General features: G+C 30.1%; 46 protein-coding genes, 2 tRNA genes, 2 rRNA genes and 1 other RNA gene (2 of these 51 cut by a window edge). 31 read left to right on the top strand and 20 right to left on the bottom strand.

The window, feature by feature from the left end; all coding sequences use genetic code 11:
* Positions 1–876 carry the beginning of a TonB-dependent receptor gene (locus tag AC2TEO_RS04250; RefSeq protein WP_442266915.1) on the bottom strand. It extends 1494 nt beyond the left edge of the window, so the window shows 876 of its 2370 coding nt (coding positions 1–876); the start codon lies at positions 874–876; its stop codon lies beyond the left edge, outside the window.
* A gap of 517 nt (positions 877–1393) precedes the next feature.
* Between AC2TEO_RS04250 and AC2TEO_RS04245 the strand changes: the two genes are divergently transcribed.
* Together AC2TEO_RS04245 and AC2TEO_RS04240 are read left to right on the top strand one after the other, a co-directional pair.
* Positions 1394–2533, top strand: coding sequence for an FIST signal transduction protein (locus tag AC2TEO_RS04245; protein ID WP_442266914.1), 1140 nt, complete (start codon positions 1394–1396; stop codon positions 2531–2533).
* Between the two features lie 3 nt (positions 2534–2536).
* On the top strand, positions 2537–3580 hold the full coding sequence (locus AC2TEO_RS04240; protein ID WP_442266913.1) for a sensor histidine kinase: 1044 nt from the start codon (positions 2537–2539) through the stop codon (positions 3578–3580).
* 78 nt (positions 3581–3658) lie between these two features.
* Here AC2TEO_RS04240 and AC2TEO_RS04235 read toward each other — a convergent pair whose 3' ends face one another.
* The 9 genes from AC2TEO_RS04235 to AC2TEO_RS04195 all read right to left on the bottom strand — a co-directional run bounded on the left by AC2TEO_RS04235 (position 3659) and on the right by AC2TEO_RS04195 (position 15548).
* Complete coding sequence (locus AC2TEO_RS04235; RefSeq protein WP_442266912.1) at positions 3659–5500, bottom strand: PLP-dependent aminotransferase family protein; 1842 nt, start codon at positions 5498–5500, stop codon at positions 3659–3661.
* Between the two features lie 172 nt (positions 5501–5672).
* On the bottom strand, positions 5673–8264 hold the full coding sequence (locus AC2TEO_RS04230; protein ID WP_442266911.1) for a beta-mannosidase: 2592 nt from the start codon (positions 8262–8264) through the stop codon (positions 5673–5675).
* A 166-nt stretch (positions 8265–8430) separates the two neighbouring features.
* Positions 8431–8901, bottom strand: coding sequence for a YHS domain-containing (seleno)protein (locus tag AC2TEO_RS04225; protein WP_442266910.1), 471 nt, complete (start codon positions 8899–8901; stop codon positions 8431–8433).
* A gap of 33 nt (positions 8902–8934) precedes the next feature.
* Positions 8935–9288 (bottom strand): SPW repeat domain-containing protein, encoded by a 354-nt coding sequence (locus AC2TEO_RS04220; RefSeq protein ID WP_442266909.1) that lies wholly within the window; start codon positions 9286–9288, stop codon positions 8935–8937.
* Positions 9289–9299: 11 nt separating this feature from the next.
* The gene (locus AC2TEO_RS04215) at positions 9300–9653 is read right to left on the bottom strand and encodes a hypothetical protein (RefSeq protein WP_442266908.1); all 354 of its coding nucleotides are present in this window, start codon (positions 9651–9653) and stop codon (positions 9300–9302) included.
* Positions 9654–9731: 78 nt separating this feature from the next.
* On the bottom strand, positions 9732–10778 hold the full coding sequence (locus AC2TEO_RS04210) for a helix-turn-helix domain-containing protein (protein ID WP_442266907.1): 1047 nt from the start codon (positions 10776–10778) through the stop codon (positions 9732–9734).
* Positions 10779–10826: 48 nt separating this feature from the next.
* Positions 10827–11483: a hypothetical protein gene (locus tag AC2TEO_RS04205; RefSeq protein WP_442266906.1), complete on the bottom strand. Its 657-nt coding sequence runs from the start codon at positions 11481–11483 to the stop codon at positions 10827–10829.
* A gap of 6 nt (positions 11484–11489) precedes the next feature.
* On the bottom strand, positions 11490–13883 hold the full coding sequence (locus AC2TEO_RS04200; protein ID WP_442266905.1) for a TonB-dependent receptor: 2394 nt from the start codon (positions 13881–13883) through the stop codon (positions 11490–11492).
* Positions 13884–13943: 60 nt separating this feature from the next.
* Positions 13944–15548 (bottom strand): M23 family metallopeptidase, encoded by a 1605-nt coding sequence (locus AC2TEO_RS04195; RefSeq protein WP_484730877.1) that lies wholly within the window; start codon positions 15546–15548, stop codon positions 13944–13946.
* 238 nt (positions 15549–15786) lie between these two features.
* On the opposite strand from AC2TEO_RS04195, the gene AC2TEO_RS04190 reads away from it, so the two are divergent.
* The 4 genes from AC2TEO_RS04190 to rny all read left to right on the top strand — a co-directional run bounded on the left by AC2TEO_RS04190 (position 15787) and on the right by rny (position 18165).
* A complete protein-coding gene (locus AC2TEO_RS04190; RefSeq protein ID WP_442266903.1) occupies positions 15787–16077 on the top strand; it encodes a coiled-coil domain-containing protein in 291 nt (96 codons plus the stop codon).
* 11 nt (positions 16078–16088) lie between these two features.
* Entirely contained in the window at positions 16089–16379 is a 291-nt protein-coding gene (locus tag AC2TEO_RS04185) for a cell division protein ZapA (protein WP_442266902.1), read from the top strand.
* A 56-nt stretch (positions 16380–16435) separates the two neighbouring features.
* Positions 16436–16541, top strand: a non-coding RNA gene (gene ssrS, locus AC2TEO_RS04180) — 6S RNA.
* Between the two features lie 58 nt (positions 16542–16599).
* The gene (rny, locus tag AC2TEO_RS04175; protein WP_442266901.1) at positions 16600–18165 is read left to right on the top strand and encodes a ribonuclease Y; all 1566 of its coding nucleotides are present in this window, start codon (positions 16600–16602) and stop codon (positions 18163–18165) included.
* A gap of 70 nt (positions 18166–18235) precedes the next feature.
* On the opposite strand, the gene AC2TEO_RS04170 is transcribed toward rny, so the two are convergent.
* Entirely contained in the window at positions 18236–18628 is a 393-nt protein-coding gene (locus AC2TEO_RS04170; RefSeq protein WP_442266900.1) for a nuclear transport factor 2 family protein, read from the bottom strand.
* A gap of 156 nt (positions 18629–18784) precedes the next feature.
* On the opposite strand from AC2TEO_RS04170, the gene AC2TEO_RS04165 reads away from it, so the two are divergent.
* Positions 18785–19657, top strand: coding sequence for a LysR family transcriptional regulator (locus AC2TEO_RS04165; protein WP_442266899.1), 873 nt, complete (start codon positions 18785–18787; stop codon positions 19655–19657).
* A gap of 45 nt (positions 19658–19702) precedes the next feature.
* On the opposite strand, the gene AC2TEO_RS04160 is transcribed toward AC2TEO_RS04165, so the two are convergent.
* Both AC2TEO_RS04160 and AC2TEO_RS04155 read right to left on the bottom strand, forming a co-directional pair.
* Positions 19703–21520, bottom strand: coding sequence for a DEAD/DEAH box helicase (locus tag AC2TEO_RS04160; RefSeq protein ID WP_442266898.1), 1818 nt, complete (start codon positions 21518–21520; stop codon positions 19703–19705).
* 115 nt (positions 21521–21635) lie between these two features.
* On the bottom strand, positions 21636–22994 hold the full coding sequence (locus AC2TEO_RS04155) for a TlpA family protein disulfide reductase (protein WP_442266897.1): 1359 nt from the start codon (positions 22992–22994) through the stop codon (positions 21636–21638).
* A 184-nt stretch (positions 22995–23178) separates the two neighbouring features.
* Here AC2TEO_RS04155 and AC2TEO_RS04150 point away from each other — a divergent pair, with 184 nt between their 5' ends.
* Positions 23179–24801 carry an ABC-F family ATP-binding cassette domain-containing protein gene (locus tag AC2TEO_RS04150; protein WP_442266896.1) on the top strand — a complete coding sequence of 541 codons (1623 nt, stop codon included), beginning with the start codon at positions 23179–23181 and terminating at the stop codon, positions 24799–24801.
* Between the two features lie 52 nt (positions 24802–24853).
* Here AC2TEO_RS04150 and AC2TEO_RS04145 read toward each other — a convergent pair whose 3' ends face one another.
* The gene (locus AC2TEO_RS04145) at positions 24854–25792 is read right to left on the bottom strand and encodes a LysR family transcriptional regulator (RefSeq protein WP_442266895.1); all 939 of its coding nucleotides are present in this window, start codon (positions 25790–25792) and stop codon (positions 24854–24856) included.
* Positions 25793–25895: 103 nt separating this feature from the next.
* Here AC2TEO_RS04145 and AC2TEO_RS04140 point away from each other — a divergent pair, with 103 nt between their 5' ends.
* The 6 genes from AC2TEO_RS04140 to AC2TEO_RS04115 all read left to right on the top strand — a co-directional run bounded on the left by AC2TEO_RS04140 (position 25896) and on the right by AC2TEO_RS04115 (position 33363).
* Positions 25896–26369 carry a Dps family protein gene (locus AC2TEO_RS04140; protein ID WP_442266894.1) on the top strand — a complete coding sequence of 158 codons (474 nt, stop codon included), beginning with the start codon at positions 25896–25898 and terminating at the stop codon, positions 26367–26369.
* A 222-nt stretch (positions 26370–26591) separates the two neighbouring features.
* Positions 26592–28115, top strand: coding sequence for a PhoX family protein (locus tag AC2TEO_RS04135; RefSeq protein ID WP_442266893.1), 1524 nt, complete (start codon positions 26592–26594; stop codon positions 28113–28115).
* Between the two features lie 4 nt (positions 28116–28119).
* The gene (locus AC2TEO_RS04130; RefSeq protein WP_442266892.1) at positions 28120–29916 is read left to right on the top strand and encodes a cytochrome-c peroxidase; all 1797 of its coding nucleotides are present in this window, start codon (positions 28120–28122) and stop codon (positions 29914–29916) included.
* A gap of 160 nt (positions 29917–30076) precedes the next feature.
* Positions 30077–30847, top strand: coding sequence for a DUF6503 family protein (locus AC2TEO_RS04125; protein WP_442266891.1), 771 nt, complete (start codon positions 30077–30079; stop codon positions 30845–30847).
* 147 nt (positions 30848–30994) lie between these two features.
* A complete protein-coding gene (locus AC2TEO_RS04120) occupies positions 30995–31246 on the top strand; it encodes a hypothetical protein (protein WP_442266890.1) in 252 nt (83 codons plus the stop codon).
* A 458-nt stretch (positions 31247–31704) separates the two neighbouring features.
* Positions 31705–33363 carry a sodium:solute symporter family protein gene (locus tag AC2TEO_RS04115; RefSeq protein WP_442266889.1) on the top strand — a complete coding sequence of 553 codons (1659 nt, stop codon included), beginning with the start codon at positions 31705–31707 and terminating at the stop codon, positions 33361–33363.
* Between the two features lie 106 nt (positions 33364–33469).
* On the opposite strand, the gene AC2TEO_RS04110 is transcribed toward AC2TEO_RS04115, so the two are convergent.
* Together AC2TEO_RS04110 and AC2TEO_RS04105 are read right to left on the bottom strand one after the other, a co-directional pair.
* Entirely contained in the window at positions 33470–34000 is a 531-nt protein-coding gene (locus AC2TEO_RS04110; protein WP_442266888.1) for a DUF4442 domain-containing protein, read from the bottom strand.
* Positions 34001–34140: 140 nt separating this feature from the next.
* Positions 34141–34986 (bottom strand): DUF2911 domain-containing protein, encoded by an 846-nt coding sequence (locus tag AC2TEO_RS04105; protein WP_442266887.1) that lies wholly within the window; start codon positions 34984–34986, stop codon positions 34141–34143.
* Between the two features lie 98 nt (positions 34987–35084).
* Here AC2TEO_RS04105 and AC2TEO_RS04100 point away from each other — a divergent pair, with 98 nt between their 5' ends.
* On the top strand, positions 35085–35747 hold the full coding sequence (locus tag AC2TEO_RS04100) for an MIP/aquaporin family protein (protein ID WP_442266886.1): 663 nt from the start codon (positions 35085–35087) through the stop codon (positions 35745–35747).
* Between the two features lie 3 nt (positions 35748–35750).
* Positions 35751–36524: an NAD(P)-binding domain-containing protein gene (locus AC2TEO_RS04095; RefSeq protein WP_442266885.1), complete on the top strand. Its 774-nt coding sequence runs from the start codon at positions 35751–35753 to the stop codon at positions 36522–36524.
* An 87-nt stretch (positions 36525–36611) separates the two neighbouring features.
* Here AC2TEO_RS04095 and gldG read toward each other — a convergent pair whose 3' ends face one another.
* Genes gldG through AC2TEO_RS04075 form a run of 4 tightly spaced genes read right to left on the bottom strand, consistent with a single transcriptional unit; the run spans position 36612 to position 40132 of the window.
* Complete coding sequence (gene gldG, locus AC2TEO_RS04090) at positions 36612–38252, bottom strand: gliding motility-associated ABC transporter substrate-binding protein GldG (protein ID WP_442266884.1); 1641 nt, start codon at positions 38250–38252, stop codon at positions 36612–36614.
* Entirely contained in the window at positions 38245–38964 is a 720-nt protein-coding gene (gene gldF, locus AC2TEO_RS04085) for a gliding motility-associated ABC transporter permease subunit GldF (RefSeq protein ID WP_442266883.1), read from the bottom strand. The genes gldG and gldF overlap by 8 nt, the downstream gene beginning before the upstream one ends.
* A 3-nt stretch (positions 38965–38967) precedes the next feature.
* Complete coding sequence (locus tag AC2TEO_RS04080) at positions 38968–39264, bottom strand: putative quinol monooxygenase (protein WP_442266882.1); 297 nt, start codon at positions 39262–39264, stop codon at positions 38968–38970.
* A gap of 10 nt (positions 39265–39274) precedes the next feature.
* Complete coding sequence (locus AC2TEO_RS04075; RefSeq protein WP_442266881.1) at positions 39275–40132, bottom strand: SAM hydrolase/SAM-dependent halogenase family protein; 858 nt, start codon at positions 40130–40132, stop codon at positions 39275–39277.
* A gap of 118 nt (positions 40133–40250) precedes the next feature.
* On the opposite strand from AC2TEO_RS04075, the gene AC2TEO_RS04070 reads away from it, so the two are divergent.
* The 15 genes from AC2TEO_RS04070 to AC2TEO_RS04000 form a co-directional block, all read left to right on the top strand.
* Positions 40251–41204: a PhoH family protein gene (locus AC2TEO_RS04070; protein ID WP_442266880.1), complete on the top strand. Its 954-nt coding sequence runs from the start codon at positions 40251–40253 to the stop codon at positions 41202–41204.
* Between the two features lies 1 nt (position 41205).
* On the top strand, positions 41206–41814 hold the full coding sequence (locus AC2TEO_RS04065; protein WP_442266879.1) for a hypothetical protein: 609 nt from the start codon (positions 41206–41208) through the stop codon (positions 41812–41814).
* 34 nt (positions 41815–41848) lie between these two features.
* The gene (locus AC2TEO_RS04060) at positions 41849–42799 is read left to right on the top strand and encodes a phosphoribosylaminoimidazolesuccinocarboxamide synthase (protein WP_442266878.1); all 951 of its coding nucleotides are present in this window, start codon (positions 41849–41851) and stop codon (positions 42797–42799) included.
* 92 nt (positions 42800–42891) lie between these two features.
* A complete protein-coding gene (locus AC2TEO_RS04055; protein WP_442266877.1) occupies positions 42892–43272 on the top strand; it encodes a glyoxalase in 381 nt (126 codons plus the stop codon).
* Positions 43269–43745, top strand: coding sequence for a hypothetical protein (locus tag AC2TEO_RS04050; RefSeq protein WP_442266876.1), 477 nt, complete (start codon positions 43269–43271; stop codon positions 43743–43745). Before AC2TEO_RS04055 ends, AC2TEO_RS04050 begins: the two co-directional genes overlap by 4 nt.
* A gap of 181 nt (positions 43746–43926) precedes the next feature.
* On the top strand, positions 43927–45855 hold the full coding sequence (gene acs, locus AC2TEO_RS04045; protein WP_442267742.1) for an acetate--CoA ligase: 1929 nt from the start codon (positions 43927–43929) through the stop codon (positions 45853–45855).
* Positions 45856–45972: 117 nt separating this feature from the next.
* Positions 45973–46434: a (2Fe-2S)-binding protein gene (locus tag AC2TEO_RS04040; protein WP_299683304.1), complete on the top strand. Its 462-nt coding sequence runs from the start codon at positions 45973–45975 to the stop codon at positions 46432–46434.
* Between the two features lie 11 nt (positions 46435–46445).
* Complete coding sequence (locus tag AC2TEO_RS04035; RefSeq protein WP_442266875.1) at positions 46446–48608, top strand: xanthine dehydrogenase family protein molybdopterin-binding subunit; 2163 nt, start codon at positions 46446–46448, stop codon at positions 48606–48608.
* A gap of 307 nt (positions 48609–48915) precedes the next feature.
* On the top strand, positions 48916–52368 hold the full coding sequence (locus AC2TEO_RS04030) for a pyruvate carboxylase (protein ID WP_442266874.1): 3453 nt from the start codon (positions 48916–48918) through the stop codon (positions 52366–52368).
* Positions 52369–52436: 68 nt separating this feature from the next.
* On the top strand, positions 52437–53690 hold the full coding sequence (gene capB, locus AC2TEO_RS04025; RefSeq protein WP_442266873.1) for a cysteate-C-fatty acyltransferase: 1254 nt from the start codon (positions 52437–52439) through the stop codon (positions 53688–53690).
* Between the two features lie 95 nt (positions 53691–53785).
* Positions 53786–54517: a DUF4294 domain-containing protein gene (locus AC2TEO_RS04020; protein WP_442266872.1), complete on the top strand. Its 732-nt coding sequence runs from the start codon at positions 53786–53788 to the stop codon at positions 54515–54517.
* 747 nt (positions 54518–55264) lie between these two features.
* Positions 55265–56784: ribosomal RNA gene (locus tag AC2TEO_RS04015) — 16S ribosomal RNA — on the top strand.
* Between the two features lie 89 nt (positions 56785–56873).
* Positions 56874–56947: transfer RNA gene (locus AC2TEO_RS04010), tRNA-Ile, on the top strand.
* 83 nt (positions 56948–57030) lie between these two features.
* Positions 57031–57104 (top strand) — tRNA-Ala (locus AC2TEO_RS04005).
* 174 nt (positions 57105–57278) lie between these two features.
* Positions 57279–57671: ribosomal RNA gene (locus AC2TEO_RS04000) — 23S ribosomal RNA — on the top strand; it runs 2391 nt beyond the window's last position.
* The 16S and 23S rRNA genes sit together here with 2 tRNA genes alongside, the layout of an rRNA operon.

Genomic DNA, 57671 nt, shown 5'->3' with positions numbered 1-57671 from the left:
TTTTAAGTTTAAATCATAAAAACCAACTCTATTCTCATTATTAGCTAACGCAAGAAAAATATTAGCATATGAAGCTCGACCAGCAACTAAGAAAGAACCTTTATCTCCAAATAACGGAGCTTCAGCAGTTAGTCGACTTGATATTAATCCGATTCCACCTGTAAGTTTAAATTCTTTATTATTTCCATCTTTTTGACGAACATCTAAAACCGAAGAAACACGGCCACCAAATTTAGCTGGAATCCCACCTTTATATAATTTTACATCTTTAATAGCATCGTTATTAAAAACAGAAAAGAATCCGAATAAGTGAGAGGCATTGTATATAATGGCTTCGTCTAATAGAATTAAATTCTGATCTTCAGCACCACCACGAACGTTAAATCCAGAAGCTCCTTCACCAGCGTTAGTAACACCAGGTAAAAGTTGAATAGATTTAATCACATCAACTTCTCCTAATACAACAGGAATTTGTTTAATGGTTTGCGAACTAATTTTTGTAGTACTCATTTGAGGGCTACGAAGATTTACCTTTTTACTTTCTTCAGTACTAATAATAACTTCATCTAAAACATTAATGTCTTCGCTTAAATCTGTATTAAATTTTATGTTTTTGTTAAGTACTATTCCTTTTTCAATGGGTTGATAACCAATGTAAGAAACACTTAATGTGTAATTTCCTCTTGGCGCGGTAAGAGAATAAAAACCGTATTCGTTGGTTGTTGTTCCTAAACTCGTTCCTTTTAAAAATACGGTTGCACCAAATAAAGTTTCACCGTTAGCTTTGTCTTTTAATGTTCCACTAATTGTAAATTTGTTTTGAGAAAAACTCAAAAGAGGAATAAAAAACAATAAAATAATTGTATAAATTCTCATAGTTAATTACCGCTTTTATTATGCTTTTTTTTGAAAAAATAGCTATTATATTTCTGTTTTATCAATAATATTTCAATAAAGAATCATAATTATTGTTTAATTATATTATGATAAATGTTAAACAAAATTAGATGTTTAGTTTTTAGTATCAAAAGTTAAAGCTTAAATTTTATATTAAATAAATGTGAAAATTTTAATTAGTGTTTTTTACAAGGTATAATCTATCCTTCAATAAAAGGATTAAAGAAAAAAATGACTTTCAAATAGAATTATACATTACATAATTAGTTAAAGAAACTAGTTTGTATTTACATAAGAAACAAACAAAAAAAAGATAATATACTTACTGTTCGTCTACACATATTTGCATTTGGTCTAAAAATATATGCTTTGTCATGTTAAGAATACTTAAGTTCTTCTTATTATACGTTATTTTTATTTTTACTTAAATTCAACCAAATACAAAAAACTGAATTTATAGTGCTATTACATTTCTTATTTATAAAAATTAAGTGAAGTGAAAACTGTACAATTACAACGAAATAATAAATCTGATTGGAAATATTTAAGCGAAAAAATTAAATTAAAATCACCATTAGTTTTAGTCTTTGGAAATAGAGAATTATTAGAAGATGATAATCTTTATAATGAAATAAAAGAAATTTTTAATGATGGGCATATAGTTTTTGGATCAACATCAGGAGATATTACTTCTGAGCATGTTGATAATAATAGTGTTACAATTACAGCTATAGAATTTGAAAAAAGCACTTTTGAAGTTAAACGATTGAATATCTTAAATTCAGATAACAAAACAAATAGTTTTGAAACAGGAAAGAAATTAGTAGAATCTTTTTCAAAAGAAGGTTTGAAATATGTTTTTGTAGTTTCTGAAGGAAGTTTTGTAAATGGAAGTTTATTAACACAAGGCATGAACGAGGCCACCAATAATGAAGTTTTAATTACTGGAGCTTTATGTGGTGATGCTGCAAAATTTGAGAAAACATTAGCTTCTTATAATGAAAACCCTAAAATTGGTGAAGTTGTTGCGATTGGTTTGTATGGAGATTCACTAGAGGTTTCTTGTGCTATTAATGGAGGGTGGACTCCTTTTGGTCCTGAGAGAATAGTAACAAAGTCGAAAAATAATGTTTTATATGAGTTAGATGGAAAACCAGCTTTAGATTTATATAAAAATTATTTAGGAGATAAAGCTAAAGAATTACCTGGAGCGGCTTTACTATATCCTTTAAAAGTAAAGTCCGATAATGAAAATTATTCTATTGTAAGGACTATTTTAAATATTAATGAAGAAGATCAATCTATGATTCTTGCAGGGAATATTTTAGAAGGAGAACAAGTTCAACTAATGATGACCCATGTAGATAATATTGTAAACGCATCAGAATCTGCAGCTATTTATGCAAATAAAAATAGGACTAAAGATGCTGAGTTGGCAATTTTAGTAAGTTGTATTGGTAGAAAATTAGTTTTAGATCAAAGGGTTGAAGAAGAAATAGAAGAAGTGATGGAAGTTATAGGTAAAAATGCTACCGTTTGTGGTATGTATTCTTATGGAGAAATAGCTCCGTTTAATGGTGAAACAAAATGCCAATTACATAACCAAACAATGACAATAACCTTAATAAGTGAATAAGAAATGAATTCTCTTTTAAAAAGGCAGATTAGAAAATATTTACCAGAGAATTTACAAAATAATCCAGAGCTAAAAACTTTTTTAGACGCTGTAGATAAATCGTATACAAATTCAGATAATCAATTTTTAATGCTTCAAAGAGCGACAATGATTAGTTCTGAAGAACTTTCTGAAGCTAGTGAAAAACTTAGAAAAGAAACTGATAAGCAAAGGGAGATAATAACAAAACTTAAAAACGTTATTAATACTCTTAAAGTTTATGAATTAGAAAAAGACGATTCATTAGAAAATATATCTACATTAAAATTAGTTGATTTTATAGATCATCAAACAAAAGAGATTTTAAAGGTTAATCAGCTTAAAGATAGGTTGTTAGTTAGTTTGGAAAAGCAAAATGAGGAATTAAATGAATATGCTCATATGGTTTCTCATGATTTAGTTTCTCCGTTAAGAAATATTGAAACTTTAGTACATATCTTAGCGGAAGATTATAATGAATTAATTGAAGAAGAAGGCTTAAATAAATTAAAATTAATAAGTGAAAATGTTGAAAGAATAGATGTTTTGGTTGGAGCTATTAGAGATTATTCATCTATTAAAGTTTCAGTAAAAACACATACAATTTTGTGCGTTAAAAATTTATTAGAAGATGTCTTGGCAAATATAAAATTAACTGAGAATGTAAAAATAAACATGGTTAATCCACTTCCTTGTATTAAAGGAGAGAAACATAGTTTGTCGCATTTATTTAATAATTTAATAGATAATGCTATAAAATTTAATGATAAGGAAACAAAAATTGTTGAAATTGGATGTGAAAATCATGATGATGTATGGAAATTCTATGTAAGAGATAACGGAAATGGAATAAAGGATACTTATGTGAAAAATATTTTTAACGCATTTTATAGGGTGGAGAATAATTATCAGTCCGCAGGTATTGGTTTATCAATGGTTAAGAAAATTATAGATATGTATCAAGGAAAAATTTGGGTAGAATCAAAGAAAGATTTAGGCTCAACATTTTATTTTACAATAAAAAAATAGAAATTTAAATTATTTTAATTTCATAAAAAAAGGAATCATAAAATTGATTCCTTTTCTATTTTTATAAAAGTTTAAAACTTAAATTCCTTTAATAAAATCTAAGAAAACTTTCTTGTGTAGTTCTAAATTAAGATCAGGTGAAACTGCCACACGAGCAATATAATCTTTATCACCTTCTTTGGTAGTTCCTTGAGTAGAAGTCGCAGGAATAGTCCAATAACAACCTTTTAATTGTCCGTAACTCACACAATATTTACTCTCATTAGGAATTTCGTTAATCATTAAATTAATTAACTTTAGGTTTAAAGATCTTTTATAAGTTTCTCTTTCTTCATCAGTATTTCCTTTAGTAGGTAAATCTAAAGAGAAAACAGAAGGAGTAAATCCTTGAGAAGCTAATTCTTCAGAAACAAAATTAATTTTTGCATCAGGTAAATTTTCTTCAATAAAAGTCACAAACTCGCGAGTATTTATATACGCATCCTTAATTCTTTTATTCATTGAAGGCATTTGTTCAGCCAAAATTTCTAATTGAAGAGCAGTAGCTTCATTGTCACAAAGTTGAATATGATCTTCTATTTTATCCATTAAAGAAGCTGCTTTTGTATTTGCTGTACAATAGCCTGCAGTACATTTTCCACCGCTAGGGAATTTAGATCCACTTACATATGCTATCGTTTTTACATCAGCTAACATTTCATTATCGCCTAAAAAGTGTACATTCGGACAAAAAGTTTGATCTAAAATAAAAACAGGTTCAACAGCTGATACACCATCAGCATTAACACGTTTTTTACTTAAGACCTCTTTTAATTTTACTAAGTCCGGAACTTCAACTCTCGGGTTTGTTGGAATTTCAGCAATAATATAAGGTACAGCATTAAGTTCTGTAACTTTAGTTAAAACAATATCGATACTTTTTACCATATCGTTATCACCATCCACAGGTAAATCCATTACTTCAACATTATCTATACAAGCAGCAACTCTCCTAGCTTGGTCATTCGTACCTCCATAACAGTTTGGAGGAACTATAATTTTAATGTCTTTATCTTTATGATTTTCAACAGCATCATGAATTAATCCCATCATAATTGCGTATTGAATAGAAAGTCCACTAGATCCTATAACAGCTTTGGTACTAACTCCAGTAATTTCATTAACTAAATTGGAAACGGTTATTTTATTTTTTTCTGAGTCGTAACTTACCGTATCAAAAGATTCTCCAATAAATTGTTGTAAAGCAATTAAGGTGTTTACAGGAGTCATTGCTATAGTTTCTCTTCTTCTTACATGTTGTATTTCAGAAATGTAACTTTCGTTTTTCTCTCCGTTAATGAATAAAATACTTCCTAAGTTTTGTTGCGTATTAACAAAAAAGTCAACGTTTAAAGTAAGATCAAATTCACAAATATTTTCCTTTTCAGAAAAAAGAATAGTAGTTCCATCAAATTCAGGAATTTCATCTGAAGCATTTATTTTTTTAGTTACAAACTGATATCCATATACTTCTTTAACATGGTTAATATTGAAGTTTTTAGGTAATTCATCTTTAAAAAGAATTAAAGTGTTCTTTTTTAAGAATAAGTTTTTTCTAAGAATAGCTAAAAGCGGAATACTTACTGATGAAAAACTAATAACATTACTTGGTTTTGTGTTATTTGTTTTTGCAACAGTCCATTCTAAAACAGAAGATAAAGGGTGTCCTAATCTAATATAATCATAAGCAGTAGGTAATTCACTCAATGCAATTTTATCTGCATTATCATTTTTGAATAAATTTTCAAATTGTTCTAAAAATTCAGTTTTAGCCTGTGATTCATTATAAATATCTAATCTATGTGTAGTTAAATTCAACCAATCTTTAGGAAGGTTATTTACTACTTTTTTTATATAGTTAAACAGGATATTGTCTTGCATAATTTTCTCCTTAAAAAAACGACTGCAAGATACGTTAATTAAATGTTTTTTTATTGAATTAGAATTGAAATGGTTTTAGATATTGAATGTCTAAGAATTAGAAAAATAACAATATTAAGGTAAAGTATAATAATTATTTTTTTGATTTTTAAATATGTTTTTTTGTGTTGATTTATTTTACAATTGTCTCATAAGTATCTACTAAACTAGAGACTTTTAATTCTTTTTTGAAATCTGCTAAAGTTTTGAAGTTCCCTTTTTGAATAGTAATTGTTTTCTCTGTATTTGGTTCCATAGTAAAATAATTATCAGAGAAATTTTCATCAAAGTTCCCAGAAGCAAAAACACCAATGGCTAATTTTTTAGTTTTTAAACTAACAATATATTCTGTGTCATTTTCAGAAACATTAAAAGTAATTTCTGGTTGAGGTAATTCTAAAGTCTTAAACGGGACTAAATAATGGTGTTTTGAAGCAATAGTAGTTTCACCAACTTTTAATGAAGCACTTAAGAAAGTTGTATTCCATTGTGATGAGAATTCTTCTAACTTTTTTTTGGGTATAGAAAGGTAACTTTTAGAAGTATTAGCTTTTATTTCAATACTTTCATTCCATGATGTAATAACTTCTCCTTCAAAACTTAATAAATCTATCTTTAACTCACCTTTTTGATTAGATAAATCATCAGTAGCGATAAAAACGTTTACTCTATTTTCTTTTTTATCGAAACTAATAATCGTTTTTTCAAAAGACTTTTTCACACCATAATGTAATGCTTTCCATTTTCCGTAATAATCAATACTAGACCAAGAAGCAACTGGCCAACAATCGTTAATTTGCCAATATAACGATCCCATACAACGATATCTGTTTTTTCGATGTGCTTCAATTCCAGTTATAATTCCGTATGCTTGTAATAAATGACTTACATGTAAAAAACTAGCAAAATCTTTAGGCTTTTTATAGTGTCTAAGCATGTATTCTTCAATAGTACCATTTCCAATACTAGAACGCTGATGCGATTTCATTACTTCTGAAAAAATATCATGATCTTCTGGAATTGTATATTTATTTACAGTAGCTAATTCTGGAAAAGATTGAAAACCGAACTCCGACATAAATCTAGGAATCTTAACGTTATAATTTTCAAATGGTTCTTTTCCCCACCAAACGCCCCAATAATGAGTATCTCCATCAGTATGAGATTCTGGAACTCCTAATTCACTACTTGGCGAAGAAGCCCAATATTCTCTATCTGAATCGTAAGCTTTCACGGCTTCAGGTAAAACTTTATGAAAAATATCTGTATATGCTTTCCATATCGTATTTGCAGCCTTTTCTGATTGTTCTTTAGTTACTTGTTGTTTCCAGCCCCAACGTTCCCAAGCTGATAAAACCTCATTATTTCCACACCATAAAGCAATAGAAGTGTGGTTGCGTAATCTTTTAATATTGTCAATAGCTTCTAGTTTTACACTTTCAAGAAAATCGTCTTCACCAGGATACATTGCACAAGCAAACATAAAATCTTGCCAAACCAATAACCCTTTTTTATCGCATAAATCATAAAAGATTTTATTTTCGTAAACACCACCTCCCCAAACACGAATCATATTCATGTTTGCGTCTTTTGCTGAGTTTAAAATATGCTCGTAGTTTGATTGTTTTACTCGAGGCAAAAAGATATCCTGAGGAATATAATTTGCTCCTTTCATAAAAGTTGGTTTCCCGTTTACAGTGAAGTAAAAAGAGCTTCCAATACTATCTTTTTCACGAATTAATTCTATTGTTCGTAAACCGATTTGATGTGATTTAGCATCTGAATGATTTTTATGACTTACTTTAACTTTTACGTCATATAAATGCTGTTCTCCCATACCATTTGGCCACCAAAGTTTCGGATTCTTAATTTCAAATGGAATGGTAAATTTATTGTTGTTTATTACTAAAGGTTTTTCTTCTGTTTTTACTAACGTGTCGTTTACAAAAATTTCAAAAACGCTTTTTTCAATTGCTTTCGAACTATTGATTTCTATTTCTGCTGAAAGTTGTGCTGTTTCTCTTATGTTTTTTTGACGAATAAATACATCGTCAACTTTAAAGTTATCCCAACTTCTTAAAATCACAGATCTCCAGATTCCTGAAGAAACTAATCTTGGTCCCCAATCCCAACCGAAATGATATCCAGCTTTTCTAGAAAATATACTTACTTTTTTCTCTCCTTCAACTTTCCCAATCTTGGCTAAATCGTTATCAGAAACTGTAATTTCATAATCGATAGCATCATATTTTTCAATTCCTTTTTTTATCGGAGATTCTAATATTACACGTAATTCATTTTTACCTTCTTTTACATAAGGTTTACAATTGATTGTATATCTTCTGAACATATTATCAGAAGTCATAATTTCTTGATTGTTCAGAAATACTTTTGAGTAGGTGTCAATTCCTAAAAATTCTAACTCAATGTTTTCTTTAGAAAAATCTTCTTTAGAAACTTCGAAACTCGTTTTATATTCCCAATCACTTTTATCGATCCATTGCACATCATGTTCGTTTAATCGATAAAAAGGATTTTCAATGTCTTTGTTGGCAAGTAAATCGGTATGAACTGTTCCTGGAACTGTAGCATTTTTCCATAAAGTATCATTAGCTTTTTTGAACGTCCAATTTTGATCAAGTTTCATTTCTTTTACGATTGATTCTTTACATCCAGTGAGTAACATTAGTATAGCAGAAATAAAAAAGAACTGAGTTAATTTCATTATTTGGTGGTTTGTTGTTTGGTTGAGCTAATAAATATATATAAAACCAGTTACTTAAGTTTTTAATATTCTCGCATTATTTGAACAAAAATTAACTCAGTAAAAAGAAAAACCTTACTCAAATAGTATGAATAAGGTTTTCAATTTAAAACAAAGAAGTATCGACTTAGTTATAAGTAACCTTTAACTTTTTCCAATTTTTATTGGCAACTTTCACAAGTTTCTTGTCATCGTTTTCTTTTAACCATAATTGTTTAGCATCTAACTCTACATTATTAAGAAACAGATAGTATTTACCATTATAAACTAGAAACTTATTCGGATCTACTCTAAATTTAGCTCCTGCATAAGTACCAAAAGCACAATATCCCCCGTACTGTGGAAGGTACTTCGCAGGATTCTTATCAAAAGTAGTTTTTTGTTGAGCTGATGTGAAATAATACACAACACCTTCGCGAGTAGATTTATAATTTTTATTTCCTCTTTGCGCTAAATTTAAATCTAAGTAAGAAACAGGACTATAACCTTGCAAAGCGATATTACTATTGTCGATATTATTAGCTTTTTTGTCTTGACTGAATGCTGAAATACTTAAAAGAAATAATCCAGCGATTGTTAATGATTTTAAAATTTTCATAATGTTATAATTTTGAATTTGTGATTTGAGTTATTAAATATTTGTTTGAGGTTTGTGTGCGCTTACAACTAGTAAAACAGCAGCTCCGTTAATCCAGTAGAAGTAAGCATCAATTCCTTTAAATGAGAATAAAAAAGGAACGAGTACAAATGTTAATCCGACTAAAAAATCTACTGTTAAATGGAATTTATAGGATAGTACTTTTAAAATTCTTAAGTGATGATCAGTAAGAACAGTTAAAACAAAAGCAGCTATACCAGTAATTACTGAAATCCAAAGTGCTAAAGCATTTGTTTTTCCTAATTCTAATAAAAAAGGCAATGCAATAAGTGCTATTGCTACAGGATAATCTAAAAATGCGTGAATTCTTTTAGTAACAAATTTCATAGTATTTACTTTTAATTAGCGTTGAAATATGCTTCACGAATTACCTGTCCTTCAGCGTTCCATTCTCTTTGAATGATTTCATGCCAGTAGATTTTCGATCCGTCTTTCATGTCAAAATCAAAAGTGAATTCAGATGCCGAGTTGTTACCATCAACTATAGAATTATGATGTGTAATTCCATTTACGTTAGCTATTGCTCCTAAAAATTCTTCCATTTTTTCAACCATTTGTGATTTTGTATTTGTGGTTGAATTTGAGTAGTCTGAAGTTGCAGCATTGTCTGCAAAAAATGTTTTAACTGCGTTTACTATATCTCCTTGAGATACCATATTATCTATGAGTTGTACTTGATCTTTAATATTCATTTTAAATAATTTTAAATGGGTTATTAATCTGATACAAAGATCAATCAGAAGTAGGAGGAAGGAGGTACAAAAAAGGAGCTACCTATTGTACTTTTTTAAAAAGTCGGTTGGTGTAAGTTTGGTATGGAGTTTAAAAAATGAAGAAAAATGATTGGCTTCTTCAAAGCCTAAGAAGTAAGCAATGTTTTTAATTTTATCGCCTTGTAAAAGTAATTCTTTTGAAGTTCGAATAATTTCTTGACGAATTAATTGCCCCATGGAAGCATTTAAATTCTGACGAACTTTTTTAGCTAATGTCTTTTCAGAAATATGCATTTGATCTGCATAAAAAGAGAGTTTTTTTTCTGAAGTGTGAAATTCTTGTATGAGTTTGAATAAATCATTTTCGAAATGATCATCTAATTGATATCCTATTTCATCTCGAAATTCACTAGGAGTAATTCCTGTATTCTTCTTGAAGTTTTTATTGAAATAGGCAACGTCTTTATAACCTTGTTCGTAAGCAATTTCCTTAATTGAATTATCTGTAAAAGCAATTAGTTTTTGGTCTTCGATTAGACGTTTTTTAGTTTGTAATTTTTTTACAGTAAATCCAATTTTATTCTTTAATAAGTAATTTATATTCTGATTATTCTTACTTATTTTTTGAACGAGTTCGCTTACAGAAAGATGATTTTTTAATTCTTGATCGATAACTTCCTTTACATCAAAAATAACTTGATATTCTTTTTTGTCAGCATTAAAAGGATTTTGCCAGTACCACTGATTGATAGAAATATCAATAATATCTTTTGGAGATGAAAAAATAGTGTTTTGTAAGTATTCCTGACAATCTTTACATTCTAAATAATCAATATATCCAAGAGAAACTAAATGCTTGAATAGAATTCGTACATCTTGACTTTCGAATAAAACCTGATTGTCAAATTCTATTTTTCTAACCGTAAAAGAATCTGATGAGAATTTAATGTATTGTCCTTTTTCTAAAAAAATAAGTTTATCATCCCAATTCAAATAGTTTTTAAAATCAACCTGAATAGTTCCTTGACCTTCCATGATATGAAACAGCGTGTAGGATTCAATAAAATAAATCTTATTGATTTCGGGATTAAACTTAGAAACCATAAATTCTTTTTTACAACGGTAAAGATATATTATTTCAAATAATCGGATTTAAAATACACCTAAACCGAAAGTTTGTTCATAATGCCACTTTTCCTTTTTCTTTGAGAAGAATATAAGTGCATTAAAACCACAAGTTCCTCCTCCTATATAAGTGTACTTAAAAAATCCATAGTTATGTTTTGGTGAGTAATAAACTCTGGAAAAATACATAAAACCTACATTTAATATGGAATCTTGTTTACCAAATCGAGAAGTATTTATGTTTCTGAGTTCTGCTTGTTTTTTAGTTAAAAACTTAACTCTTTTTTGTTTCAGAAGTTCGGGGTTAAATTGTAAAGAAACCAGCTTTTCAGAGTTTTTTATAACTTGATAAGCTTTAGAAGTTTCTCCTAATTTTTGTCTAATATAGTTTTTAGTTTTTTCCTCTATTAATAATTCATCTAGATGATTATTTTTTAAGATTACTATTTTCTGAATAGTATCTCTTTCTTCTATAGAAGACAATCTGCGTTTATTTATTCTGAATTTCTTATTACTTTTATTAGAAAAGCGATAGTCTGGATAACATAATTTTATAGTATATATATTATCTAACAGACTATTAATAATTTGTGTTTCACTAGAAGCTTGAATCTGTTGATTATATTTTGTACTTGAACAACTAGCTAAAGCAATAAAACTTAAAAGAAGAAATATAGTTTTCAAAACACTTTAAAACTTCATTTTCAGTTTAACATTTAGTACACGTCCTGTCATAAAATTAGGAATACCAAATTGACGTTTACTAAATACATCTCTTACCCAAGTGTTGGTAATAGAGTTTTGAATATCAAACATGTTGAATAACTCAATACCAGCAGTTAGTTCTTTAAAATTAGTTAAGAATCCATTTGTTGCTTTCTTATTAGCGTCAACAAAAATGTAAGAAACTCCTAAATCTGCACGTCGGTAATCACGAAGTCTGTTTTGAAAATCATAAGGATTAGCATAAGATGGTGCTCCGCCAGGAACTCCTGTATTGTATACTAAATTTAAGTAAGCTTTTAAGTCTGGTAAGTTTGGTACATAATCTTGAAATAAAACTCCAAGTTTTACTCTTTGATCTGTAGGACGAGCAATATATCCTTGATTATTTATGTTTTCTTCTGTTTTTAAGTAACCAAAACTCACCCAACTATCACTACCAGGTATAAATTCTCCATTTAATCGAATATCTAAACCATATGCATAAGCATCAGTAACATTATCAGCTCTGTAGCGAATGCGAACATTATCGATAGAATAAGCGTTAACATCACTTAAATCTTTATAATATAATTCAGTGGTAAGTTTAAAAGGTCTGTCCCAAAGTTTAAAACTATAATCATTACCTAATACCATATGAATAGCTTTTTGAGCTTTTGTATTTGGGTTAATTTGACCATCAAAACCTCTTAATTCTCTATAAAATGCAGGTTGCGTATATAAACCACCAGAGAGTCGGAATAACATGTCGTTTTCCCAGTCTGGTTTAATAGCAAATTGAGCTCTAGGACTAACAATTGTTTGACTTTTTGAAGCTAATCCAACCGGATTTACAGACCAATGTTGTGCTCTCACGCCTACATTAAACCATATGTCGTGTTCGTTCCAAGAAGTTTTTCTACTGAATTGAACAAAACCAGAAAAACGATGCGTATCTACTTCATTATCGGCTCTTACGTTTTGAAAAGGTTCTATTGGGCCTGTAAAAGGAACATAAGGTTGTTCGTTGATGAAATTTGTTGCTGGAGGTCTCACAGAAAAACCAACACTATCTATTACTTCCCATTCACGAATTCTGTCTTTAATATTTTCTGTTTGATATTTTACACCAGCTCTCCATTCATTATCTCCGTCTTTTAAAACACCACGAACTTGTGCGCTTGTAATTAAAGCGTCTAAATCATTTCTTGCGTGATTTATTTGCGATCCTATTCCTTGTGTAAAGTCTGCTTCTCCAAAATTTTCATCTCCAATATTTGTATTTACTTCTCCTAAACGATAAGCAGCAGCAATATCAAAATGTTCTTCTTCTTGTGTGTTGAAAGAAGAAAGTGTTCCTGTTAAATTAAAATCTTCAGAAACTTTATAATCTACAGAAAGAGCACCGAATAAAGTTTGGAATGTATCTTCTTCTTGACCTTGGTAAAACACAGTAAGCTCGATAGGATCTGCAACAGTACCAAAACGAGTACTTCTGCGTAACGGTTTGTAATCGTAATTGTTTAATGAAAAATTTCCTAAGAAATTAATATCGATTTTATCGTTTAAAGTATAAGTTACTAGAGTTTGAATATCTGTAAAATTCGGATTGAAATCTGCTTCTATTTGTTTAGAGTTTACGAGCAAACTATTGTCTCTATAACGTGCACTTACTACAGCGCTTAATTTTTTATCTAAAAACACATCTTCAACAGTGATATTTCCACCTAGTAAACTTAAATCAACTTGAGTTTGAAATTCTTTAGGTTTCCTGTAAGTAATATCTAATACAGAAGAAAGTTTATCACCATATTTAGCTTGAAAGCCACCAGCAGAGAAGTTAATGTTTTGAACTAAATGTGTATTAATAAAACTTAAACCTTCTTGTTGACCAGAACGAATTAAAAACGGACGATAAATTTCTATACCGTTTACATACACCAAGTTTTCATCGAAGTTACCACCTCTAACGTTATATTGAGTGCTTAATTCATTGTTATTGTTTACACCAGGTAATGTCATTAAAACATTTTCAATCCCAGAATTAGCACCAACACTAGTTTCTACAGTTTTAATATTAATACCTGTAATTCCTTGAACTTCTTTCTTCCTGTTCTTGATGATAATTTCTTCTAAATCTTGATTTTTAATTTCAAGAGTAGGAGAAAACTTAATTGTTCTTACACCTCTTGTCGTAAACTTTTTGGTAAATGTTTTATACGATACATGAGAAAAAGTAACAGTTACAGTTTTTCGTACTGGTATTTTAAACTCAAAAAGACCATTTTTATCAGTGGTAGTTCCTTGTCCTAAATAAGAAATTGCAACACCTTCAATAGGATCTTTGAATTTATTAGTAATCTTTCCTTTAATGGTTGACATTTTTTGAGCAAATATCAATGCAGGGAATAGAAGGGCGAATAGAAGTTTTTTCAAAATGACTTAAGGTTTACGATAAAACGTTGTAGAAATGGTTTCAGTATTTCCAACATTATCAGAAACTACAATTTTAAAGATATGTTTGCTACCAACCAATTTTTTATCGGAAAAATCGTAGGTTAAAATTCCTTTTTTATGATTGTACTCCATTAAAACCCACTCGTTATCTATAGAACCGCGAAAATCTTTAATACCAGATTCTTCATCTTTAATTTTAACTTTAAGTGTTTTATTCTTGGTAATCCATTGTTGATCTGCAAAATTTACCAGATTAATTTTTGGAGAAATCGAATCTAATTTTAATGTATAGCTTCCTAATGTTTTCTGATTTGTATATACTTTATTTTCTTTCTTTTTTGTTGAAACATATTTAGGGTATTTTTTCTTAGTAACATTAGCAATATATACTTGTTGTTTTTCCTTAGTGTTTAAATGAGAAGTATCAAACGTTAGTGTAAAACGTTTATCTAAAGGAATTGTAGGCTCATGTATTTTTGCTATTCCATCATTAACATCAAAATTTAAATAGCAATCATGATAAAATGAGTTCTTAGGAAAAGCAATTGTTACATTTTCTTTCTGAAACTTATTAAAATTTACAGCAGTAATTTTATACTCAGTAGTATCCTTTTTAACTTCAAGCTCATTTTTAGAAACTCCTTTTATTGGGATTCTTAATTTAGAAGCATTTCCTTCAAAATCTTTAGCTATAATTTCTACATTATAACTTGCTAAAGGTTCAATAATTAATTTACCATCATTAATTAAATTCTTATAAAGACTTAATTTGTTTTTTGAAACCTTGTGTGTTTTTTGAAATTTCTTCTTGAATTTTCCATAATGCTCAAAATCAATTAATAAATTAATGTATTTACTTTCAGCAAAAGAAAAGGTTTCTAAATCATGATAATAAACAAGTTCTCCATTTACATGCATTTCTAAACTATATATACCATTTCTATTCATAGCTTCATCTTGCCTATCAAAAGTAACAACACCTAATCCTATAGAGCCATTAGCTTTAATTCGTTCAGCAATATATTTACCTTCATTAATTTTTTTAATAGGTATTGTTGATTTCTGATTAGAGTTGTTAACACGTGCATTTGTATCAAGAGGAAATACCATTAGTTTTTCTATAATAGGATTTCTAGTGTCCTTAACAGCTAATCCAAAATGTAAGGGGTTTATAATTTTATCTGTTTTAGAGTCTCTTATTTCATAATGTAAATGAGGTCCTCCAGAGCTTCCAGTATCTCCAGAATATCCTATGATTTCTCCTTTTTTAACAGGGAATTTTTCTTCCTCTGGGAATAAATTTCCTGTGTAATAACTCTTTTTCTTATATTGAATGTCTTTTACATATTTTTGAATTCTTGGAGCAAATTTTTGTAAATGTGCAAAAACAGTTGTAAAACCACTAGGATGTTTAACGTATAAAACTTTTCCAAAACCATACTGAGCCACTTTGATACGATATATATAACCATTAGCAGGCGCTAAAATTGGTACTCCTTCTTTTTGTTGTGTTTTTAAATCAATTCCTGAATGAAAGTGATTACTTCGTAATTCTCCAAATGTTCCGGCAACAACTAAAGGAATATCCATTGGGTTAGAAAAATAACTTTGAGAGTACTTTCTTTGAGAAAAACTAAGACTAATTGTAAATAATAAAAATAAGGTATAAAAATGTTTCAAAGCATATCTATTTACCAACGAAAGTACTAAAATTATACCAAAAATGTATTTGGTTGATTATCACTTATATTCATAAAAAAATAGGAAAGAGTTGTTATTGTTAAAAGAGATTGTTAATTTTGTAGAAATAGTTTATTTTTACTAATAAATGAATAACACGTTAGAAGCAGTTCATTTCCTGGAAGTTAAGTTAAAAGACTTGCTTGTCCGATACGAGTTTCTTATTGAAGAGAATGAGGTGTTGCTTCAACAAAATGGAGAGTTACAAATTTTATTAAGTAAAAAACAAGAGCAATTAGAAGAACAAAAAAAACGATTTGACCTTCTAAAAGTTGCTAAAACTATGGAAGGCAGTAATGAAGATTCGAGAAATACCAAACTCAAAATAAATGCTTTAATTCGAGAAATAGATAAGTGTATCTTACTCTTGAATTCGTAAAGTTCTTTAAAATGAATAAAATAAAAGTTAATGTAGTTATAGCTGGTAGAACGTATCCTTTAATAGTGAATTCTTCTGAAGAAGAAGAAGGAATGCGTAAAGCAGCAAAAAACATTAATGATTTAATTCTAAGTTTTGAACAAAATTATGCAGTAGCTGATAAACAAGATGTTTTAGCCATGTCTGCTTTACAGTTTGCTTCAAAGTTAGAAATTAATACAATTAAGGCGTTAAATGAGTCTGATAAGATTAAAAATAAAGTAAATGAGTTAACTAATTTGTTAGAAACTCATTTAAAATAAGTTCATTACATAATAATAAGTAAGATACTGCCTACATTAGTACATAAGTTTAATAAACTCAACACTATATCTTTAAAAAGAATGAGTCTTGGTTAGTAAAGCAAACCGTTAGTTCGGATCCTTGATCAGCCAGTTAGTTCTAAACCTGTTTTTAAGGAGTTTATAAAACCATACTAATGTGGGCTTTTTTATTAAATAAATATATAATCAAATCATTGATATGGAAGATTTAGGTATGCCAATCTTAGCTGGAGTAGTTGGTATTGTAGTTGGTTTTATTGTAGCTAAGGTTTTAGAAAAATCTAAAGCAAATAAATTACTTAAAGAAACGAATAAAGAAGCTGAAAATATTATAAAAGAGGCAAAAGTTGAAGCCGCAGCCATAAAGAAAGATAAAATCTTACAAGCAAAAGAAAAGTTTATAGAACTAAAATCTGAACATGAAAAGGTAATTTTATCTAGAGAAAAGAAAATGTCTGATGTAGAGAAAAGAATCAGAGATAAAGAATCGAGAGTATCTTCAGAATTAGATAAAAATAAGAAACTAACACAATCTTTAGAGAAAAAAGAAGCCGATTTAGATTATAAATTAGATTTTTTAGATAAAAAAGAATCTGAAGTTGAAAAGTTACACAAGCGTCATGTAGATATGTTAGAGCAAATCTCTGGTTTTTCTGCAGATGAAGCGAAAACAGAACTAGTTGCCTCTTTAAAAGAAGAAGCTAAAACTGATGCAATGAGCTTTATTCAAGAAACTATTGAAGAAGCTAAAATGACTGCTCAACAAGAAGCTAGAAAAGTGATTTTAAACACAATTCAAAGAGTAGGAGTAGAGCAAGCAGTTGAAAATTGTGTTTCTGTATTTAATTTAGAATCAGACGATGTTAAAGGTCGTATTATTGGTAGAGAAGGTAGAAATATTAGAGCTTTAGAAGCAGCTACAGGAGTAGAAATTATTGTTGATGATACACCTGAAGCAATTATTTTATCTTGTTTTGATCCAGTAAGAAGAGAAATTGCGCGTTTATCGATGCATAAATTAGTAACTGATGGACGAATTCACCCAGCAAGGATTGAAGAGATCGTTAGGAAAACAGAAAAACAAATTAATCAAGAAATTATAGAAGTAGGTAAACGTACTGTTATCGACTTAGGAATTCATGGGTTACACCCTGAATTAATTAAAACTGTAGGTAGAATGAAGTATCGTTCTTCTTATGGTCAGAATTTATTACAACACTCTAGAGAAGTTGCTAATTTATGTGGTATTATGGCTGCAGAAATGGGGTTAAATGCCAAGGCAGCTAAAAGAGCTGGTTTATTACACGATATTGGTAAAGTTCCAGAAACAGAAAGTGAATTACCTCACGCATTATTAGGAATGCAATGGGCCGAGAAGTATGGTGAAAAGCCAAATGTGTGTAATGCAATTGGAGCTCACCATGATGAAATAGAAATGAAAACTTTAATTGCCCCTATAGTTCAAGTTTGTGATGCAATATCAGGAGCTAGACCTGGAGCAAGAAGACAAGTTTTAGATAGCTATATCCAACGTTTGAAAGATCTAGAGGATATTGCATTCGGATTTAGTGGAGTTCAAAAAGCTTTCGCAATTCAAGCGGGTAGAGAGTTAAGAGTTATGGTAGAAAGCACAAAAGTTAATGACGAAAAAGCTGCTGAATTATCATTCAATATTTCACAAAAAATCCAGAATGATATGACATATCCTGGTCAAGTAAAAGTTACTGTTATTAGAGAAACAAGAGCTGTAAACGTAGCGAAATAGTTCTCTAAACAGATAATTCATAAAAAAGTACGAGTAAATTAATACTCGTACTTTTTTTTATGAGATTATTTTATTTATTAATTATTTGTTCTAAATGCCAGATTTTAGAAACTATTTGCCATCCGTTTTCTCCATTTACAAATCCAAGATGATCTACAAATATATTTTCATGAACTCTAATTCTTATTTTCACTGTAGCACAAAATGAAGAGAGCATATCGATCATCAAAATTTCATATTCTGGTTTTTGATTTTTACTAGCAGGCGATATTCTTCCAGCTACGTCTTCACTAAAACTAGTAATAGATTCCATAAATACGTTTCCTTTATCTACATCGAAAAGACTCGACTTGTTATGAAAAATAGCATTAAGTTTTTGCACATCACAATAATGTATAGCATCAAAATATATTTGTATAGCATTTATTAATTCAAGTGAATTGTTTGTTGTTTTTTCTGTCATTGTAATTAAATTTAAGATTAACCAAAATTAGTTCCAAGTTGAGCTCAACTGTAATTTTAAAACTGAGAGTTTCTAATATGTAATTGAATTTTATTCAATGATGAATTATTAGACAAATTAGTAGCTTTGTTATATATGGAAATCAAATATTTTAAATTGATAAAATCTATTGCTGAAGAAGGTAGTATTGCAAATTCTGCAGAAAAATTATTTTTAACACAGTCAGCATTAAGTCATCAATTAAGAGAATTAGAGTTACAACTAGGATTTAAGGTGTTTTTAAGGTCAAGAAATAAATGGATCTTAACCGAAGAAGGTAAGGAGTTGTATAAGTTGGGAAATGATGTTCTTGAAAAGATTAAAGTAGGTTTTGAACAAATAGAACAAATCAAAAGTGGTTCTAAAGGAAATATCAAATTAAGTACAGAGTGTTATAGTTTCTATCAAGGGATTTCTGGCTTTATTCAAAAAATGGGAGTATTATATCCAGAGATCACTATCGATATAATACTTGAAGCAACCCATCAGCCTATACCTAAAATATTATCAAAAGAAATAGATATCGCAATAGTAACTCAAAAACCGGATCATAAACATTTAGAGTGGAAAGAAGTATATAATGATGAAATCTTAGCGGTTATTAATAAAGAAAATATTCTTAGTAGAAAAGATTTTTTAAGTGCTGATGATTTTACAAATGAGCATTTAATAATTCATTCATTTCCATTAGAAACAGTTTCCGTTTACAATAACTTTTTAAAACCTGATAAAATTATACCTAAGAAAATTTCAGCAGTTCCTTTAACAGAAGTAGCTTTAGAAATGGTAGAAGCAAATATGGGTTTAATATGTGTACCAATTTGGGCAGTGAATTCATTTAAAGTTTCAGAAGAGTTAACTTTTAAAAAATTGGGAAGTAATGGAGTTAAAAGAACACATTATATTGTTTTTAGAAAAGAAGATAAGTTGAAAAAATACATTAATGATTTTATTTCAAATTTTGAAGATCATTTTTCTAAATCAAAATAAAAAAGCCGCTTTTAAAGCGGCTTTTAATACTTATAAAATAGATTTTTATCTACGTCTATTTTTTCTTGAACTGTTGTTGTTATTGCGTCTTCTCTCAGATGATTGACCAGAAGAGTTGTTATTACTTTTGTTTCTTGTTCTACCAAAACCTCTATTTCCTCCGTTAGAAGGTCTGTCAGAAGCACCATCATTTCGTCTTCTTCCACCTCCAGAGCGTTTTCTTCCGCCTCCTTTTCGTTCTTTAGTGATTTCTATATTTACTCTTCTACCATTAAAATCTGGTTGATTTTCTTCAAAAACCTCTAAAGTTTGAGCTTCATGACTCTTATCAATTTCAAAGAAAGAAAACGTGTCTAAAATATCAATAGCACCAATTTCAACATTCTTGTTAATTCCTTGTTCATTAATTAATCCCATTAATTTAGCAGGATTAAGTCTATCTTTTCTTCCTATGTTTATAAAGAATCTAGTCATATTTTCACTAGACATTCTGTTTCCACCTCTACTAGAAGAACTATCTCTGTCTCTAGAGCTGATTTTATTTAAATCTGGTGCATTTTCATAATATTCTAGAAAAGAATTAAATTCTAATGAAACAAATTTTTGAATAAGTTCTTCTCTGGAAAAGTTGCTTAATTTTTCATAAATACTAGGTAAAAAACTATCTATTTCTGCAGTATTAACCTCAGATTTTTCAATTTTATCAATAAGATGAAATAATTGTTTTTCACAAATTTCCTTTCCACTCGGAATTGGAGTTTGAATAAACTTCTTTTTTAAAATTCGTTCAATAGGAAAAAGTTTATTTTTCTCTTTTCTGTTAACTAATGCAATAGAAACTCCTTTGTTACCTGCTCTACCGGTTCTACCACTTCTGTGGTTATAATTTTCTATTTGATCCGGTAATTTATGATTAATAACATGTGTTAAGTTATTAACATCTAATCCTCTAGCAGCAACATCTGTTGCTACAAGCATTTGAATGTTTTTCTTTCTGAATTTTTCCATAACACTATCTCTTTGTGCTTGAGATAAATCACCATGTAAAGCATCAGCATTATATCCGTCTTGAATTAATTGATCTGCAATTAATTGTGTTTCTCTTCTTGTTCTACAAAATACAATAGCATATATATCAGGATTTACATCTGCAACACGTTTTAAAGCTTCATATCTTGTTTTTTCTGTAACATTATAAAATTCATGTGTTACATTATCAGATCCTTGATTTTTCTCTCCTGAGGTTATTTCAACAGGATTTTCCATATAGTTTTTAGCAATAGCTTCAACTTCTCTAGGGAATGTTGCTGAGAATAATAAAGTTTGTTTGGTGTCTGGAGTTGCTTCAAGAACTTTGTCTAGTTCTTCTTTGAATCCCATGTTAAGCATTTCATCAGCTTCATCTAAAACTAACCAATCTACATTGTTAAGTTTTAAAGCTCTCCTTCTTATTAGATCAACAGTTCTACCTGGTGTACCAACAACTATTTGAATTCCTTTTTTTAATTGCTTAATCTGTTGTTCAATATTAGCACCACCATAAACGGTTGTGACGTTTAAATTTGGTATATACTTAGAAAAATCTTCAATATTTTTTCCAATTTGAACAGCTAATTCTCGAGTAGGAGATAAGATTATCGCTTGAGTATGATTACTGTTTTCATCAACTTGTTCTACTATTGGCAAACTAAAAGCAGCTGTTTTACCTGTACCAGTTTGTGCAAATGCTTTTAGATCGTCTTTTGATGATATTATTTGTGGTATTGCTTTTTGTTGTATTACAGTAGGAGTTTCGTAACCTAAATCTAACAACGCTTTATTAATAGGTTCTTTTAAACCTAAGTCAGAAAAATTTATTGACATAATGTGAATTTAAGCGAATTCACAGATGCCCTATCCATGAATTCTTAATATTTATATTTTTTTTGGACGCGGCAAAAGTAGTAAAATAAAAATAAAAATATAGGATAAAGCTAAATTAATGAAGCTCAGTAATTTGTTTTTCTATTTTTTTAGAAGATAAAGCACAAAAACTATTAACAACAATCCCTTTTTTATTTACTAAAATTGTTCTAGGATATTTACTACTTAAAAAGTTATGAGCATCACTTTTTTCATCAAGATAGAACTGATGTTGTATGTTTAAGTTTTTAATATACTTTTTATTATTATGATTGAAGTTTATAACCAAAAAGTTAATTTCTGGATTTTTTTCAATTAAATAATTCATTCTAGATGCTACCCACTTATCCGATGAATAATCTTTATTTCTAAAATATATAACACTACTATTACCTCTTATTATATTGTTTATATTTTCAATTGAACCTTGAGGTGTGTGTAAATTGAAACTTGGTAAGTGTTTATTTTTTGGAATGTGTTTTACATCTGCTAATAATTTCGTGATTTTAGCTTTATCCGAATCACTAGATGAAAATTTAGAGAATAAATCGTAAGCCTTTTTGTTTAAGTTGCAGCTCTTTTTAGAGTAAAAATGGCGAATAATAGTTTCTTTAAGTAGTTTATTCTTTAAACTCTTAGATTCTATTTTATTGTTTACAGTTTCTAGAACAGAAAGCGTAAAATCATCGCTGTCATCTTTAATGTTTTTTGCATATACATCATAGTATATGTTATTATAAACATATTTGCCATAAGGAGGGAAAAACATTAATGAATCTCCGTTTATGCGTATATTATCTCGATGAGATATAAATTTATTTTCGTTTATACTATCAGGTTGTTCTTTTAAACGATTATTTATTGCATAGGTTTCTAGTTTAGAATAAAGAGGATAATATAACGCCACTTTTAATATGTCTAAATAATTATCAGAAAAATCTACTGTACGTGTTTTAAAATTTTCTAAGTACTTGTCTTTATCTTTTTTTAAAGAATCTATTGTTTTTAAGAAGTCATCAGGAGATAACTTATTGTATTTATAAAAATCTTTAATTTGTTTTTCATTAATTAAAAAGTTTTCAATTAGAGCATTATTTTCTTCAGCATTACTACCGCTAAAAACTAACGATTCATCAAATCCCCATGTATTCAAGCGAAAAAGCAAACTATCCTGAGGTTCTAAATATAAATATTGGGTTTCTGGCCCGTGTTTAAAGTAATATAAACCAGTTTTAATATCTGTTAATTTTCCTAAGAAAGTATTATCTATATTTAGTTTAATAGAATCTACAACTTCACTTTTGTTATCATAAATAATAACAAATTCACCTTTAGGATGTATTATTTTTCCACCTACATAAGTGAAATTTTCATCCTTTGAAGTAGCACAACTAATTAAGAAAATCGAAATTAAAGGTACTATATATTTAATCATATTCTTGTTAGAAAGTTCTATTTTTCAGCTATCAAAAATAGAAATATGAGTAATATTATGATGTTAATTCGATGTTAATATTAACAAAATAGAATGATTATTAATAAAATAAATATTTGCGATACAAATGCTTTTAAAAGCCTTTAGTTTTTATACTTTTGCATCGAAATTTAAAAAGTAGATAATGTTATCAGTTTCTAACCTATCCGTTCAATTTGGAAAGCGTGTATTATTTGATGAAGTGAATACGAAGTTTACTCAAGGTAATTGTTATGGTATTATCGGTGCAAATGGTGCTGGTAAATCTACATTCTTAAAAATATTATCAGGTAAAATAGATCCTACTTCTGGTCATGTTCATTTAGAACCAGGAAAAAGAATGTCAGTTTTATCCCAAGATCACTATGCGTTTGATGAATTTCCTGTTCTAGAAACAGTTGTAATGGGAAATAAAGATCTTTATAAAATAAAAAAAGAGATCGACGCTTTATATGCTGATTATACTGATGAGAATGCTGAGAAAATTGGAGAGTTACAAGTTCAGTTCGAAGAAATGAATGGTTGGAATGCCGATTCTGAAGCAGCAGCAATGTTATCTAACTTAGGAATAAAAGAAGATTTACATTATTCTTTAGTTAAAGATTTAGATGGTAAACAAAAAGTTCGTGTATTATTAGCACAAGCGTTATTTGGAAGCCCAGATGTATTAATTATGGATGAGCCTACCAACGATTTAGATTTTGAAACTATTGCTTGGTTAGAGAATTTCTTAGCAAATTACGACAACACAGTAATTGTTGTTTCTCACGACCGTCACTTCTTAGATGCAGTTTGTACTCATATTTCTGATATTGATTTTGGAAAAATTAATCACTTTTCTGGAAACTATACTTTCTGGTATGAATCAAGTCAGTTAGCTGCTAAACAGAGAGCACAACAAAACAAGAAAGCTGAAGATAAAAAGAAAGAATTAGAAGAGTTTATTCGTCGTTTTTCTGCCAATGTAGCTAAATCTAAACAGGCTACTTCGCGTAAGAAAATGATTGAAAAACTTAATGTAGAAGATATAAAACCATCAAGTAGAAGATATCCAGCTATTATCTTTGAAAGAGATAGAGAAGCGGGAGATCAAATTTTAAATATTGAAGGTTTGTCTAAAACTGATGTGGAGGGAGAATTATTATTCTCTAATGTTGATATTAATTTAAATAGAGGAGATAAGGTTGCAGTAATTTCTAAAAATTCAAAAGCAACTACTGCTTTTTATCAAATTATAGCAGGAAATGTAGAAGCTGATGCAGGAAAATATAATTGGGGTGTAACAACCACACAATCATATTTACCAGCAGATAACTCTGAGTTTTTCCAAAATGGGGATTTAAACTTAGTAGATTGGCTACGTCAGTATGCACAAACTGAAGAAGAGCGTGAAGAGGTGTTCTTAAGAGGTTTCTTAGGGAAAATGATTTTCTCAGGAGAAGAAGCATTAAAGAAGAGTAATGTTTTGTCTGGAGGAGAAAAAGTACGTTGTATGTTATCTCGAATGATGATGACTAGAGCTAACATATTAATGTTAGATGAACCAACAAACCACTTAGACTTAGAATCAATTCAATCTCTAAACAATTCTTTAATTAACTTTAAAGGAACAGTTTTATTTACAACTCACGATCATGAGTTTGCGCAAACAGTTGCTAATAGAATTATAGAAATTACACCTAATGGGGTTATTGATAAGTATGCAACTTTTGATGATTATTTAGATGATTCTAAAGTTAAAGAATTAAGAGAAAAAATGTACGCATAAAACAAAAGGAAGCTTTTTAGCTTCCTTTTTTATTTCCTATTATAATAAATGTTTATTTTTTAATTGGACTAATAATATCTACATCACTAAAAGCAATTGCACCTCTAATAATACCATCAATATTACTTTTTAAAGCTTCAATTAGTTGCATTTTTAACTGCGACTTGTGATAAATTAAACTAACTTCTCTAGCAGGTGGTGGAGTATTAAATTCTCGTAAATATTTTTTGTCTTCTTCAGATAAATCTAAAGTATTTAAATATGGTAAAAGTGTCATACCTAAACCATCTTTAGATAGTTTAATTAACGTATCAAAACTTCCACTTTCTAAATGAAACTTTTTATCATCATCTTTCTTATTCATTTTACATAGATTAATAACGCTGTTTTTAAAACAATGTCCATCTTCTAATAATAAAACATCTTCTAATTCTAAATCTTCAACATCTAATTTAGATTTTGAAAATAAGCGATGTTCACTAGGAATTAATCCAACAAAAGGTTCGTAATATAAAACTCGTTCTTTAATAGCTTCATTACCTAATGGAGTGGCAGCTATTGCAGCATCAATATATCCATCAGTTAATTTTCTAATAATTTCATCTGTAGTTAATTCTTCAATTATCAACTGAACTTTTGGGTAAGTTCTAGTAAAGTTTTTTAAGAACATAGGTAATAAAGTAGGCATAACTGTAGGAATAATTCCTAACTTAAATTCACCACCGATATATCCTTTTTGCTGATGAACAATATCTATAATTCGATTACTTTCATCTACAATAACTTTAGCTTGTTCTACTATTTTTTCTCCAACAGGTGTTAATTCAATTGGTTTTTTAGAGCGGTTAAAAATCTTAGCATCTAATTCTTCTTCTAGTTTTTGAATTTGCATACTAAGTGTAGGCTGAGTAACAAAACAATGCTCAGCAGCTACAGTAAAGTTTTTATGTTCTGCAACAGATAAGGTATATTTTAACTGAGTTATAGTCATTCTATAATAATTTTCGATAAATATATTAAAACTATCAATTATACTAATAGTAGTTTCTTTTTATTTTGAGATAATTTTGAAAAAAGAAATATTAAAAACGATTATGACTAAAACAATAATAGGATTAGATAAAGCAAAATCTGAAGAATTAGTTAAAGAACTAAATACATTATTAGCCAACTTTCAGATTCATTACCAAAATTTGAGAGGATTACATTGGAATATTAAAGGGAAAAACTTTTTTGAATTACATGTGAAGTTTGAAGAGTTATATACAGATGCCCAATTAAAAATAGATTTAATCGCTGAACGAATTTTGACTTTGCAAGGAGAGCCTTTACATACTTTTGAAGATTATTTACATAATGGTAACGTTACAGTTGGTAAAAGTATAAGTAACGATGAACAAGCAATACAGTTAATAGTAAGTTCTTTAACTACATTATTAAGTATAGAAAGAGAAATTTTAGAATTATCTGATGAAGCTAACGATGAAGGAACAAATTCTATGATGAGCGATTTTATCGCAGAACAAGAAAAAACAATTTGGATGTTTAATGCTTGGTTAACCAAGTAGATAACAAGAATAAATTAAAAAATAAAAGTGATTGCATTATTGTTATCACTTTTCTTTTTTTTATAAAAATCGTCTTATTTATATCAGTTCTAATTATTAAAGATTAATTGATTTAGGTAACTTTTTATTAAAAAGAAATTAAAATGCTGATCACTTAAAGTTTAAATCTGAGCCTTTGTTTTGCCTAGTAAATATTAATTAACAAATACTAAATAAGGACACATGAAAAAACTTAAATTAAGTGTAGCTGCTTTATTAGCATTAGCTATTTCTACTACTACATTTTATTCTTGTGAAGATGGAATGAATGGTGTAGATGGAAAAGATGGTATTGATGGAGTAGATGGACAAGACGGTCAAGATGGGGAAGACGGTCAAGACGCCACAGCTGTATTAACATCTTCTAAAACACCAAACTTTTTAAAAGTAACTAGTGATTTCGTAGGATTAAAAATAACTCCAATTTTATCTTCTGAAGATATTATTCCTAACACACCAGATTTCGTTTACGGATCTATGGCTGATGGGGCTGGATTATTAAGAGAAGCTGACGGAACTTTCACATTAATTAATAACATAGAAGCTGATTATTCTATTGCTAGAATTAAATTAGATAAAAATTTAAAGCCAACTGCAGGAGAGTATATTTTAAATGCTGCTGCAACTGCAGAAACTGCTCAATGTTCAGGATCTATGATTAGTCCAGAAGAGCATGGTTTTGGACCAATGTATTTATCTGGTGGAGAATGGGGAGGATCTTCTAAAGGAGTTTTCGCTACAGATCCATACAAATCAGCTGATGATGCTGGAACAGGAAGATTATTACCAGCTTTAGGTCAATGGTCTACAGAAAATGCTGTTGTTATTGGTAAAGATGCTTATCCAAATAAAACAGTTGCTTTTATTGGAGATGATCATTCAGATAACGACGTTCCTTCAGGACAATTAGGAATGTATGTTGGAAATAGAGGTGATTTAGAAACTGGTAAATTATACGGGTTAAAAGTTACTACTGCTGGAATCGACTATGAAGTTGATATGGTTGAAGGAACTGAGTATGATGCTGAATTTGTTGAATTAACTGAAACTGAAATTAGTGCTTTAGATGCTGAAGCTAAGTCTAAAGGAGTAATGGGATTCTCTCGTTTAGAAGATATCGACTGGAGAAGAGGATCTGCTGGTAATCAAAGAGAACTTTACTTTGCTGTTACAGGTAGAAATAAATCTGGATTAATGGGTAAAGGTACTTTCTTAGGACGTATTTATAAAGTTGTATTAAATGATACAGATCCAACAGGAGCTGCTAAAATCACTTGTATTTTAGATGGTGATAAAGTTGGTGGAAAAGCTGATGGATTCCATTCTCCAGATAATATTTTAGTAACTGAAAATTATGCTTATATCCAAGAAGATCCAAATGGGTATTTAGATACTTCAGTAAACGGATTTGCTAAATTATACCAATACAACTTAAATACAGGAGAAATCAAAACTGTATTAGAGTGTGATCAAAATAGAGCTGCTGATATGGGATATGGTTCTAACACAAGAAACTGGGAAATTACAGGTATGATCGATGTAACTGATATTGTTAGCAATGGTAAAAGTACATTTATCGTAATTACTCAAAATCACGGATGGGAGCCTGCAGATGGAACTTCATTTACAGATCCATTAGCGAATCCTGATTTAGGAAATAGAAAAGAAGGTTCAGTTTTACACGTTATCACTGGGTTAGAAAGATAAAAAAATGAAAGACATATTAAGTCGAGCTAAGGCATACCTCTGTGTATGTCTTTTGCTTTTGTTAGTCGGATGTGGTAAAGAAGATAAAAAATATGTAGCTGTAGCTGATTTTTCTACAGATATTTCTGTTTTATATAATGACTATTTATCTAATGCTATAACTCATTTAGATAAGATAAATTTAGAAAGTACATCTTCTTCAGAAAGAAAAGAATTTTACAAAACTGCTAGAAAGTATTTTAAATTAATGGAGCCAATTTTGGCGTATTCAGATAAGAATAATTACAAATCGTTGAATGCGCCAAATATTATTCAAGTTAAAGGAGAAGAATCTCAAGATACTAGAGTCATCAATCCAATAGGTTTTCAGGTAATAGAAGAGAATTTATACGAAGATCAAATTGATACACTTGTATTAAATAGAGCAGTTAATGTAACTAGAGATCGATTAAAATTAATTCAGAAAAATGTTGCTTTGAAATTAAAGGATTATCATATCATTTGGATGTTAAGAGATCAAATAGTAAGAATTGCAACGACTGGTATTACAGGATTCGATTCACCAGTGTTAAGTCAATCTTTATTAGAAAGTAACTATACTTATAATACAATAATTGAAATTGTAAAAATGAATGAAGACAAGTTCAAATCTAAAGGACTAAAAGATAAATTCATTGAAGAAATTATTGCAGCACAAAAAGATTTAGATCATGATTTTGATACTTTCGATCGTTTTACATTCATAAAAAAGCATACAGATTATCAGTTGAAATTATTAGTTGACATTCAAAAAGATTGGAATGTAACCTTTCCTTTCGAAATGGCATTATCAAACTCAATGACAACACTTTTTTCAGATACAGCTTTCAATATTGATTATTTTTCTGATCAACTAAGCGATACCACAAAGCTTTCTGAGAAAATAATTTTCGGTAAAGAATTATTTAACGATAAATCTTTATCTAAAGATTATTCAATGGCTTGTGCAACATGTCATGTAAAAGATTTAGCTTTTACTGATGGTAAAAAAACATTTGATAAAAATCAAACTAGAAACACACCAACAGTTGCATATTCGGCTTATCAGCAAGCTTTTTTTATGGATGCCAGAGCTGGTAGTTTAGAAGGACAAGTAGTAGGTGTTGTAAAAAATCATAATGAGTTCAATATGTCTATGGATTCAGTGGTAGCTAGAGTAATGAATAATGAAACTTATAAGAACAAGTTATCGGATTTATACAAAAATAAAAGAGTCAATTATAATATTAGACATGCAATTGCATCTTATATAAGAAGCTTAAATTCATTCGATTCTAAGTTTGATAAAAATATACGAGGAGAAGAAAATACCTTAACAAAAGAAGAACAACTAGGTTTTAATCTTTTTATGGGAAAAGCAATGTGCGCAACTTGTCATTTTGCTCCTGTTTTTAATGGAACTATTCCTCCAAATTATACAGACACAGAATTAGAGTTTATTGGAATTCCAGCTACTAAAGATACTTTAAATGCAAAGTTGTCTCCAGATTTAGGACGATATGAATTGTTTAAAACACCAGAACGTAAACATTTTTTTAAAACACCTACTGTTAGAAATGTGGGAGTTACAGCTCCATACATGCATAACGGAGTGTATACAACTTTAGATGAAGTTATGGATTTTTACAATAAAGGTGGTGGAGCAGGATTAGGAATTGAAAATGATTACCAAACCTTACCTTTTGATAATCTTCAACTTTCTAAAGAAGAAATAGCAGCAGTAATAGCATTCATGGAAACATTAAACGATGGAAATTATTAATATTTAATATAGAAAATTTTTAAAATATAGTAAATAAAGACTCATCTTTTAATGAGTTTTTTCTGAATGGAAAAGATGAATTAATATTTTATTTTTTTAACAAGCACTTGTAATTTTTAGAAAAAACATTCGACTACCTGTCGATAAACTATAAATAAAAATGAAAAAACTAATCTTACTTTCGGTAGTATCTTTACTAGTAACATCATGTAAACAAGAAGCCAAAAAAGAGGTTGAAACTCAACTTAAACAAGAGGTTAAAAAAGAAAATAATTTTCCTAAAGCACTAGGAGAAGTATTTGAAAAACATGGAGGAATTGATAACTGGCGTAAAGCTAGAACAATGTCTTACAAAATCAATAATCAAGATCATACGATTGATTTACCTACAAGAAAGACTGTTGTTCAAGCAGAAAATTTCTCATTAGGTTACAACGGAAAAGATGTCTGGTTAAGTCAAAAAGATTCTACAGCTTTTAAAGGAAACCCTGAGTTTTACTATAATTTATATTTCTATTTTTATGCAATGCCTTTTGTATTAGCGGATGATGGAATTACATATTCTGAAGTATCACCAATAAATTTTGAAGGTGTAAATTATCCAGGATATAAAATATCTTACGGAGCAAATGTAGGAACTTCTCCAGATGATAATTATATTATATACTATCATCCTGATACTAAACAAATGGAATGGTTAGAATATACGGTTACTTATGGAAGCAATAAACCTTCAGATAAGTTTAATTTAATACGATACAATGATTGGGAAAACGTTAACGGTTTAGTTTTACCAAAATCTATAACTTGGTACCAGAAAGATGATAATGGTGTTCCTACTGAACCAGCAAGAGCTCCAATTACATTTTCTTCTGCTTTAGTTACTCAAGCACCTTTAGCAGATAATTTTTTTGAAAAACCAACTAATTAGAATGATATTATTTTGTTTTGTGCACTGTTAAAAATTATTTTTAATAACCAAGTGTTGAAATAATTTAAGCGTATGAATATATTTGTAAAAAGAAAAAGCGGTTACCGAAAAGCTTATGAGTAGGTATAAATTAAAAATTATGTAATAATGAAAAAGTCAATTTTAAATTTAGGAAAAGTTTTAACAAAGGAAAAGTTAATTGAAGTAAATGGAGGTAATGTTCATATTTGTGAAAATGGAGGCTTGAATGTCTGGATGGAAGCTGATGGACAATTTGTTGTATATGGAGGATTAAAACCTGTAGCTATTAAGCATACACATGTTCGTTATTATTGCGATGAACAAGTATTAAAAGATGCAGAAATAGCGGCTGAAAAGAGACTTAAAAGCTTAAGTTAGAGATATTATCTTTATTTATATAATATTATAAATATAAAGGGGCTTAAAAAGCTCCTTTTTTATTTCTTTTTATTAAACAAATAATATTTTAGTTTTACAATCATAAATAACTTACCAATTACTAATAATGAGGTTATCCAAGATACTATTATAAATAATTGGGAGAACCTTAACGGTTTAGTTTTACCAAAATCTATAACTTGGTATCAGAAAAATGATAATGGGGTTCCTACTGAACCAGCAAGAGATCCAATTACATTTTCTTCTGCTTTAGTTACTCAAGCACCTTTAGCAGATAATTTTTTCGAAAAACCAACTAACAATTAATAACTAAAGAATCACATACATGGGAAAAAAGTATATATGGAAAAAAGAGTACACACTAGTACTGTTAGCCAATTTAGCGTACATTGTCATCTTTTTAATTATAACAAACCTATATACTAAATAATATTCTCATGCAAACTTTAGATTGGATTGTACTTTCAATAACGTTATTATTTATTGTTCTTTATGGAACGTGGAAAACTAGAGGAAGTAAAGACGTAGAGCAATATATTAAAGGAGGAAATGACACAAAGTGGTGGACTATCGGTTTGTCTGTAATGGCAACTCAAGCTAGTGCCATCACTTTTTTATCTACACCAGGTCAAGCTTTTCATAGCGGTATGGGATTTGTTCAATTTTATTTCGGACTTCCATTGGCTATGGTTATCATATGTTTAGTATTTATTCCTATTTATCATAAACTAAATGTATACACTGCTTATGAATATTTAGAAAGTAGATTTGACCTTAAAACAAGAACTTTAGCTGCTATTTTATTTTTAATCCAAAGAGGATTAGCAGCAGGAATAACCATTTTTGCTCCTGCAATTATTCTTTCAGCAGTATTAGGTTGGGATCTTGTTTTCTTAAACATAATCATAGGTGTTTTGGTAATTATTTATACAGTCAGTGGAGGAACAAAAGCTGTAAGTGTTACTCAAAAACAACAAATGGCAATTATTTTCTCAGGAATGTTTATTGCTTTTTACTTAATACTTCAATATTTACCTGACGGAATTACTTTCGGAAAAGCTCTTGAAATTGCTGGAGCTAGTAATAAAATGAAGGTTTTAGATTTTTCTTGGGATTTAAACAATAGATATACAGTTTGGACTGGTTTTCTTGGAGGAACATTTTTAATGCTTTCTTATTTCGGAACAGATCAAAGTCAAGTTCAACGTTATTTATCAGGAAAATCTGTAAGAGAAAGTCAATTAGGTTTAATTTTTAATGGTTTATTAAAAGTGCCTATGCAGTTCTTTATTTTATTGGTAGGAGTTATGGTATTTGTATTTTATCAGTTTAATGCTTCTCCATTAAATTTTAATCCTAAAGCAAAAGAAGCAGTTATTAGTTCTCAATACGCTGATCAATATAAGGTTTTAGAAGATCGACATAGAGCAATTGAAGTAGAGAAAAAAACGCTTATTTTAAGTGGAATAACTGAAGAAAATAAGCCAAAGTTACAAGCTTTAAACGAAGAAGATTTAAAGATAAAAGAAGAGGCAAAAGTCATTATTAAAGAATCTAATGATAAAGTGGAAACAAATGATAAAGATTATGTTTTTATTCATTTCATCTTAAATAATTTACCAAAAGGGTTAATAGGTTTATTATTAGCAGTAATACTTTCTGCAGCAATGTCTTCAACAGCTTCAGAATTAAATGCTTTAGCTTCTACAACAGCAATAGATTTATACAAGAGAAATGTAAAAGAAGAGAAAAGTGATCAACATTATGTAAATATGTCTAAATGGTTCACTTTAGGATGGGGAATTTTAGCCATTTTAGTTGCTTGTGTTGCAAATTTATTTGATAATTTAATTCAATTAGTAAATATTATTGGATCTATATTCTACGGAAATGTATTAGGAATTTTCTTATTAGCATTCTTCTTTAAGTTTGTAAGATCTAATGCTGTGTTTATTGGAGCAATAATCACTCAGTTAATAATAATAATTGTTTGGTATTTAGACTGGTTACCTTACTTATGGTTAAATGCTTTAGGCTGTGGTTTAGTCATCGTAATAGCTATACTATTACAAGGAATTAATGGAGATGATTTTTGAGCAAGTAGACTTAAATGTTGATGAAATAGGAGAGTAGTAGCTGAAAATAAACGATAGATAAAATAATTAATCAATATTTCTATTTTACTAGAAAAAAGAGTATTGATTAATTATTTTTATTTTTTCTAGCACGTTTTTCTTTATAAAAATCCTTATCAGCTACATAAATTGTTTTATGAACCTCACAAAAGATTTTGGAGTTTGTTTTGTCTGTAAGTAGCGTAGTTTTTACTATTTCTATTTCCTTTTCTTCTAAAACTCGTTGTTTAATTTGATCAAGTTCTTCCATAGAAAAAGAAAAATCAGCATATACATTTTCTTTAGCTGGTCGTTTAAAATAAACTTCAGCAGACTTATCCCAGACTACATAATCATCTCCTATAAGATTAATTAATTGTATCATTGGTATAGGATCTACAGCAGAGAATAAACTACCACCAAAAATAGAATTTACATAATTTCTGTTTTTGTAACTTAAAGGGATTTTTACTCTAACATGTAATAAATCATTGGAAATTTGTCTAACTCTTCCGGTACTTCTTCTGTACATTGGAGATAAGTTAAAACCATATTTAAAGAGCTTTGATTTAGGAATAAACTTAATACCTATTTCAGTGATTTTTTTATAAACAGACATAAACTTCAATTATAGTTCAAATATAATTCAAGTTATTAGTAGATTATCTTAGACTAGTATAAGAATTCATAAAAGTAGGATACAAAAAAACTCGAATTCTATGAATTCGAGTTTTTAACTTTTAATTTAAGCGAGATATATTAAGCTCCCCATTTTTTTAGAGAGTCTTTGTTTAGTTTAATGTAATCTGCGTTGCCAGCTTTTTCAGCATGCATTAAAGAAGCTTTTGCTGCTTTAATAGCTCCTTTTTTATCTCCAGCTTTAGCGTGAATTAAAGATTGTTTGCGTAAGTACCAAAAACGTGGTTGATCTTTAGTCATTTCAACAGCTTTATCAATCCATTGTTGAGCTTTTGTAATATCTTTACCTTCATCCATGTAATAAGAAGCAGCAGCATAATAATCATTAGGACCAGGACCAGCCATAACCTTATCTATACTAGCAGAAACAGCTTTATCTGTAGGAACATTAAACTTAATACCAGCGTAGGCATTTTCCCATAAGATACCTAAAACAGCAGAACCATTTTTCACATCGTCAATAGAAATTGTAAATGTTTCAATAACCATTGGCATGTTTTCAACTTTAGCAGTAGTCGTTAAAGCTACTTTAGCTTGATCGAATTTTCTAGGAGTTCCCCAGTTATTAGTATCAGTATAAAACATTACTTCCCATGAAGAAGCATTAGGTTTAGTGAAAATAGCATATGATCCTTTTTTAAGAGTTTTACCATCAATAGTAACATCATCACTAAAAGTAACAATAGTGTTTTTGTTAGCTCCAGTTCTCCATAATTTTCCATAAGGAACTAAATCTCCAAAAACTTTTCTTCCCTTAATACCTGGTCTTGAGTATTCTACAGTAACATCTGTTAATCCAACTTTTTGTTCAATTTTAGCAGAAGGACTTGGTTGAGGAGTAGTTACTTGTGCATAACCTGATAAAGTTAATGAAGCTATAAATAAGCTTAAAAGTATTTTTTTCATGTTGATAAAAGTTTGTTTTTGTACTCTATAAAATTACGGCTAAATGAAATGATAAATGTTAACAAAAACTTAAAATACGAGATTGTATCTTTGTAGATATGAAAAAATATATTTCAGAATTTGTAGGAACTTTCGCACTAATTTTTTGTGGAACAGGTGCTATGACAATTAATGAAGTTACCAATGGAAGTATTGGTCATGTTGGAATTGCAATTACTTGGGGATTAATAGTTATGGCTATGATTTATGCTTTTGGAGAAATTTCTGGAGCACATTTTAATCCAGCAGTTACTATTTCATTTGCCTATGCTAAAAAGTTTTCGTGGTCTGAAGTTCCGAAATATATATTAGCTCAAATTTTAGGAGCATTAGTAGCGAGTTTATTACTGTTGTTTTTATTTCCTGATAGTGAATTTTACGGAGCGACAATTCCTTCCACTGATGCTATGCGGGCTTTCATATTAGAACTGTTATTAACATTTTTTTTAATGGTAACAATTATAAATGTTTCAACAGGAAGTAAGGAAGTAGGAGTGATGGCAGGAATAGCAATAGGAGGTGTAGTTTTGCTAGAAGCAATGTTTGCTGGACCAATTACTAAAGCTTCAATGAATCCAGCTCGATCAATTGCTCCTGCTTTAGTTTCTGGTCAATTAGAATATTTATGGTTATATATTTTAGCCCCAATTATTGGAGCATTATTAGCTGTAGCTACCTGTAAATTAGTAAAAGATGATAATTGTTGTGACGAAGGTTGTTAAACTATGAATAATAAAAGATATAGTATTTTAGGTTGTGGATGGTTAGGATTACCATTGGCAAAAAAATTTATTAATAACGGAATTTCGGTTAATGGTTCTACAACTACAAAGCAAAAACTCGAAGTTTTAAAACAAGCAAATGTAAATGGATATTTGATTAATATAGAAGAAAATTTAGATTATAAAAATTTCATGAATTGCGATGTTTTATTAATCATGATTACTTCAAAAAAAATAGAAGCTTTTGAAAACTTGATTAATGAAATAGAAAAGTCATCAGTTAAAAAAGTGATTTTTATAAGTTCTACTTCAGTTTATCCAAGAGGTAATAAAACTTATACAGAAGAAGATGAAACAATTGATTCTTTATTATCTAATGTTGAGTCACTTTTTAGAAGTAATAGAAATTTTTCTACTACTATAATTCGTTTTGCTGGATTGTTTGGAGCTAATAGACAGCCAGGCAATTGGTTTGCGGAAAAAGAAATTCCTCAACCAGAAGGATTTGTAAATATGATTCATAGAGAAGATTGTATAGAAATTCTGTCAAAAATAATTGATTTAGATATTTTTGGGGAAACCTTTAATGTTTGTACAGATCATCATCCAACTCGTAAAGAATTTTATACAGAAGCTAGAAAGAGTTTGGGTAAATCCCAACCTAAGTTTAAAAATGAAACTGAGTTGATGTTTAAAAAAATAAGTTCAGATAAGTTAATCCAAAGATTAAATTATACTTTCATTTATAATGATTTGTTGAATTTACCTAACAAATAAAAACCAATTTTAAACAAGTCTTTTTGTTTGATACTTAACTGTTAATTCTTTACCAGAGTTATCTAAATAATTTCTAAAGTGTATTGTTTAACTATACTTTCTTTTTCTTATATAGTTGAATACAAATCCGAAAGTTAATAATAGAGAAATAGGTAATGCAATATTGAATAATTGCCAAGATCTTTTCTCTGTGTAAGCTTTTTTCTTGTCTAAAACTCGAAGCTGTATAGATTTATTTTTTAAATCTATTAAACCATTATCATCTAAAAGATAATCTACTGTATTTACTAGAAAATCTTTGTTTCCGAAGCGTTCCTGTGTCCATTTGTCAACTCCTAAATCGTAAGGCTTACCTTTTAATAGTTGATTTTTTCCAATATCACCATCAGCTATTACAACCATTTTATTGAGTTTCGATTTTTCGGTATAATCTTTAGAATTAAAAGGTTTCGTTCTGCTTCTGTAAGCAGATTCAAATTCACCTTCTAATAGAACAGCTAATAACTGACTTCCAGCTGCGTATTCCTGTTGCTTTGGTTCTTGTGTTATACTTTCTAACTCGATAATTTTAGGAGTTCCAGAAAGTTTAGTTAATACAGAGCTAACTAAAAGAGGAGTTTTCTTTACATTCTTTTGAAGAGTGTCTAATTGCGTGGTAAACCTAAATCTTACAGGTAGTACGTTTTTCGTAATTGGATGTGAAGGATTTCCAGTAACTAAAGGATGATAAAACCAGTTGAAATTTTCAAATTGAGTTTGGTTTCCAGTATTACCAGCAGCTAAAGTTAATTTAGAAGCATATAAATCTTGAACTAATTTATTATTTACACGTACGCCATAACTAAATAATAAATCAGTTAAATTTAAATCTCTTGGAAAAGCTAGCATTTTACCTTGATTATATAAACTGTCGGTATCTGCGCTTAAATTATCAATCATCCACAAAGTTTTACCACCATTCATAATATACTGATCTAAAGTCAATTTTTCTTCAGGAGAAAATTTCTCTGTAGGTTTAGCTATTATCGATAAATCGAATTTTTTTAATTGTTCTAATGTTTTTTCAGGAGTTTTATTTACAGAGTCTAAAGTGAATTTAGCAAGTCTGTATTTCTTTCCTAATTCGCTTAAAAAACTATATAATTTAATATCTTCAAGTTCTCCAATTCCTGATATTACGGCTACGGTTTTAGGCTGTTTTTGTGTGATAATTTCAATTCCACTAGCAAAAGAATGTTCTAAAGCAGCTATAGCATTTTCTAGTTGTTCCTCTTGAGTTTTAAATAAAGAATTTGATAATAAAGAAACTTTTTGAGAACGATTTTTATAGAAGATTTCAGCCCAAGGGAAAATAAAAGCTTCAGATAATTTTCCGTCTTCTTCAACAGAAAGTTGACTAGGCATCATTCCATTTTTAATCAATTCTTTTCGAATATCATAAGGGTCAATGAAACGAAAACGAACATTTCTGTTTTTAGCTTCAAGTTCTTCTAGAAACTGACGCGTTTCAATTTGCAAACGCTGAAATTCAGAAGGAAAATCACCTTCCAAATATACATTTATAATTAAGTCAGTATCCAGTTCATTTAATAAATCAATAGTAACTTCTGATAATGTATAGCGTTTGTCTTTTGTTAAATCGAATCGTTTAAAAAAAGAGTTACTTAAAAAATTAAGCACTAATATTCCAACAATAACAATAGCTGTTTTTTTGATTTTTTTATTCATTTTCTAATCGTGCTTTAGTGATGAATAAAAAGATGAATGTTATACTGATAAAGTAAATTAAATCTCTAGTATCTATAACACCTCTACTAATGCTTTTAAAATGTTCGTTAAATCCGAAATTTCTAATGTAGTAATTAGAACTATTAGATAAGTTTGCTATGGCATCAAAACCATAAAACATAAAAAAAGATATGACAATGCCTAGAATGAAAGCAATAATTTGATTTTTAGATAGGGTAGAGGTAAATAATCCAATAGCTGTGTAGGCTGATGCTAAAAATAACAAACCAAAATAAGAACCAATTAAACTTCCAGAATCAAAGTTCCCTTTAGGATTTCCTAGTGCATAAATACTATACACATACGTTAGTGTAGGTAATAACGCTATAATAACTAAGATTAAACTAGCTGAAAATTTTCCTAAAACAATATCCCAGTTAGTTAAAGGTTTGGTTTTTAAAATTTCAATAGTTCCTAAGTTATATTCATCAGCAAAACTTTTCATGGTTATAGCCGGAATTAAAAATAAAAATAACCAAGGCGCTAAATAGAAAAATGAATTTAAATCAGCATATCCTGCGTTTAAGATATTAAAATTATCATTAAAAACCCACAAGAATAAACCGTTTACTAATAAGAAGACACCAATAACCAAATATGCTATAGGTGATCCAAAGAAAGAATTAAGTTCTTTTTTTAATATTGATTTCATAATTTAAGTCAAACTTACGACTTTATCAACACTCCAAGCAAGAGGCTTATCGTTAAAAAATACTTTAGTTTCAGCCCAAATAGATTTAAATAATTCAGAATTTCTGTAATTTTCTAAATCTTGTTCTTCATTCCAATAACTATAGGTAAAGAAAATATTCGGATTTGTTTTATCTCTATACAATTCTAATAAACGACAACCAGGTGATTTTCGTATATATTCTTTTTTCTTATCAAAGTTTACTAAGAAAGTTTCTATTTTTTCTGGTTGAAAGCTCATTTTAACGATACGAACAAACATAATATTTTAATTAAACGGTTGTAAAATCTGGTTTTTCTTCTTCATGAAATTCAACAGAAATGGTATCTCTGTATCGTAAACCTAGCAGGGAAGAAGCACCTCCTACAGTTTTTAAATTACTTCTAAAAACAGCAATTTCTAAATATCCAGCTGTGTTAAACAAGGCTAATTTATTTCCATCATATTGACGAATATCTTCACTGGTAAAGTTGACAATCTCATTATATTTATTGAAAATTTTCTTAAAAGTATAACGTCTTGCCGTAACAGTAAATTCTCTTCCTTTACCAATATCATCAAACGCTTTTTTACTGATATTACTTATTACATTGCCATAATTGTCTATGTAAATGACACCACCAACAATCAAATTGCGATCTTGATTAACTTTAGGTTGAATTTCTATTAATTTCTTATGTGATTGTATTTCTTTTCCAATGACATCTAATTTTCCACCTCTTGCAATAAAAGTTGCAACTTTAACAAAAACATCTAATACAGGAAAACTACTTTCTATATGATTATGAATATTAATTTCAACAATTTTAGCAGGTTGTACTTCAGAAGCAATCATACAAATTACTCCGTTATCCGGACAAATAAAGTAATGTCCATCAAGTTCTATTGCTATATGTTTATTTTCTACACTTAATTCAGAATCTACACCTATAATATGTATGGTCCCTTTTGGAAAACTCTTATATGCATTTTTGAGTATATATGCAGTTTCAGTAATATTAAAAGGAGTAATGAGATGTGTAATATCAACAATTTTAGCATTAGGCAATTCAGAATATATTGCACCTTTTACAGCACCAACAAAATGATCCTTAAGGCCAAAATCTGTAGTTAAAGTAATAAGCGCCATGTAATGCTTTAATTGTTAATTATTTTGTGAAAAACTCTATCGAAATTTAAGGCAAAGCTACATAAATGAATAAAATAATTACTACATTTAAACATAATAAAATTAAAAATTATAGCATTTGAACGAAAGAGTTATTGAACTAACGGAAATTAATCCAAAAGAATTTTTTGGAGCACAGAACAGTACAATTTCATTATTGAAAAATTATTTTCCTAAAATTAAAATAGTAGCTAGAGGAAATAAATTGAAAGTTTATGGTGATCCAGAAATTTTAGATGAATTTGAAATACGTTTAGAACGTTTAATTAAATATTTTAATAAGTATAATAAACTTGATGAGAATAGTATAGAGCGTATTTTAACATCTAATGGAAAGGAAGAAGAAGAAAGAAAGTTCGGAAATAAGAGTGATATACTTGTACATGGAGTAAGTGGTAAAATTATAAAACCACAAACAGAGAATCAGCGTAAGATGGTTCAATTAATGAAAGAGAATGACTTATTATTTGCAGTTGGTCCTGCAGGAACAGGTAAAACATATACAGCAGTTGCTTTGGCTGTAAAAGCTTTAAAAGAAAAAGATGTTAGACGAATTATACTAACGCGTCCTGCTGTAGAATCTGGTGAAAATTTAGGTTTTTTACCGGGAGATTTAAAAGAAAAGTTAGATCCATATATGCAACCTTTATATGATGGTTTGCGTGATATGATTCCATCAGAAAAATTACAGGCTTACATAGAAAATGGAACAATACAAATTGCACCTTTAGCATTTATGCGTGGTAGAACATTAGATAATGCCTTTGTGATTTTAGATGAAGCTCAAAACACAACTCATGCACAAATGAAAATGTTTTTAACGCGTATGGGAAAAAATGCAAAGTTTGTAATTACTGGAGATCCTGGTCAAATAGATTTACCCCGTAAACAAGTTTCAGGTTTAAAAGAAGCATTATTAGCATTGAAAAGTATTGAAGGAGTTGGTCAAATTTATTTAGACGATAAAGATGTAGTTCGACACCGATTAGTGAAGAAAATTATTAAGGCTTATAAAAGTATAGAAACGGAATAAATTGATTTTTAAAAAACTAAGTTTACAAGAGAATTTTTACGTTTTATATGTTTACTTTATTCTATTAGGAATAGTAAGTGATGCACTTTTTTATGCAGTATTAGAAGTTCAATATTTAAATTATGTATCCATTTTAGATGCTTTAATATCTCCTTTTAGTTTACTTACAGATAGTTTAAAGTTAACATTAGCTTTAGTTATTTGTTTTTTTCTTCTATATAAATATGTAACCAAATGGTCGTATGCACTCCATAAAAAACACAAACACAAAAAGTGGTATGGAAAAATGCATAATATAGAGCGTAGGGAAAAAGCATTTAAAGACTTAAAAGAGAAAAAAGGACTAGCAGAAGGTTTATTATTTTTATTTTTTATTTTGTTTGTCTCTTTAAGATTGGGAATGGGGTTAGGAAAAAATCATAAGATTAAGACTAAAGAAATCAAGCCTAATTACAAATTAATATTTAAAGATAATTCTCAAAAAGACGTTCAAGTTATTGGTCAAAATAGTTCATTTATATTTTATGTTGAACAAAAAGAAAAGGTAGTTTCTGTTACACCGATTTCAGATAACATTAAGCAGATAAAAAGAATTCCTAAAAAAGATTAAAAAGTTTACTTTTGCGGTTTACAACAACGCAACAATGAATACAATAAACGAAACAAACTTTAATTTTCCTGGACAAAAGTCAGTGTATAAAGGAAAGGTAAGAGAAGTCTATAATATAAATGATGAGCAATTAGTCATGATTGCTTCAGATAGATTATCTGCATTTGATGTAATTATGCCTCGTCAAATTCCTTTTAAAGGTCAGATTTTAAATCAGATTGCTACTAAAATGATGAATGATACAGCTGATATTGTTCCGAATTGGTTAGTTGCAAATCCTGATGAAAATGTAGCTGTAGGTCATTTATGTGAGCCTTTTAAAGTTGAAATGGTTATCCGTGGATATTTATCGGGTCATGCAGCTCGTGAATATAAAGCAGGGAAAAGAATGCTTTGTGGTGTTACTATGGCAGAAGGAATGAAGGAAAATGATAAATTTCCTGAGCCAATTATTACACCTTCAACAAAAGCCGATAATGGTGAGCACGACGAAGATATTTCTAGAGAAGATATTTTAGCTAAAGGAATTGTTTCTGAAGAAGATTATATAGTTCTTGAAGATTACACTAGAAAATTATTTCAAAGAGGTACTGAAATAGCAGCGAAACGCGGATTAATTCTAGTGGATACAAAATATGAATTTGGTAAAACAAAGGATGGTAAAGTTGTATTAATTGATGAAATTCATACACCAGATTCTTCTAGATATTTCTATGCAGATGGTTATCAAGAAAGACAAGATAAAGGCGAGAAACAAAAACAATTATCTAAAGAGTTTGTTCGTCAATGGTTAATTGAAAACGGATTTCAAGGAAAAGACGGACAACAAATTCCTGAAATGAGTGATGAAAAAATCCTTGAAATTTCGAATCGTTATATAGAATTGTATGAGCAAATAACAGGAGAGAAATTTGTAAAAGCCAATACTGAGAATATTACAGAGAGAATAGAAAAAAATGTTACAGATTTTTTGAATGCTAAATAAAATTTAAATTGAATACAAATAGATGAAAAAAAGAGAAGTTAGTTATAACTTCTCTTTTTTAGTTTAACTTTAAATACATAATAAAAATAATTATGGATAAAAAAAGCATACGACCTGTTTTAAATTTGATTTCAGTCAAATCAGATGAAAACTTTCAAAATGAAGTATTACGGCCAATTTTAAAGTTGCAGCACGAAATTTTAATATTAACATTTAAAAATTGGAGTATACAACAAAAGATCAAACTCGTAAATTTAAATAAAGATAAGTTTCAAGAAACTTTAGATAAATCATTCTCTAAAAATGTCGTTATTAGAAATCTTATTCTTGGAATAATAATAGGTCAGTTTACAAAAGATGAGTTTTTGGAATATCAAAAAAATACTTCAGAATTTAATAGAAGGATATTTAGCATGGCGAAACAAAGACTTTTTGATAGTTTTGATCAAATAAAGAAAGACGGTAATTCATGAAAGCAGCTTCAATTAAAACAATAAAAGACGAATTAAAATATAAAACTTCTTCAGAATTATTAGAACTATGTCTAACGTTAACTCGATTTAAAAAAGAAAATAAAGAATTACTAACCTATTTATTGTTTGAAGCTCAAGATGAAGATAGATATATTAAAACTGTAAAAATTGAAATAGATGAAATGTTTAGTGAAATAAACACCAAAAGCTTTTTTTACATAAGAAAGAGTGTTCGTAAAATTCTTACATCAATAAAAAAACAAATTCGTTATTCAAAAAAGAAAAGTACAGAAGTTGAATTGTTGTTATATTTCTGTTTAAAATTAAAACGTTTTAAACCTTCAATAAAAAAAAGTCCAAGACTTCAAAAGGTATTTGAAACTCAATTACGACTTGCTAAAAAAGCTATGTTAACTTTACATGAAGATTTACAATATGATTATAATCTCATGTTAGAAGAGATTGAGTTGTAGTGGTTTTTAATTGGTTGATAATGTTGTTTTTTGGGTTTTTTTTTCTTGGGTTTAATTTTTTACAACCAAAAAAAATCGACAAATAGAGTAGAATTAACTACAAAAAACATCATTTTGAAAACATTTTTAAATATTTTTTTTTAAGAGTTATTTTTTGATAAAAAAAGAATAGATTTATCATATAAATAACCAAATCATGAGTAATTATCACATTAAAAATCTAGAAGAATACTTTCAAGTATATAGAAGATCTGTTCGTAATCCAGAAAATTTTTGGGAAGAAATTGCAGAAGAACATTTTCTTTGGAGGAAACGATGGAATAATGTTTTAAGTTGGGATTTTACGAAACCTGAAGTGAAATGGTTTGAAGGAGCACAATTGAACATTACCGAAAACTGTATCGATCGCCATTTAGTAACAAGAGGAGATAAAACCGCTATTTTATTTGAGCCTAATAACCCAAATGAAAAAGCAGAACATATTACATATAATGATTTATATAAAAGAGTTAATAAACTAGCTAATGTTTTAAAATCGAGAGGAATTAAAAAAGGAGATCGTGTTTGTATTTATTTACCAATGATACCAGAACTTGCTATTTCTCTTCTAGCTTGTGCAAGAATTGGAGCAATACATTCAGTTGTTTTTGCTGGCTTTTCTTCTACAGCTTTAGCAACAAGAATCAACGATTCAGAATGTAAAATGGTGATTACTTCGGATGGTTCTTATAGAGGAAATAAAACCATAGATTTAAAAGGTATAGTAGATGAAGCTTTAGAGGAATGCCCATGTGTTGAAAATGTTTTGGTTGTACAAAGAACAAAATCAGATATAAATATAAAAGAAGGTAGAGATGAATGGTTACAACCATTGTTAGATGAAGTATCTGATAAATGTGAAGCAGAAATAATGAATGCAGAAGATCCTCTTTTTATATTATATACTTCAGGTTCAACAGGTAAGCCAAAGGGAATGTTACATACAACAGCAGGATATATGGTGTATACAGCGTATACTTTTAAAAATGTTTTTCAATACAGAGAAAATGATGTGTATTGGTGTACTGCAGATATTGGCTGGATAACTGGGCATAGTTATATTGTTTATGGACCATTAGCAAATGGAGCTACCACGGTAATGTTCGAAGGTGTTCCAAGTTACCCAGATTATAGTCGTTTTTGGCAAATTGTAGAAAAACATAAAGTGAATCAGTTTTACACTGCACCAACAGCAATTAGAGCATTAGCTAAAGAAGGTTTATCTCATGTAGAATCAAGTGATTTATCATCATTAAAAATTTTAGGAACGGTAGGTGAACCTATAAATGAAGAGGCTTGGCACTGGTATGATGATAATATAGGAAAACGAAAAAGTCCAATTGTAGATACCTGGTGGCAAACAGAAACAGGAGGAATTATGATTACACCTATTCCTTTTTCTACCCCAACAAAACCTACATATGCAACTTTGCCTTTTCCAGGAATTCAACCCGCTTTAATGAATGAAGAAGGAAAAGAAATTAAAGGAAATCAGGTAGAAGGTCGATTATGTATTAAGTTTCCTTGGCCTTCAATGGCAAGAACAATTTGGGGAAATCATCAACGATATAAAGATACTTATTTTTCAGCCTTTGAAAATAAGTACTTTACAGGGGATGGAGCCTTGCGAGATGAGGTTGGTTATTACAGAATTACAGGTAGAGTAGATGATGTTATTATTGTTTCAGGACATAATTTAGGAACTGCTCCAATAGAAGATGCAATTAACGAACATCCTGCTGTTGCGGAATCTGCTATTGTTGGATTTCCTCATGATATTAAAGGAAATGCATTGTATGGTTATGTGATTTTAAAAGACACAGGTGAATCTCGTAATCATGAAAATCTAAGAAAAGAAATTAATCAAATTATAACTGAGCAAGTCGGACCAATTGCAAAATTGGATAGAATTCAATTTACACAAGGATTACCAAAAACACGTTCAGGAAAAATTATGAGAAGAATTTTAAGAAAGATTGCTTCAAATGATATAGGTAATCTTGGAGATACAAGTACTCTGTTAAACCCAGAAGTTGTTCAAGGAATTATAGATGAGGTTTTGGTCAAATAAATTTAAAACAATTAAATGATATATTTAATATTAAATAATTCTTAAAAGAATCATAGCTGTCTTCGGATAGCTATTTTTTTTGTAACTTATATAGCTGAATTATAAACCAACATATAAATGCCAACCTATAATCTAAAAATCAATGGTGAATTGGTAACAGTTACTGCCGATTCAGATACCCCTTTACTTTGGATATTAAGAGATGAATTAAATTTAGTAGGAACAAAATTTGGATGTGGTATAGCACAATGTGGTGCTTGTACTGTTCATGTAGATGGCGTAGCTACTAGAAGTTGTCAATTACAAGTTTCTATTTTAGATAAAGAAGAAATCACAACTATAGAAGGACTTTCTAAAGAAGGAGATCATCCTTTACAAGAAGCTTGGAAAGAAGTTGATGTTCCACAATGCGGATATTGTCAAGCAGGACAAATTATGACTGCTGCTTCTTTTCTAAAAGAAAACCCAAATCCTACTTCAACAGAAATTAGAGAGGCAATGCATGGAAACATTTGTAGGTGTGCATCTTATAACAGAATAGAAAAAGCTGTAGCTGTAGCCGCTAAAAAAATGTCTTAAATCTAATTATCATGAGTACAGAACAAAATAATATCAGATTTAGTAGAAGAAACTTTTTAAGAACTTCAGCGCTAGCAAGTGGAGGAATGTTAGTTGGTTTTAATTTATTCACTGCTTGTAAACCAGAAGCAAAACCAGCTGTAGATATTGCAAATTTAAATTTCAACGATTTTAATGCTTTTATCAAAATAGCAGATAATGGTTATGTAACAATTTTTTCTCCAAACCCAGAAATTGGTCAGGGAGTAAAAACAGCAATGCCAATGATTATTGCTGAAGAATTAGATGTAGAATGGGATAAAGTGCATGTTGCACAAGCAAAATATAACAAGAAAGAATACAAACGTCAGGTTGCAGGAGGAAGTCAGTCAATTCGTTTTGGTTGGGATGCATTACGTCAAACAGGAGCTACTACAAAGCAAATGTTAATTAATGCTGCTGCTGCGAAATGGGGAGTTGATGCAAATACTTGTAAAGCTTCAAAAGGAATTATAACTAATGCAAATGGAGATACATTAGGTTATGGAGAAGTTGTAAGTGAAGCGGCTGCTTTAGAGGTTCCAGAAAATGTAACTTTAAAAAAGCCATCAGAATATACGATTATAGGGAAAGATGCTTTAAATGTTGATTTAGATAACATCGTTACAGGTAAGCCTTTATTTGGTTTAGATTATAAAGCTGATGGAATGGTATATGCTTCGGTATTACGTCCACCAGCATTCGGACAAAAATTAGAGAGTTTTGATGATGCTGAAGCTAAAAAAGTAAATGGAGTTTCAGATGTAATCAAATTTGGAGATAAGGTTGCTGTAATTGGTACTAACACATGGGCAGCTATGAAAGGTAAAAAAGCATTGAAAGCTATTTGGAGTGATGATCAAAATTTAGAAAGTACTGTCGATCATAATAAAGAGTTGATTAAGATTTTAGACGGAAAAGAATTTGATGTTAGAAGAGAAGATGGAAATGTAAAGAAAGCTTTCGCTGAAGCAGATAAAGTTTTAGAAAGAACATATGATTCTCCTTTCTTACCGCATAACTGTATGGAACCAATGAATTTTTATGCTAATGTTACAGCTGAGAAAATTCATTTAGTTGGACCAATTCAAACACCACAATGGACAGCTGGTAGAGTTGCTCAGTTATTGAAAAGAAAAGAAGAAGAAATTGATCTTGAAATGACAAGAATGGGTGGTGGATTTGGAAGAAGATTATATGGTGATTTTGCTTTAGAAGCAGCTGAAATATCAAATCTAGCTAAAAAACCAGTGAAAGTTGTTTTCTCAAGAGAAGATGATATGACAGATGGAATTTATCGTCCAGCAATTAAATATAGAATTGCAGCATCAATAAAAGATGGAAAATTAACAGGATATCATTTAAAAGAAGCAGCGATTAATAGTAATATGTATGATTTAATTCCGAATTTCTTTCCAGCTGGATGTATTCCGAATTATAAAGTATCTACAAAAAGCTATAAGAGTGACATCACAACAGGCGCATGGAGAGCTCCGTATACCAACTTCTTAGCTTTTGCTGAGCAAACTTTCTTTGATGAATTAGCTGAAGAATTAAAGAAAGATCCAGTTGAGTTACGATTAGAATTATTACAAAATGTAAAAGATTCTACAGATAAAAAAATCGAATACTCAGGAGAAAGAATGGAGAATACGATAAAGTTAGCCGCTGAAAAATCAAACTGGAAAGAACAAAAAGAAGGGGTTTTTAAAGGTTTTGCAGCTTATTATAGTCATAATACACATGTTGCCGAGGTTGCCGAAATAGAAATGAAAGATGGTTTACCTGTAGTTAAGAAAATTACAGCTGCTGTAGATTGCGGAATTTTAATTAATCCTACAGGAGCAATTAATCAAATTCAAGGAGGAGTTTTAGATGGAATCGGACATGCAATGTATGGAGATTTATCTTTTGAAAACGGAAAACCTTCTCATAAAAATTTCGATACCTATCGTTTAATCAGAATGAATGAAACTCCACAGGTAGATGTTCATTTCGTAAAAAATGAATTGTCTCCAACCGGATTAGGAGAGCCAGGTTTACCACCAGCAGGTGGAGCTGTAGCAAATGCTATTTATAAGGCTCTTAAAAATAGATTATATAAACAACCTTTTGTTAAAGAGTTGTCTTCTAGGAAAAGAAAAGTTTTAAGTTAATTTATTAAAAATATAAAGTAAAAGGATGTCTAATTTAGACATCTTTTTGTGTTTTTGGATAAGTTTTCGCAATAATAAAAAATTACGAAAACGATTTTCATTTTGTTGTAAAAAGAGCGGTTTTTGTTAAATTATCAAATTGATAATAAAATAATGATAAATCGTTTTTTTATTTATACAAAATTTATGAATCTGTTAAAATATTGTTTTTTTTAGTATAAAAACATGTTTTTGTTGAGAAAAAAAATGAATTTGATTTAACTTTGAAGAACAACAAAACACAAACAAATTACAACAAAAACAAGGAATGAAAATCAACAAAGTTTTAGTAGCAAATAGAGGAGAAATTGCAATTAGAGTTTTTAGAGCCTGTGTAGAGATAGGGATAAAAACTGTTGGGATTTACACTTATGAAGATAGATACTCTTTACACAGGTACAAAGCAGATGAATGTTATCAAATAGGGGAAGATAATGAACCTTTAAAGCCGTATCTAGATATAGATGCAATTATTAAAGTTGCAGTAGAGAATAGTGTAGATGCAATTCATCCAGGGTATGGATTTTTATCAGAAAATGCCGAATTCGCTCAAAAATGTGAAGACAATGGAATTATTTTTGTTGGACCAAAAGTTTCTGTACTAAAAGCTTTAGGTGATAAAATTACTGCTAAAGAAGTAGCAGTAGCTAATAATGTTCCTATCATTCAAAGTAGTGATAGAGATTTAACTTCAATAGAGATAGCTTTAGAAGAAGCTGATAAGATTAGTTATCCGATCATGCTTAAAGCTGCTTCCGGTGGTGGAGGTAGAGGTATGAGAGTTATTCGTAATGCTAATGATCTTAAAAAAGCATATCCAGAAGCGCAAAGAGAAGCGTTAAATGCCTTTGGAGACGATACAGTTTTTTTAGAAAAGTTTGTTGAAAATCCAAAACATATCGAAATTCAAATTGTTGCAGATACTCATGGAAACATGGTGCACTTATTTGAAAGAGATTGTTCGGTGCAAAGACGCTATCAAAAAGTAATTGAGATAGCTCCTTCTTATGGATTACCTCAAGGAATTAAAGATGATTTATATCAATATGCTTTAAATATTTGTGGAGCTGTTGACTATAATAACATTGGTACTGTCGAATTTTTAGTAGATGAAGATAATAGTATTTATTTCATCGAAGTGAATCCAAGAATTCAGGTTGAACATACAGTTACAGAAATGGTAACAAATATAGACTTGGTAAAAACCCAATTATTTATAGCTGGTGGTTATAAATTATCTGATACACAGATAAAAATTCCAAATCAAGAGTCAATTGTAGTTTCAGGATACGCATTACAATGTAGAATTACTACTGAAGATCCAGCAAATGATTTTAAACCTGACTATGGAACTGTAACTACTTATCGTAGTGCTTCTGGTTTTGGAATTCGTTTAGATGCTGGAAGTATTTATCAAGGAGTTAAAATTTCACCTTTTTTCGATTCAATGTTAGTTAAAGCTTCTGCAAGAAGTAGAACGTTAGATGGAGCTTGTAGAAAAATGTTACGTGCTTTAGTAGAATTTAGAATTAGAGGAGTAGAAACGAATATTGCTTTCTTAAGGAATATATTAAATCATCAAACATTTAGAAAAGGAGAGGTTACAGTTAATTTTATTAAAAATGAACCAAAACTTTTCGAATTTAAAGAACCTAAGAATAGAGCTAATAAATTAATTAACTTTTTAGGAGAAGTTGTAGTTAATGGTAACTCAGATGTTAAAAAAGTAGATTTAAGCCATCAATTTGCGAAACCAGTAGTACCTAAATTTCCAAAATTAGATAAACATCCGAAAGGAACTAAAGATTTATTAACAGAATTAGGTCCTGAAAAGTTTGCAGATTGGTTGAAGAAAGAGAAAAAAATTCATTTTACAGATACTACAATGCGAGATGCGCATCAAAGCCTACTCGCAACAAGAATGCGTACTATAGATATGTTAAAAGTTGCTGAAGGTTATGCTAAAAACTTCCCTGATATCTTTAGTATGGAGGTATGGGGTGGAGCAACTTTTGATGTTTGTTTACGTTTTTTGCAAGAAAACCCATGGGAAAGATTAGCATTACTTAGAAAAGCAATGCCTAATGTATTATTACAGATGTTGATAAGAGGTTCAAATGGAGTTGGTTATACAGCATATCCTGATAATCTAATTGAAAAATTTGTAGAAAAATCTTGGGAAACAGGAGTTGATGTATTTAGAATATTCGATTCATTAAACTGGATGAAATCCATAGAGCCATGTATTAAACATGTTCGAAATAAAACTAAAGGTTTAGCAGAAGCTTCAATCTGTTATACAGGAGATATTTTAAATCCTAGTAAAACTAAATATAACTTAAAATATTACATTCAATTAGCAAAAGATATAGAAAATGCTGGAGCTCATATTTTAGGTGTAAAAGATATGGCAGGTTTATTAAAACCGCAAGCTGCTTATGAATTAATTTCAGCATTAAAATCAGAAATTAATATTCCGATTCACTTACATACACACGATACTTCATCGATTCAATCGGCTTCTTATTTAAAAGCTATTGAAGCTGGAGTAGATGTTGTTGATGTAGCTTTAGGTGGACTATCAGGTTTAACTTCTCAGCCAAATTTTAACTCAATGGTTGAAATGTTACGTTTTAATGAAAGAGAGAATCTTTTAGATGTTCAAAAACTCGCTGAGTATTCTAATTATTGGGAAGCAGTAAGAAGTTATTACTATCCGTTCGAATCTGGGTTAAAAGCAGGAACAGGAGAAGTATACGAACATGAAATTCCTGGTGGACAGTATTCAAATTTAAAAGGTCAAGCGATTGCTTTAGGTTTAGAAGATAAATTTCCAGAGGTTACAAAAATGTATGGAGAAGTAAATCAAATGTTTGGTGATATTATAAAAGTAACTCCTAGTTCGAAAGTTGTAGGAGATATGGCGCAATACATGATCACAAATAATTTAACTACAGATGATGTTTTAGAGCGTGGAGAAAGCATTTCATTTCCTCAATCTGTAATTGGGTTTTTTAAAGGAGATTTAGGTCAGCCAGTTGGTGGTTTCCCAGAAAAATTACAGAAAATTATTTTAAAGAATGAAAAGCCTTATATCGAAAGACCGAATGAACATTTAGAACCAATAAATTTTGAAAAAGAGTTTGCTGAGTTTAAAGAGAATTTTTCTAAAGGAATGGGGCGTGAATTAGAAATGACAGATTTCTTGTCATTTAAATTATACCCAAAAGTATTTACAGATGCTTATAACAAGCATCTAAAGTTTGGAAATGTAATGAATATTCCTACAAAAAACTTTTTCTTTGGATTAGAAGTAGGAGAGGAGATTATGGTTGATATTGAATCTGGTAAGAAAGTCTTAATTTCTCTTGTACATAAAACAGAAGCAGATGAAAATGGTAATGTAACAGTTTTCTTCAAAATTAATGGTCAAATGAGGGTTGTTGCGATAAAAGATAATTCAATAATTGTAGAAAAAATTGAAAATATTAAAGTAGATCCAGATGATGAAAATCAAGTAGGAGCACCTTTACAAGGATTATTATCTTCAGTATTAGTTAAAGAAGGAGATATTGTCCAAGAGAATCAGCCACTATTTGTAATTGAAGCAATGAAAATGGAAACAACAGTAACTGCAGTTTCTAGAGGAATTATAGAAAAAGTACAATTATCATCTGGAACTTTAGTAGATACTAACGATTTGGTAATAAAAATGAAGTAAGTAGGGAGTAAGTTTTTGAATTACCCTTAAAAAAACTTAGTTTTGCTCTCCAAATATGTAATATTAATATGGTAAGTGATTTATTTGATAGAATTAAGAATGATAAAGGTCCCTTAGGTAAATGGGCTGATAAAGCAGAAGGATATTATGTTTTTCCAAAATTAGAAGGTCCTATTTCAAATAGGATGAGCTTTAATGGAAAGCCAGTAGTTACTTGGAGTATTAATGATTATTTAGGTTTAGCAAATCATCCTGAAGTTTTAAAAGCAGATGGTGAAGCTGCTTTAGAACATGGTATGGCTTACCCAATGGGAGCTAGAATGATGTCGGGTCATACCAAATATCATGAACAATTAGAGCAAGAGTGTGCTGAGTTTGTAGGAAAAGAAGCTTCTTATCTAGTAAATTTTGGATATCAGGGTATGGTATCTGCAATCGATGCTTTAGTTTCTAAAGATGATATTATTGTTTATGATATGGATACACACGCGTGTATTATCGATGGAGTTCGTTTACATGCTGGTAAAAGATTTGTATACAGACATAATGATATAGAAAGTTGTGAGAAAAACTTAAAGCGTGCAACAAAAATGGCAGAGAAAACTGGAGGAGGTATTCTTTTAGTTTCTGAAGGTGTTTTTGGAATGCGTGGAGAGCAAGGTCGTTTAAGAGAGATTGTAGCTCTAAAAGAGAAATATAATTTCAGATTACTTGTAGATGATGCTCATGGTTTCGGAACTTTAGGCGAAGGAGGAAGAGGAACAGGTTATGAGCAAGGTGTTCAAGATGGTATCGATGTTTATTTCGCTACTTTTGCAAAATCTATGGCTGGTATCGGGGCGTTTTTCGCTGGAGATAAAGATGTAGTTCAATATTTACAGTATAATATGCGTTCTCAAATGTTTGCTAAGTCTTTACCAATGCCAATGGTAAAAGGAGCTTTAAAACGTTTAGATATGATTCGTACAATGCCAGAACTTAAAGATAAGTTATGGGATATAACTAACGCATTACAATCTGGTTTAAGAGAAGCTGGCTTCGATTTAGGAACTACTCAAACATGTATTACACCAGTATATTTAAAAGGAGATATACCTGAGGCAATGGCAATGGTTCACGATTTAAGAGAAAACCATGGAGTGTTTTGTTCAATTGTTGTATACCCTGTAATTCCTAAAGGAATGATTATTTTAAGATTAATACCTACAGCACGTCATACAATTGAAGATGTAAATGAAACAATAAAAGCATTTACAGCTATACGTGAAAAGTTAAGTAATGGTACTTACAAAAGAATAGCAGAAGCTATTATGACAGCATAAATTAAGAAATATTAAAAAAACTCGTGATGTTAAAGTCACGAGTTTTTTAATTTAAAAACAATAACTTTGGAATTGTATTTGCTTTCTGAAGAAATATGAAAAAGTTTTTTTTACTCCTTATTATCATTTCTTTTAATCTTAATGCTCAGATTAAAGATTCTTTGCCAAATTTTTCAGATGAATATTTTTTGGTTAAAGATGGAGATACCTTGATGATTAAATTAGAAGAGGTTCCTGTTTTACCAAAGCACAAGTTTAAATCTAGAACTGATGTTAATTATTATTATTGGTTCAGGAAAAAAGTATTCAAAGCTTATCCCTATGCAACATTAGCTTCAAAAAGAATAGATAGTTTGAATGCTAGATTAGATAGAATAGATTCAAATAGAAAAAAAAGAATCTATGTTAGAAGAGTTCAAAAATATTTAGAAAAAGAACTTACAGATCAGATAAAAAAGATGACCCGTACAGAAGGAAGAGTTTTAATAAAACTAATTCATCGACAAACTGGTCGTACAGTTTTTGAGAATATTCGTGAATTTCGTAGCGGTTGGAAAGCTTTTTGGTATAATACTACAGCAAATGTATTTAAGTTATCATTAAAAGATGAGTACCATCCAGAATCAGTTAATGAGGATTATTTAATAGAAGATATCTTACAAAGAGGTTTTATAGATGAAGTTTTAGAGGTACAAGAGCCAAAATTAAAATTAGATTCTTATAAAATATTAGAATCTAAAAAAGGAGAAGTAGATGTAGAAGAGTATAAAAAGATGTTTGCTAAGATGAGAAAAAAGAGAAAGAAGAAGAAAAAATCTAAGAAATAAGAAATTACTTTCCAAGATTTCGATTTAAATATTGTTATTTCCATTACTATTTTGTTTTAATCGTATTAAAGAATCTACTAAAGTTATACTGTGTATTTGCATAGAGTTTTTATAATATTTTATAAATGACAATCACTTCAAAAAGATTGTCCTTTTTTTATTTTATTGATTTTCTGTTTATTGTGTTTTTTTTATTTTTTTTGTTGTAAAAGTTTGTGTAGATTAAAAAGAGTGTGTAGTTTTGCACCCGCAAACGGAGAAACGCAGTTTAGAAGTTTGCAGAAGTTCATAAACAGAGTGTAGATAGTTGGTAAAATTAAGGTTAAAAAATAATTAAAATTTTACTTGCGGAATTAGAATTAAAGTTTCTATATTTGCAGTCCGTTTTTGAGGCGTGAGTTCATTGATTTTTTGGTGCAAGATTAGGTTTAGGATTAATCGAAAAAAATTTCAAAAAAAGTTTTGTCAGATTAAAAAAAGGTTATAGTTTTGCATCCGCTTTCGGAAATGAAAGCAACGATCACAGAGATTTTGGAATAACAAATAATAGTGTTAATCAGTTCGATTCTGGTGTCTTTACAAAGATTAGATTAGTTGAAGTTTCGGTTGAAACAGATTGAGTGCTGAGATTAATTAAGTTCATTGATAATATTGAAATTGACAGCGTAAATATAGAGAGTAAAGTAACATAGCTTTAACAAAGTTAAATTCTTTTGAAACTTATTCATAAATAATATTAAAGATTATACAATGAAGAGTTTGATCCTGGCTCAGGATGAACGCTAGCGGCAGGCTTAACACATGCAAGTCGAGGGGCAGCATCAATTGCTTGCAATTGGATGGCGACCGGCGCACGGGTGCGTAACGCGTATAGAATCTGCCTTGTACAGGAGGATAGCCTTTAGAAATGAAGATTAATACTCCATAATACTGGTGAGTGGCATCGCTTATTAGTTAAAGATTTATCGGTACAAGATGACTATGCGTCCTATTAGCTAGATGGTAAGGTAACGGCTTACCATGGCTACGATAGGTAGGGGGTCTGAGAGGATTATCCCCCACACTGGTACTGAGACACGGACCAGACTCCTACGGGAGGCAGCAGTGAGGAATATTGGTCAATGGGCGCAAGCCTGAACCAGCCATGCCGCGTGTAGGAAGACTGCCCTATGGGTTGTAAACTACTTTTATATGGGAAGAAACCCCTCTACGTGTAGAGGCTTGACGGTACCATAAGAATAAGCACCGGCTAACTCCGTGCCAGCAGCCGCGGTAATACGGAGGGTGCAAGCGTTATCCGGAATCATTGGGTTTAAAGGGTCCGCAGGCGGTTAATTAAGTCAGAGGTGAAATCCTACAGCTTAACTGTAGAACTGCCTTTGATACTGGTTGACTTGAGTTATACGGAAGTAGGTAGAATAAGTAGTGTAGCGGTGAAATGCATAGATATTACTTAGAATACCGATTGCGAAGGCAGCCTACTACGTGTATACTGACGCTCATGGACGAAAGCGTGGGGAGCGAACAGGATTAGATACCCTGGTAGTCCACGCCGTAAACGATGGACACTAGTTGTTGGATTATTTCAGTGACTAAGCGAAAGTAATAAGTGTCCCACCTGGGGAGTACGATCGCAAGATTGAAACTCAAAGGAATTGACGGGGGCCCGCACAAGCGGTGGAGCATGTGGTTTAATTCGATGATACGCGAGGAACCTTACCAGGGCTTAAATGTAGAGTGACAGGTCTAGAGATAGATTTTTCTTCGGACACTTTACAAGGTGCTGCATGGTTGTCGTCAGCTCGTGCCGTGAGGTGTCAGGTTAAGTCCTATAACGAGCGCAACCCCTATCGTTAGTTGCTAGCAGGTAATGCTGAGGACTCTAGCGAGACTGCCGGTGCAAACCGTGAGGAAGGTGGGGATGACGTCAAATCATCACGGCCCTTACGTCCTGGGCTACACACGTGCTACAATGGTATGGACAATGAGCAGCCACTATGCGAATAGGAGCGAATCTATAAACCATATCACAGTTCGGATCGGAGTCTGCAACTCGACTCCGTGAAGCTGGAATCGCTAGTAATCGGATATCAGCCATGATCCGGTGAATACGTTCCCGGGCCTTGTACACACCGCCCGTCAAGCCATGGAAGCTGGGGGTGCCTGAAGTCGGTGACCGCAAGGAGCTGCCTAGGGTAAAACTGGTAACTAGGGCTAAGTCGTAACAAGGTAGCCGTACCGGAAGGTGCGGCTGGAACACCTCCTTTCTAGAGAAAGATGGTGAGTTACAAGAGTAATTGTGTGTTATTTTACTACTCTGCTGTTAATTTTATACTAAAGACTAAGATCTTAAAATAGTCTCGTAGCTCAGCTGGTTAGAGCGCTACACTGATAATGTAGAGGTCGGCAGTTCGAGTCTGCCCGAGACTACTATTTAAAGATTAGGAAATTCTAGAAGTTGAGGATGTAGTTGTTAGAAACTACTAACTGCTATGTACTAACTACTAGTATATGGGGGATTAGCTCAGCTGGCTAGAGCGCTTGCCTTGCACGCAAGAGGTCACCGGTTCGACTCCGGTATTCTCCACAAAGAGTTATATAGGTTTAGTTTCCTGTGATGACTCATAACAAGTTCATTGACATATTGGTAAAATGATATCGTAAAGAATCAAGATAGAGAGTTAGAGGTTATACTCTAACAAAAATATTTTTATAAAGAATTATAAAGAGCTCGTTTTGACGCAAGTCAAAGCAAAAAGTACAATAAGCTAAATAAGGGCGTATGGCGGATGCCTAGGCTTTCAGAGGCGATGAAGGACGTGATAAGCTGCGATAAGCTACGGGGAGGGGCACATACCTTATAATCCGTAGATTTCCGAATGGGGCAACCCACTATACTGAAGGTATAGTACCGAAAGGGGCAAACCCGGTGAACTGAAACATCTAAGTAACCGGAGGAAGAGAAAACAATAGTGATTCCGTTAGTAGTGGCGAGCGAACGCGGATTAGCCCAAACCAATGTTGTTACGGCAATATTGGGGTTGTAGGGCTGCGACATTAGAATCTTAGTGAACTAGAATCGTTTGGAAAGACGAACCATAGAGAGTGATAGTCTCGTATAGGTAAGCGAAGATGATATAGCAGTACCCTGAGT

It is taken from the genome of Tenacibaculum aquaeponti, assembly GCF_057221555.1.
Note: the sequence above shows the minus strand (reverse complement) of the source record. Positions and strands in the feature narration are given on the sequence as shown.

Coding starts and splice junctions, on each gene's coding strand:
- AC2TEO_RS04200 (WP_442266905.1), bottom strand. CDS start 13,883: ATGTCAACCATTAAAGGAAAGATTACTAATAAATTCAAAGATCCTATT.
- AC2TEO_RS04170 (WP_442266900.1), bottom strand. CDS start 18,628: ATGACAGAAAAAACAACAAACAATTCACTTGAATTAATAAATGCTATA.
- AC2TEO_RS04050 (WP_442266876.1), top strand. CDS start 43,269: ATGAAAGCAGCTTCAATTAAAACAATAAAAGACGAATTAAAATATAAA.
- AC2TEO_RS04035 (WP_442266875.1), top strand. CDS start 46,446: ATGAGTACAGAACAAAATAATATCAGATTTAGTAGAAGAAACTTTTTA.
- AC2TEO_RS04160 (WP_442266898.1), bottom strand. CDS start 21,520: ATGTCAATAAATTTTTCTGACTTAGGTTTAAAAGAACCTATTAATAAA.
- rny (WP_442266901.1), top strand. CDS start 16,600: ATGGAAGATTTAGGTATGCCAATCTTAGCTGGAGTAGTTGGTATTGTA.
- AC2TEO_RS04130 (WP_442266892.1), top strand. CDS start 28,120: ATGAAAGACATATTAAGTCGAGCTAAGGCATACCTCTGTGTATGTCTT.
- AC2TEO_RS04230 (WP_442266911.1), bottom strand. CDS start 8,264: ATGAAATTAACTCAGTTCTTTTTTATTTCTGCTATACTAATGTTACTC.
- AC2TEO_RS04220 (WP_442266909.1), bottom strand. CDS start 9,288: ATGAAATTTGTTACTAAAAGAATTCACGCATTTTTAGATTATCCTGTA.
- AC2TEO_RS04075 (WP_442266881.1), bottom strand. CDS start 40,132: ATGGCGCTTATTACTTTAACTACAGATTTTGGCCTTAAGGATCATTTT.
- AC2TEO_RS04115 (WP_442266889.1), top strand. CDS start 31,705: ATGCAAACTTTAGATTGGATTGTACTTTCAATAACGTTATTATTTATT.
- AC2TEO_RS04100 (WP_442266886.1), top strand. CDS start 35,085: ATGAAAAAATATATTTCAGAATTTGTAGGAACTTTCGCACTAATTTTT.
- AC2TEO_RS04185 (WP_442266902.1), top strand. CDS start 16,089: ATGAATAAAATAAAAGTTAATGTAGTTATAGCTGGTAGAACGTATCCT.
- AC2TEO_RS04210 (WP_442266907.1), bottom strand. CDS start 10,778: ATGGTTTCTAAGTTTAATCCCGAAATCAATAAGATTTATTTTATTGAA.
- AC2TEO_RS04040 (WP_299683304.1), top strand. CDS start 45,973: ATGCCAACCTATAATCTAAAAATCAATGGTGAATTGGTAACAGTTACT.
- AC2TEO_RS04215 (WP_442266908.1), bottom strand. CDS start 9,653: ATGAATATTAAAGATCAAGTACAACTCATAGATAATATGGTATCTCAA.
- AC2TEO_RS04145 (WP_442266895.1), bottom strand. CDS start 25,792: ATGACTATAACTCAGTTAAAATATACCTTATCTGTTGCAGAACATAAA.
- AC2TEO_RS04055 (WP_442266877.1), top strand. CDS start 42,892: ATGGATAAAAAAAGCATACGACCTGTTTTAAATTTGATTTCAGTCAAA.
- AC2TEO_RS04140 (WP_442266894.1), top strand. CDS start 25,896: ATGACTAAAACAATAATAGGATTAGATAAAGCAAAATCTGAAGAATTA.
- AC2TEO_RS04225 (WP_442266910.1), bottom strand. CDS start 8,901: ATGAAAATTTTAAAATCATTAACAATCGCTGGATTATTTCTTTTAAGT.
- AC2TEO_RS04155 (WP_442266897.1), bottom strand. CDS start 22,994: ATGATTAAATATATAGTACCTTTAATTTCGATTTTCTTAATTAGTTGT.
- AC2TEO_RS04150 (WP_442266896.1), top strand. CDS start 23,179: ATGTTATCAGTTTCTAACCTATCCGTTCAATTTGGAAAGCGTGTATTA.
- AC2TEO_RS04240 (WP_442266913.1), top strand. CDS start 2,537: ATGAATTCTCTTTTAAAAAGGCAGATTAGAAAATATTTACCAGAGAAT.
- AC2TEO_RS04120 (WP_442266890.1), top strand. CDS start 30,995: ATGAAAAAGTCAATTTTAAATTTAGGAAAAGTTTTAACAAAGGAAAAG.
- AC2TEO_RS04030 (WP_442266874.1), top strand. CDS start 48,916: ATGAAAATCAACAAAGTTTTAGTAGCAAATAGAGGAGAAATTGCAATT.
- AC2TEO_RS04020 (WP_442266872.1), top strand. CDS start 53,786: ATGAAAAAGTTTTTTTTACTCCTTATTATCATTTCTTTTAATCTTAAT.
- AC2TEO_RS04080 (WP_442266882.1), bottom strand. CDS start 39,264: ATGTTTGTTCGTATCGTTAAAATGAGCTTTCAACCAGAAAAAATAGAA.
- AC2TEO_RS04235 (WP_442266912.1), bottom strand. CDS start 5,500: ATGCAAGACAATATCCTGTTTAACTATATAAAAAAAGTAGTAAATAAC.
- capB (WP_442266873.1), top strand. CDS start 52,437: ATGGTAAGTGATTTATTTGATAGAATTAAGAATGATAAAGGTCCCTTA.
- AC2TEO_RS04135 (WP_442266893.1), top strand. CDS start 26,592: ATGAAAAAACTTAAATTAAGTGTAGCTGCTTTATTAGCATTAGCTATT.
- AC2TEO_RS04190 (WP_442266903.1), top strand. CDS start 15,787: ATGAATAACACGTTAGAAGCAGTTCATTTCCTGGAAGTTAAGTTAAAA.
- gldF (WP_442266883.1), bottom strand. CDS start 38,964: ATGAAATCAATATTAAAAAAAGAACTTAATTCTTTCTTTGGATCACCT.
- AC2TEO_RS04095 (WP_442266885.1), top strand. CDS start 35,751: ATGAATAATAAAAGATATAGTATTTTAGGTTGTGGATGGTTAGGATTA.
- AC2TEO_RS04195 (WP_484730877.1), bottom strand. CDS start 15,548: ATGGATATTCCTTTAGTTGTTGCCGGAACATTTGGAGAATTACGAAGT.
- gldG (WP_442266884.1), bottom strand. CDS start 38,252: ATGAATAAAAAAATCAAAAAAACAGCTATTGTTATTGTTGGAATATTA.
- AC2TEO_RS04125 (WP_442266891.1), top strand. CDS start 30,077: ATGAAAAAACTAATCTTACTTTCGGTAGTATCTTTACTAGTAACATCA.
- AC2TEO_RS04110 (WP_442266888.1), bottom strand. CDS start 34,000: ATGTCTGTTTATAAAAAAATCACTGAAATAGGTATTAAGTTTATTCCT.
- AC2TEO_RS04105 (WP_442266887.1), bottom strand. CDS start 34,986: ATGAAAAAAATACTTTTAAGCTTATTTATAGCTTCATTAACTTTATCA.
- AC2TEO_RS04060 (WP_442266878.1), top strand. CDS start 41,849: ATGAATACAATAAACGAAACAAACTTTAATTTTCCTGGACAAAAGTCA.